47 protein-coding genes and 1 pseudogene (1 of these 48 running past the window's edge) are annotated in these 57,671 nt (G+C 65.7%); 27 read left to right on the forward strand and 21 right to left on the reverse strand.

Going from position 1 to position 57,671, the window contains the following annotated elements; translation table 11 throughout:
• The 3 genes and pseudogenes from VGV41_RS06435 to VGV41_RS06445 all read right to left on the reverse strand — a co-directional run.
• Window positions 1–249 (reverse strand): annotated as a pseudogene (locus VGV41_RS06435) (hypothetical protein); the annotation flags it as partial.
• 215 nt (window positions 250–464) lie between these two features.
• The gene (locus VGV41_RS06440) at window positions 465–1,166 is read right to left on the reverse strand and encodes a phosphatase PAP2 family protein (RefSeq protein ID WP_326862921.1); all 702 of its coding nucleotides are present in this window, start codon (window positions 1,164–1,166) and stop codon (window positions 465–467) included.
• 115 nt (window positions 1,167–1,281) lie between these two features.
• Complete coding sequence (locus VGV41_RS06445; RefSeq protein ID WP_326862922.1) at window positions 1,282–2,031, reverse strand: exopolysaccharide biosynthesis polyprenyl glycosylphosphotransferase; 750 nt, start codon at window positions 2,029–2,031, stop codon at window positions 1,282–1,284.
• 443 nt (window positions 2,032–2,474) lie between these two features.
• Between VGV41_RS06445 and VGV41_RS06450 the strand changes: the two genes are divergently transcribed.
• From VGV41_RS06450 to VGV41_RS06460, 3 genes are all read left to right on the forward strand, one after another.
• Window positions 2,475–3,092, forward strand: a complete 618-nt coding sequence (locus VGV41_RS06450) for a polysaccharide biosynthesis/export family protein (protein WP_326862923.1) — start codon at window positions 2,475–2,477, stop codon at window positions 3,090–3,092.
• A 65-nt stretch (window positions 3,093–3,157) separates the two neighbouring features.
• On the forward strand, window positions 3,158–4,636 hold the full coding sequence (locus VGV41_RS06455; protein WP_326862924.1) for an outer membrane beta-barrel protein: 1,479 nt from the start codon (window positions 3,158–3,160) through the stop codon (window positions 4,634–4,636).
• Window positions 4,617–6,935 carry a polysaccharide biosynthesis tyrosine autokinase gene (locus VGV41_RS06460; protein WP_326862925.1) on the forward strand — a complete coding sequence of 773 codons (2,319 nt, stop codon included), beginning with the start codon at window positions 4,617–4,619 and terminating at the stop codon, window positions 6,933–6,935. Before VGV41_RS06455 ends, VGV41_RS06460 begins: the two co-directional genes overlap by 20 nt.
• On the opposite strand, the gene VGV41_RS06465 is transcribed toward VGV41_RS06460, so the two are convergent.
• Genes VGV41_RS06465 through VGV41_RS06475 form a run of 3 tightly spaced genes read right to left on the reverse strand, consistent with a single transcriptional unit; the run spans window position 6,936 to window position 10,791 of the window.
• Complete coding sequence (locus VGV41_RS06465) at window positions 6,936–7,586, reverse strand: class I SAM-dependent methyltransferase (RefSeq protein ID WP_326862926.1); 651 nt, start codon at window positions 7,584–7,586, stop codon at window positions 6,936–6,938.
• Window positions 7,586–8,926: a hypothetical protein gene (locus tag VGV41_RS06470; protein ID WP_326862927.1), complete on the reverse strand. Its 1,341-nt coding sequence runs from the start codon at window positions 8,924–8,926 to the stop codon at window positions 7,586–7,588. Before VGV41_RS06470 ends, VGV41_RS06465 begins: the two co-directional genes overlap by 1 nt.
• Complete coding sequence (locus VGV41_RS06475; protein WP_326862928.1) at window positions 8,923–10,791, reverse strand: WecB/TagA/CpsF family glycosyltransferase; 1,869 nt, start codon at window positions 10,789–10,791, stop codon at window positions 8,923–8,925. Before VGV41_RS06475 ends, VGV41_RS06470 begins: the two co-directional genes overlap by 4 nt.
• Window positions 10,792–11,039: 248 nt before the next feature.
• Here VGV41_RS06475 and VGV41_RS06480 point away from each other — a divergent pair, with 248 nt between their 5' ends.
• Window positions 11,040–12,089 carry a glycoside hydrolase family 5 protein gene (locus tag VGV41_RS06480; RefSeq protein ID WP_326862929.1) on the forward strand — a complete coding sequence of 350 codons (1,050 nt, stop codon included), beginning with the start codon at window positions 11,040–11,042 and terminating at the stop codon, window positions 12,087–12,089.
• Window positions 12,090–13,256: 1,167 nt separating this feature from the next.
• Here VGV41_RS06480 and VGV41_RS22995 read toward each other — a convergent pair.
• The 5 genes from VGV41_RS22995 to VGV41_RS06505 form a co-directional block, all read right to left on the reverse strand.
• Window positions 13,257–14,450: a hypothetical protein gene (locus tag VGV41_RS22995; protein WP_414705066.1), complete on the reverse strand. Its 1,194-nt coding sequence runs from the start codon at window positions 14,448–14,450 to the stop codon at window positions 13,257–13,259.
• A gap of 34 nt (window positions 14,451–14,484) precedes the next feature.
• A complete protein-coding gene (locus tag VGV41_RS06490; protein WP_326862931.1) occupies window positions 14,485–15,237 on the reverse strand; it encodes a methyltransferase domain-containing protein in 753 nt (250 codons plus the stop codon).
• Between the two features lie 183 nt (window positions 15,238–15,420).
• Entirely contained in the window at window positions 15,421–16,203 is a 783-nt protein-coding gene (locus tag VGV41_RS06495) for a sulfite exporter TauE/SafE family protein (RefSeq protein ID WP_326862932.1), read from the reverse strand.
• Window positions 16,200–16,739, reverse strand: a complete 540-nt coding sequence (locus VGV41_RS06500) for a rhodanese family protein (RefSeq protein WP_326862933.1) — start codon at window positions 16,737–16,739, stop codon at window positions 16,200–16,202. The genes VGV41_RS06495 and VGV41_RS06500 overlap by 4 nt, the downstream gene beginning before the upstream one ends.
• Before the next feature lie 32 nt (window positions 16,740–16,771).
• Window positions 16,772–17,104 carry a metalloregulator ArsR/SmtB family transcription factor gene (locus tag VGV41_RS06505; RefSeq protein WP_326862934.1) on the reverse strand — a complete coding sequence of 111 codons (333 nt, stop codon included), beginning with the start codon at window positions 17,102–17,104 and terminating at the stop codon, window positions 16,772–16,774.
• 97 nt (window positions 17,105–17,201) lie between these two features.
• Here VGV41_RS06505 and VGV41_RS06510 point away from each other — a divergent pair, with 97 nt between their 5' ends.
• Window positions 17,202–18,077, forward strand: coding sequence for an MBL fold metallo-hydrolase (locus VGV41_RS06510; protein WP_326862936.1), 876 nt, complete (start codon window positions 17,202–17,204; stop codon window positions 18,075–18,077).
• A 53-nt stretch (window positions 18,078–18,130) separates the two neighbouring features.
• On the opposite strand, the gene VGV41_RS06515 is transcribed toward VGV41_RS06510, so the two are convergent.
• Window positions 18,131–19,486: an amidase gene (locus tag VGV41_RS06515; RefSeq protein WP_326862996.1), complete on the reverse strand. Its 1,356-nt coding sequence runs from the start codon at window positions 19,484–19,486 to the stop codon at window positions 18,131–18,133.
• A 196-nt stretch (window positions 19,487–19,682) separates the two neighbouring features.
• On the opposite strand from VGV41_RS06515, the gene VGV41_RS06520 reads away from it, so the two are divergent.
• From VGV41_RS06520 to VGV41_RS06565, 10 genes are all read left to right on the forward strand, one after another.
• On the forward strand, window positions 19,683–20,399 hold the full coding sequence (locus tag VGV41_RS06520) for a DUF2848 domain-containing protein (protein ID WP_414705067.1): 717 nt from the start codon (window positions 19,683–19,685) through the stop codon (window positions 20,397–20,399).
• Between the two features lie 54 nt (window positions 20,400–20,453).
• A complete protein-coding gene (locus tag VGV41_RS06525) occupies window positions 20,454–20,843 on the forward strand; it encodes a cupin domain-containing protein (protein WP_326862938.1) in 390 nt (129 codons plus the stop codon).
• A gap of 36 nt (window positions 20,844–20,879) precedes the next feature.
• The gene (locus VGV41_RS06530; protein ID WP_326862939.1) at window positions 20,880–22,109 is read left to right on the forward strand and encodes an FAD-dependent oxidoreductase; all 1,230 of its coding nucleotides are present in this window, start codon (window positions 20,880–20,882) and stop codon (window positions 22,107–22,109) included.
• Window position 22,110: 1 nt separating this feature from the next.
• Entirely contained in the window at window positions 22,111–23,469 is a 1,359-nt protein-coding gene (locus VGV41_RS06535) for an amidase (RefSeq protein ID WP_326862940.1), read from the forward strand.
• Window positions 23,466–25,139 (forward strand): UbiD family decarboxylase, encoded by a 1,674-nt coding sequence (locus tag VGV41_RS06540; RefSeq protein ID WP_326862941.1) that lies wholly within the window; start codon window positions 23,466–23,468, stop codon window positions 25,137–25,139. The genes VGV41_RS06535 and VGV41_RS06540 overlap by 4 nt, the downstream gene beginning before the upstream one ends.
• A 63-nt stretch (window positions 25,140–25,202) precedes the next feature.
• Complete coding sequence (locus tag VGV41_RS06545) at window positions 25,203–26,207, forward strand: ABC transporter substrate-binding protein (protein ID WP_326862942.1); 1,005 nt, start codon at window positions 25,203–25,205, stop codon at window positions 26,205–26,207.
• A gap of 52 nt (window positions 26,208–26,259) precedes the next feature.
• The gene (locus VGV41_RS06550; protein WP_326862943.1) at window positions 26,260–27,042 is read left to right on the forward strand and encodes an ABC transporter ATP-binding protein; all 783 of its coding nucleotides are present in this window, start codon (window positions 26,260–26,262) and stop codon (window positions 27,040–27,042) included.
• Between the two features lie 26 nt (window positions 27,043–27,068).
• Entirely contained in the window at window positions 27,069–27,905 is an 837-nt protein-coding gene (locus VGV41_RS06555) for an ABC transporter permease (protein ID WP_326862944.1), read from the forward strand.
• A 3-nt stretch (window positions 27,906–27,908) separates the two neighbouring features.
• On the forward strand, window positions 27,909–28,841 hold the full coding sequence (locus tag VGV41_RS06560) for an ABC transporter substrate-binding protein (protein ID WP_326862945.1): 933 nt from the start codon (window positions 27,909–27,911) through the stop codon (window positions 28,839–28,841).
• A 183-nt stretch (window positions 28,842–29,024) separates the two neighbouring features.
• A complete protein-coding gene (locus VGV41_RS06565; protein WP_326862947.1) occupies window positions 29,025–29,702 on the forward strand; it encodes a GntR family transcriptional regulator in 678 nt (225 codons plus the stop codon).
• Here VGV41_RS06565 and VGV41_RS06570 read toward each other — a convergent pair.
• The 3 genes from VGV41_RS06570 to VGV41_RS06580 are packed head-to-tail and all read right to left on the reverse strand — an operon-like array spanning window position 29,693 to window position 33,359.
• Window positions 29,693–31,963, reverse strand: a complete 2,271-nt coding sequence (locus VGV41_RS06570) for a xanthine dehydrogenase family protein molybdopterin-binding subunit (protein ID WP_326862948.1) — start codon at window positions 31,961–31,963, stop codon at window positions 29,693–29,695. The two genes, VGV41_RS06565 and VGV41_RS06570, sit on opposite strands and share 10 nt — an antisense overlap.
• 59 nt (window positions 31,964–32,022) lie before the next feature.
• The gene (locus VGV41_RS06575) at window positions 32,023–32,505 is read right to left on the reverse strand and encodes a (2Fe-2S)-binding protein (protein ID WP_326862949.1); all 483 of its coding nucleotides are present in this window, start codon (window positions 32,503–32,505) and stop codon (window positions 32,023–32,025) included.
• Complete coding sequence (locus VGV41_RS06580) at window positions 32,502–33,359, reverse strand: FAD binding domain-containing protein (protein ID WP_326862951.1); 858 nt, start codon at window positions 33,357–33,359, stop codon at window positions 32,502–32,504. The genes VGV41_RS06575 and VGV41_RS06580 overlap by 4 nt, the downstream gene beginning before the upstream one ends.
• Window positions 33,360–33,585: 226 nt before the next feature.
• On the opposite strand from VGV41_RS06580, the gene VGV41_RS06585 reads away from it, so the two are divergent.
• Window positions 33,586–35,922 (forward strand): xanthine dehydrogenase family protein molybdopterin-binding subunit, encoded by a 2,337-nt coding sequence (locus tag VGV41_RS06585; RefSeq protein WP_326862952.1) that lies wholly within the window; start codon window positions 33,586–33,588, stop codon window positions 35,920–35,922.
• Window positions 35,923–35,985: 63 nt separating this feature from the next.
• On the opposite strand, the gene VGV41_RS06590 is transcribed toward VGV41_RS06585, so the two are convergent.
• The 3 genes from VGV41_RS06590 to VGV41_RS06600 form a co-directional block, all read right to left on the reverse strand.
• Window positions 35,986–36,960 (reverse strand): tripartite tricarboxylate transporter substrate binding protein, encoded by a 975-nt coding sequence (locus tag VGV41_RS06590; protein ID WP_326862953.1) that lies wholly within the window; start codon window positions 36,958–36,960, stop codon window positions 35,986–35,988.
• Window positions 36,961–37,063: 103 nt separating this feature from the next.
• Window positions 37,064–38,440, reverse strand: a complete 1,377-nt coding sequence (locus VGV41_RS06595; RefSeq protein WP_326862954.1) for a dihydroorotase family protein — start codon at window positions 38,438–38,440, stop codon at window positions 37,064–37,066.
• Between the two features lie 59 nt (window positions 38,441–38,499).
• Window positions 38,500–39,567: an asparaginase gene (locus VGV41_RS06600; RefSeq protein WP_326862955.1), complete on the reverse strand. Its 1,068-nt coding sequence runs from the start codon at window positions 39,565–39,567 to the stop codon at window positions 38,500–38,502.
• 573 nt (window positions 39,568–40,140) lie between these two features.
• Between VGV41_RS06600 and VGV41_RS06605 the strand changes: the two genes are divergently transcribed.
• From VGV41_RS06605 to VGV41_RS06620, 4 genes are read left to right on the forward strand one after another with little or no spacing between them, the layout of a single operon-like run.
• Entirely contained in the window at window positions 40,141–41,001 is an 861-nt protein-coding gene (locus VGV41_RS06605; RefSeq protein ID WP_326862956.1) for a xanthine dehydrogenase family protein subunit M, read from the forward strand.
• A gap of 5 nt (window positions 41,002–41,006) precedes the next feature.
• Window positions 41,007–43,295 carry a xanthine dehydrogenase family protein molybdopterin-binding subunit gene (locus VGV41_RS06610; protein WP_326862957.1) on the forward strand — a complete coding sequence of 763 codons (2,289 nt, stop codon included), beginning with the start codon at window positions 41,007–41,009 and terminating at the stop codon, window positions 43,293–43,295.
• A 1-nt stretch (window position 43,296) separates the two neighbouring features.
• Window positions 43,297–43,788: a (2Fe-2S)-binding protein gene (locus VGV41_RS06615; RefSeq protein WP_326862958.1), complete on the forward strand. Its 492-nt coding sequence runs from the start codon at window positions 43,297–43,299 to the stop codon at window positions 43,786–43,788.
• A gap of 52 nt (window positions 43,789–43,840) precedes the next feature.
• Window positions 43,841–45,199, forward strand: coding sequence for a GTP-binding protein (locus VGV41_RS06620; RefSeq protein ID WP_326862960.1), 1,359 nt, complete (start codon window positions 43,841–43,843; stop codon window positions 45,197–45,199).
• A gap of 9 nt (window positions 45,200–45,208) precedes the next feature.
• On the opposite strand, the gene VGV41_RS06625 is transcribed toward VGV41_RS06620, so the two are convergent.
• Window positions 45,209–46,792 (reverse strand): class I adenylate-forming enzyme family protein, encoded by a 1,584-nt coding sequence (locus VGV41_RS06625; protein ID WP_326862961.1) that lies wholly within the window; start codon window positions 46,790–46,792, stop codon window positions 45,209–45,211.
• Window positions 46,793–46,830: 38 nt separating this feature from the next.
• On the opposite strand from VGV41_RS06625, the gene VGV41_RS06630 reads away from it, so the two are divergent.
• Entirely contained in the window at window positions 46,831–47,274 is a 444-nt protein-coding gene (locus tag VGV41_RS06630) for a PaaI family thioesterase (protein ID WP_326862962.1), read from the forward strand.
• Here VGV41_RS06630 and VGV41_RS06635 read toward each other — a convergent pair.
• The gene (locus VGV41_RS06635) at window positions 47,256–48,479 is read right to left on the reverse strand and encodes a M20 family metallopeptidase (RefSeq protein ID WP_326862963.1); all 1,224 of its coding nucleotides are present in this window, start codon (window positions 48,477–48,479) and stop codon (window positions 47,256–47,258) included. The genes VGV41_RS06630 and VGV41_RS06635 overlap by 19 nt on opposite strands.
• A gap of 89 nt (window positions 48,480–48,568) precedes the next feature.
• On the opposite strand from VGV41_RS06635, the gene VGV41_RS06640 reads away from it, so the two are divergent.
• A complete protein-coding gene (locus VGV41_RS06640; RefSeq protein ID WP_326862964.1) occupies window positions 48,569–49,546 on the forward strand; it encodes a zinc-binding dehydrogenase in 978 nt (325 codons plus the stop codon).
• Here the strand turns inward: VGV41_RS06640 and VGV41_RS06645 are convergent, their stop codons facing one another.
• Window positions 49,547–51,202 carry a class I adenylate-forming enzyme family protein gene (locus VGV41_RS06645; protein WP_326862966.1) on the reverse strand — a complete coding sequence of 552 codons (1,656 nt, stop codon included), beginning with the start codon at window positions 51,200–51,202 and terminating at the stop codon, window positions 49,547–49,549.
• A 366-nt stretch (window positions 51,203–51,568) separates the two neighbouring features.
• On the opposite strand from VGV41_RS06645, the gene VGV41_RS06650 reads away from it, so the two are divergent.
• The 5 genes in view from VGV41_RS06650 to VGV41_RS06670 are tightly spaced (at most 49 nt apart) and all read left to right on the forward strand, a layout consistent with a single transcriptional unit that may run on beyond the window.
• Window positions 51,569–52,999, forward strand: a complete 1,431-nt coding sequence (locus tag VGV41_RS06650) for a UbiD family decarboxylase (protein ID WP_326862968.1) — start codon at window positions 51,569–51,571, stop codon at window positions 52,997–52,999.
• A gap of 49 nt (window positions 53,000–53,048) precedes the next feature.
• On the forward strand, window positions 53,049–55,403 hold the full coding sequence (locus tag VGV41_RS06655; RefSeq protein WP_326862969.1) for a xanthine dehydrogenase family protein molybdopterin-binding subunit: 2,355 nt from the start codon (window positions 53,049–53,051) through the stop codon (window positions 55,401–55,403).
• On the forward strand, window positions 55,400–56,224 hold the full coding sequence (locus tag VGV41_RS06660; RefSeq protein ID WP_326862970.1) for an FAD binding domain-containing protein: 825 nt from the start codon (window positions 55,400–55,402) through the stop codon (window positions 56,222–56,224). Before VGV41_RS06655 ends, VGV41_RS06660 begins: the two co-directional genes overlap by 4 nt.
• A complete protein-coding gene (locus tag VGV41_RS06665; RefSeq protein ID WP_326862971.1) occupies window positions 56,221–56,721 on the forward strand; it encodes a (2Fe-2S)-binding protein in 501 nt (166 codons plus the stop codon). Before VGV41_RS06660 ends, VGV41_RS06665 begins: the two co-directional genes overlap by 4 nt.
• 36 nt (window positions 56,722–56,757) lie before the next feature.
• Window positions 56,758–57,671: the 5' portion of an ABC transporter substrate-binding protein gene (locus tag VGV41_RS06670; RefSeq protein WP_326862972.1), read on the forward strand. 121 nt of this gene lie beyond the right edge of the window; the window shows 914 of its 1,035 coding nt (coding positions 1–914); its start codon is at window positions 56,758–56,760; the stop codon falls past the right edge of the window.

Below are 57,671 nucleotides of genomic sequence, written 5' to 3' on the forward strand. Positions count from 1 at the left end.
GCGGCGATAGCTCGACAGGCCGTTGCCGAACACGCGGCGGCAGCGCGCGGCCGGCCCTTCGTAGCCCTTGATATTGTTGAACAGCAGCGCCGGGCCCTGGCCGGGCCCCTGGGCAAGCCGCATGATCGTGCCGAGCTCGACGTTCCAGTCGACGCTCGCATCGATGCCGCGCACCTCGCCGGCCGCCTCCAGCGCCTTGATCCAGCCGCGCAGATCGCCAAACGCGACCGGTTTACGTTGCACGCTCATTCCCATTCTCCACTCCGCCGCACCGGGCCAGTGTCGTCGCCCGACGGCTTCCGACCCATGCGGCGCCTCCGGGCATAAAAGAGAAGCCGCCCGGACGCAACTTGCGCGGAAAATGGGAAGGGGTGGCCCAAGACGCTGCCCCGGCGGCGGAAAAATGCCTTATCCGATGTCCGGCGATTTTCAGCTCTGCGGCGAGTGTGGCGGTGGCCGACGGTCTACGACCCGTGATAGCCCCGGATCAGGTGGACAATGGCGACCCCGATATGCCGGGTGTTGGGGAAACCGCCGGCGACCTCGGCCAGCGCCATGAACAGTACGGCATAGAAATAAGCGGGCGCCTGCTTTTCATAGACGAGCAGGGGGCGGGAAGCCCCTTCGGCAATCGTCGGCCGCGTCAGGACATAGCCGGTGAAAAGCCCAAGCAGCACGCCGGCCAGGATGTCGGACGGGTAATGGATGCCGAAATAGATACGCCCGAGACAGACCGCCGCGCTGAACAGTCCGAATGCAAGGCCGGCTCGCCGCGAGACAACGAGGAGGCAAGCGGTGATCGCGAACAGATAGGTCGCGTTGTCGCTCGGGAAACTGCTCCAGTGCTCGAGGTCGAAGGTCCAGGGGTACGTCGGCGCGTTGGCGCCCAGCGCGTACATCGGGCGCACGCGGAACGGCAGGAGCGTCGAGATCGTGCGGTTCGCGACCAGCGCGAGCGCCACCGCCGGCACGACGAGGATCAGCACCTGACGGCGGCGGATCTGGTCGCCGTCCTGACGAAACCAGTTGAGCGCGAACAGACCGAGGAAGAACACACCGGTCGGTCCGGCCAGATGATAGACGATGCGATCGAGCGTGTCGCTCATGCCGCACAGGCCGTTCAAGGCCCGGTAGAGTGAGACGTCCAATCCTTCGATGAAGTGCATGGGCGTCCCCCGATGACACATTCATGTCAAAGCATCGCCGGCTCCATAACAGAGGTGCAGAGACAATCGTTCCTTGCATCCGCGCGGTTGCAGGAACTGTGGTGTTCTGTGCGGGTCAGATGCCTGTTCCGGAAAAAAACTCGTGCCGGATCGTGCGCCAGATGATCTTGATGTCGAGCCACAGCGACCATCGTTCGATATATTCGAGATCGTAATCGACACGGGACACCGCGGCCGAAGCGAGTGCCGTGCTGCCGCGGCAACCGCTGACCTGGGCGAGACCGGTGATGCCGGGGCGGATGTTGTGCCGCTGGAAATAATACGGCACGAGGTCCTCGTATTTGACGCTGGCCGCCTTCATGCCAGGCACGTGCGGACGCGGACCGACGAGCGACATGTCGCCGATGAGGACGTTGATCAGCTGCGGCAGCTCGTCGAGGCTCGTCTGACGCAGGACGCGGCCGAGAAGCGTCACCCGCGGATCGTTGCCGACCGTCTGCGTGATGCCGGATTTATCGGACAACTGCACGTGCATGGTTCTGAATTTGAAGATGCGGAACGGCCGGTTGCGGTGGCCGTATCTAAGCTGGGTAAAAAACACGGGGCCGGGTGAGGTGAGTTTGATTGCCGCGGCGATCGTGAGCAGCAGCGGCGACAGCGCCAACAGCGCGCCGCCGGATGCGAGGATGTCGAAGAGCCGTTTGCTGGGCGATCGCGACGGCTCGCTCAACGCACCCTTGTGCGAAAGATAATAGACGCGGCGCTGCGGCCGATGCGTACGGCCTCGATAGGCCGGCGGCGAAAACAGCGCGCGGCTGTCATGCCAAAGAGTCGCGTCGCTGGAAAGCGAAGGCGATGGCGTCATGGACTGCTCCTGTCGAGAGTCGCTGTGTTGGCATCTGCGAGCAATCTGCCAGCCTCGGTGCTTCTTCCCGTTTACCGCCAAGCGCGTCTTGATCGCGCGCTCGACGTTTCTGCGTGGCCCGCTATCGCGCGAGCCATGACCCCTGTGCTCCTCCCTAAATCCCGGCTGTCGCATTTGTTCGGTGAGGTTAGTGGATCATTTGGAAAAATTATGGCGGAGCATCGTCGCGGTATTCCACTGTCGAGTCGCGCTTCGCTCAAAAGTGTCGCAATTGCGCGAAATATGGTCACGCGTTGGTAGAGTGATGCCGAAATTGAGAGTTGCGGTAAATGTCGGCGCAGCTCGGCGCGCGACACATATTTTTTGTTTGTGCTCTGAACCAAAATCCGGTTTTGACGTTCTGGCCTTGTCGCGAATTCTGAGCGGCTTTCGGGGAGGTATGCATGTGTGTTCGTGTCGGGGAGCGCGCGATTCGTTACATATTGTGTGCGATGTCGCTCTTTGCGACGGTAGCGCTTGCAGGCTGCAACGACTATTCGAATCCCGCTTCCGCGACCGGCGTTCAGTTGGCGTCGGCGTCGTCGATTTCGGCAGTCGGCCCGCGCACATACGTGTTGCGGTCGAATGACCAGATTCGCCTGCAGATCTACGGCGAGACGAACGCCTCCGGCGTGTACACGATCGATGGCGGCGGCGCGGTCTCCATTCCACTTGCCGGGCGCATCCATGCGGCGGGCCTCACGGCGGCAGAGCTTGAACGCACGATCACGAAGCGTCTCAACGGGACCGTGCTGACCGATCCGCACGTCAATGTGCAGGTTGCGACATATGGTCCGATCTATATTCGCGGCGAGGTCAAGCAGCCGGGGCAATTCCCGTACGTGCCCGGATTGACGATCGGTGATGCGGTCGCGCTCGCCGGCGGCTACACGTACCGCGCGGATGAGAGCACGGCTTATGTGCGGCCGGCGAATTCGGGCCGCGAGATGGCACGGTCGCTGCGCACCGATGTTCCCGTCTCTCCCGGCGACAGCATCCGCATTTCGGAAAGCTACTTCTGATTTCTCCCAGGCTGCATCCGGCTTCGGCATCTGCCGCGCTTGTGGTGCCGCCCGTACAGGAACCGATGCGTACCGACGGATTCCGGTTGTCCCGCACCGTCCGAAAATTTGCTGCGCTGCGGAACGAACCGCGGCGGCGTGTGTTGCACGTGCTGCCGATGTGCATGCGCAGCCGTGATCCGGGCTGGACGGCGCAATGCCGACGATGGGGGGCATGCTTCAGCGCTGCGGTACTTCTTGCCGTCAGCGCGTCATCCTTGGCGCAAGCGCAGGCCATATCGCCGTTGACGCCGCCGGCGTCACCGCCCTGGAATGCGGAGAGGGTATTTGAGCCTGTCCCCTACGCGCAGCTTTGGTCGCATTACCCCGGCGAGAAGATCGAGCCGGAGGACACGCCCGTGAGCACGCGGCAGTGGCCGGGTTACGAGCCGCACGGGATTCGCGACCACGCCTGGATGTTCTATCCGTCGGTGACGGCCGGCGGATTTTTCGACAGCAACGTGTTTGCCTCGAACGGTGACGAGAAATCCGACATCGCCGGTGTCATCAATCCGGCATTACGGGTGGAGCGGTTGTCGGAGCGCAACCCGCTGACGTTCGATACTTACGTTAAATCGACGAAGTACAGCCATTTCTCGAGCCTCGATCAGACCGATGCGCGCGCCCGCCTGAAAGGCAGCCTCTATCTGCGAGAAAGCGATACGCTGCTCTACAATTTCCAGGCCGCGTATCTGCACGAGGCGGTCGGTTCGCTGAGCTCTCCCTTGGGGGCGATCTCGCCGACGCCTTACGGCTACACCAAAGAGGATGTCACCTACTGGCATCACCATGACCGGCTGTCGTATTCGCTCGGCGCCAGCAACGAGAACTACGATTTCGGCTCGACGAAGGCGCAGAACGGCTCGACCATCAATGAGGACAGCCGCGACGGCTCGGTCAACAAGCTGCACAGCCGTTTCGACTATGCCTTCGGCGCCAACTTCGGTGTGTTCACGGCGATCGAAGGGAACATGCGCGATCTGCGCGGTTCGTCGACTGGCTCGCTGAGTTCGCAGGGATTACGCTCGCTGACCGGCGTCAATTTCAACCTGACGCACCTGATCAGCGGCGAGATCGGCGTCGGCTACACCAGTCAGCACTTCGACGATCCGACCATCGGCACGGTCAGCGCGCCCGCCTATCGGGCCTTGCTGCGCTGGAGCCCCACGCGTGCGCTCGACTTCACCCTGAAGGGGGAAGAGATCACCACCGAGGCGGTCGATACGGTGACCAGCGCGGTGCGGGCGCAGGCGGTTATGCTGCGCGCCGACTATGCGTTACGCGGCAACGTCGTGCTTTCGGCGCTCGGTTCTTATGAAAATGACAAATTCGTCGGTCAGGACCGCCAGGACAATGTCTATTCGACGATGCTGACCGTGCAATACCTGCTCAATCGTTTCAGCTCCGTAGGCCTCGACTACAAATATATCAACCGCCGCAGCAATCTGACGACCGCAACCTACGACAAGCACGAGGTAGGCCTCAATGTTACAGCGCATTTCTGAGAGGTCGGACCCCGTTCAACTCGCCGCGCCCTACAGCGCGGATACCGGCCCGGCTGCCGCCGGCGTCACGATAGCCGGCATCTTCAGCATCCTGCGCCGGCGCATCGGCATCGTCGGCGCGGCGACAGGTGCTGTCCTCGTGCTGACGCTCGCATTCATTCTGATCGTGCGTCCTTCCTATACCGCGACGGCAACGGTGCTAATCGATCCGCACCGGTCGCAAGTCATCAATTTCAACGATACGGCCAACGTACAGAATTCGTCGCCCGATGAGGCGGCGGTGCAAAGTCAGGTTCTCTTGATGCAGTCCACCGAGGTCCTTCGCGGCGTGGTCAAGTCGCTCAACCTGACCTCGGACCCGGATTTCTCGCCGCAGCCCGGACTTCTCGATCCGCTCAAGCACTTGCTGTTCCCGCACCATTCCGTCGACGGGCTTAGCGTGGAAGATATCGCGGCTCTCAACTCGGTGGAGATCCTGAAGAAGCGGCTCAAGGTCGAGCGCCAGCAAAACAGCTATCTCGTCGATATCAACGTGAGCGCGCACGATCCGAAGAAGGCCGCGACCGTGGCCAACGCAGTGGTCAACGCCTATCTGGGGCAACTGGTGAAGGCCAAGGCCGAGTCGGTGAAGGTGGCGGCCGGCTGGATGGACCAGCAACTGGCCCAGCTCAAGTCGCGCGTGCGCGATGCCGACAAGGCGCTCGAGACCTATCGCGGGCAGCACCAGCTGGCCGTGATGCAGGGCGTGACCGTGAATGACCAGCAGATCGCCGACCTGAACACGCAGCTCATCCAGGCGCGGGCGGAAGTGGCGCAGGCCCGGGCGAAATACGAGCAGGTGGCGCAGATCGAAAAGAGCGGGGCCGATCCGGGCTCGCTGCCGGAGGCCCTGGCGTCGGAGACGATCGCGCGCCTGCGCGGCCAGTATGCCGACGCGGCCAAGAACGTGGCGGATCTGGCGAGCCACTACGGCCCGCAGCATCCGCTGCTGATCGCGGCCAGAGCGCAGGTGCGCGACACGCAAAAGCTCATCAATGCCGAGGTGCACCGGATCCTGTTGAGCCGCCGGCAGGCTTACAACGTAGCGACGGCACGGGAGGCCTCGCTGCAGAAGAGCCTCGACGGTCTGCAAAACGTTTCGAACCAGTCGGGTCAGGCGCAGGTACAACTGCGCGAACTGCAGCGTGAGGCGGACGCCAATCGTTCGCTCTATCAATCCTTCCTCAATAACTACAAGCAGGCGGCCGCGCGGGAATCCCTGAAGCTGCCCGATGCGAGCCTGGTGTCGGCGCCGGACGTGCCGGTACAGCCCTCGTTTCCGAAGCCGGTGCTGTTCATGGCATTCGCCCTGCCGCTCGGCATTGCGTTCGGCTCGATCATCGCCATCGGCGTGGATCATTTCGACCGTCGGGTGAAATCCCTCAGCCAGCTTGCCGTCGTCACCGGTCTGCCGGCTTTGGCTTCGATGCCGGTGATCGGGTTGCGCGAGCTGTCGCGCATCACCAAGCGTGGGCGCGGGGCTCTTGCCCAGCACGATCCCGCGTCGACCGGGCTGCTGCCGATCGCGCTGCAGCCGCCGCTCATGCATTACATCGCCGAGGAGCCGAACTCGGTGTTCGCCGAAGCGGTGCGTGCGGTTCGCCTGTCGGTGCAACGCGCGGCCCGCACACGGCCTGTGCAGACGGTGATGGTGACGTCGGCGATCGACGGGGAGGGCAAGACGACCTTGGCGTCGAACCTGGCGTTGTCCTACGCCATGCTCGGAGCCCGGACGATCCTGATCGAAGGCGACCTGCGCAATCCGGAAATGACCCGCTCGCTCTGTCCGCGCGCGCAACACGGAATTCTCGACGTGGCGCTCGGGCGCGCGTCGCTGCGGCAGGCCATCTTCACCGATCCCAATGTGCCGCTGTCGGTGCTGCCGTCGCCTTCCTCCGACCACGCCCAGGTCTCCGGCGAGTTCGTGTTCTCGGAGGCCATAGGTGTGATCCTCGACGTGCTGAAGCAGCATTTCGACATGATCGTCATCGATGCGCCGCCGCTGATCCCGCTGGTCGACAGCGCGGCGCTCGGTGAATACGCCGATGGCATCGTGATGACGGTCGGCTGGGACCGCACGATCGAGGATGTGGTCGTCCGGGCGCTGAACCAGCTTGCGCCTTTGCAGGACCGTCTGTTGGGCACCGTGCTCACGCGCGTCGATCTCAAGCGCATGAGCCAGTACGACTGCTCCTACAGCTCGGCCTATATCGAGCCGTACACCTATGTCGGCAAGGACATGCGGCAGCCGGCCGCCTGATCACGGCTTGACGAGCACGCCCATGCCGTAACGGAACGCGGGGCTCAGCCCTTCGGCCTCGCAGAACCGCGTATAGGCGACGCGCGCCTTCCAGCTCGACTGCTCGCCGCAATCATCGACCAGCATGACGCCGCCGGTGGCCAGCCGCGGCCAGAAGCGCTGCAGCGCCGCCAGGGTCGGCTCGGTGAGGTCGACGTCGAGCAGAACCACGGAACAGCGCTCCGGCAGATCCGCGTCCGGCACGCCGGCGACGTCGCCTTCGATCAGCGTGACGTCGTCGCAGCCGTGCTGGTCCATGATCTTGCCGACCAGCACGCGCGAATTGCCGGAGAACAGCGTGCGATCGCTTGCCGGCGTGCCGCGCGCCGTGTCGGCGGCGAACTGCGCGTCGATGAAACCATCGAAAGTGTCGATGCAGATGTACTGCTTGTCCATCTCGAGGCGGCGCAGCATCTTGCGGGCAATGATGGCGGTGCCGCCGAGATTGCAGCCGATCTCGACCACCGCGCCTGGAATGGCGCGCGTTTCGATCAGCGTGTGCATGAAAAGGTAGAGCCGTTCCGGCGCCAGCGTGAACGGCGGATAGCGGTAGAGCAGGGGCGCAAGCGCGTTGCGGGCCATCCTCTTGAGCGCGAATTTGACGTCGAGCATCAGCGACTCTCCGTTGTTCCCGACAAGGCCGAGGTGAGGACGATGCCTGCGCCGGTGGCGCTCGCGGCGACGGTACCCCACAGGATGCCCTCGAAGCCGATCAGCAGGCCGAGCACGAGGGCGCTGCCGACGAACACGGCGAGCGCGATCCAGCGCGCGACGAACACGATCCGCGTGTGGCGCCTGGCGAGCAGCGATATCGCCGACGCCTGGCGCAGGGCGTCGAGCACGATGGCGATCGCCAGCGGCCAAAGCAGGTACGCCGCCGCGGCGATCTCGGGCTTCCTGTAGAGCAACGGCAAAACGAAAGGCGCAGCCGCGAGAATGATCGCGCAGTAGGCGGCGGCGATGGCGGCGAAGACCGCCGTGCCGCGACGCGCGAACCAGCGGCCGTAGTGATCGCCGACGTCGGCGATCTTGTCGGCCACGCGCGGCAACACCGCCAGGTGCAGGGCGGCGTTGAACTGGACGATGGGCGTCAGCAGGTTCTGCAGCGCGCGGATGATGCCGGCCGTGCCGGCGCCGGTCGTCGCCGCGACGATCGGGAAGATCGCCCAGTTGCTGATCCAGGTGGCGACGGCTGCGCCCGATAGCCAGCGGCCAGAACGCCAGAGTTCGGCCGTCAGCCACGCGACATTGGCCAGGCGCGTCGTGCGTGGACGGCCGACGCCGGACACGAGCGCCGTCACGACGGCCGCCAGTGCCCCAACTCCCCATAGCGCAATGACGCTCGCCAGCGACAGCGCCTGCAGCCGATAGAGGACGAGCGCGCCGCCCACCGAGATCAGGCCGTAGAAGGCGGCCATCGCCGCGGCGACCTCCTGCCGGTCGCGGATATAAGCGAGCCGCCGGCAGAACAGATAGAGGCGCTGCAGCGGATTTGCCGCGGCGAGCGCCAGCAGCGGACCGACATAGACCGGCCGCCAAACGCCGACGAGGGCGGCTGCGGCGACGAGCAGCAGACTGCTCATGCCGCCGAACCCGATCACCACCCAGAAGGCCGCGCCGTCGACACGGCTGCGGTGGTGCGCGCTCCGCCGGCCATGGCGGCTGACGATCGCCGGCAGCGAGTCGACGATCAGCGAGGTCTGGATCGCCTCGATGAACAGCGACACCGTCCACACCACGACGTAGCGGCCGAACGTGTCGAGCGGCAGCCATGAGGCATAGAGCACCGTCAGGACGAAGTTGGTGACGCTGTAGAGGCCCTGGTCGGCGAACGCAAAGAGCACGCGGCCCTTCCAGCGGTGTGCCATGTGCCACGCGCCTTTCAGGCGCGCGCGCATTCGCGCGCGGGCGAGGCCGGCTTCGATCGACGCCTGCGGCGACAACTCGCTCATGATGGCGGCACGCGCGACACCCGCGCTCCGGCCAGCCACTGGCGGAAGATGCGGCCGAGGAAGATCGGCATGTCGACAAGATAGCGCCGCCACAACCGCTGCGGCTCGTGCAGCAGGCGGAACATCCATTCCAGTCGTGCCGATTGCACCCAGCCGGGCGCGCGCGGCACCGACGCGGCAAGGAAGTCGAACAGGCCGCCGACGCCGAAGCCGAGGCGACAGCCGCTCGCGCTTAGATGCGCGTTGAGCCAGGCCTCCTGCGCCGGATTGCCCATCGCAACCAGCAGAATGTCGGCACGCGCGCTGCGGATGCGCGCGAGCAGGTCGCCGGTCTCCTCCGGCGGAAGGTAGCCGTGGCTGTGGCCCACAATGTCGTGCGCCGGCGCGATCTCCTTGAGCCGCGCGGCGGCGCGTTCGGCGACGCCCGGTTTGCCGCCGGCCATGAAGATGCGGTAGCGCCTCTGCGTCTGCCGCAGATACTGCGGAATGAAGTCGGTCCCGTTCAGGTTTTCAGGAAACGGCCGCCCGAACAGCAGCCGACTGGCGATATCGACGCCCACACCGTCATTGAATACGATGGCGCGGTCGAGCAGGGAACGCACCCCGGGATTGAGCGCCGTCTGGTTGAGCGTGTGCGCGTTCGCGAACACCACCATCGTTGGCTTGCGGCGATCGAAGCGCTCGTCGAGCAGCCAGGTCGCCTCCGGTGACGTGCGCACGAGGATCGGCACGTCCAGAATGCTGCGCACGTCCTGACCGAGCACGGAGCGGTAGAGGGCCTCGTATTTCTCGCCGACATGGCGCCATTCAAAGGCGGCGGCGGCATCCATGGCGTCGCTGCGCACCGTATCGTAATGCCCGGCAATATGCGGCCATTGCGCGAGGAACGCGCGCGCGGCCGCATCGGGGTCGGAAAAATCGAGTATGGTGCCGAGGCGTGTTCGGTCCGCCAGCAGCCGGAACGGCGGAATGTCGCTCATCACCGGCCACAGCCCGGCGGACATACCCTCGATGACCGTCAGGCCGAAGCCCTCGTACTCCGACGAGCTGATCAGAGCCGAGCACTTCGTGATCAGGGTGTGGATGTCGTCGTCGCAAGCTTCGGTGACGATTTGCACCGCGTCGCGCGCCCCGAGGCTCTCGGCAAGCGCGTAAAGCTCTGCGGCGGCGACGTCCCATTGCCGGCCGACGATACTGAGCTTCCACTCCGGGTCGAGCCGGCGCAGCGCCGCAACGAACTGCACGGCGCGGTCCAGGCGCTTGTTGCCGGAGAGGCGGCCGATCGCCACCATGTGTTTCACCGGCCGCATCGACGCCGCGTTGAAGAACTTGGCGGTATCGACGCCGTTTTCGATCATCCAGCGGCCGTGCCTGCGGATGCGGCCGAAGGTGGTGTCGTCGGGCCCGCTCACCGTGATCACGCCGGAATACCAGCTCATCGACAGCCGCGTGATGCACTGGAAATAGAAGCGCTTGAGACCGGCCGCGAACGAGGTGTGGAAGAAACCGCCATGCGTCGAGACGACGAGCTTGCGCCGGTGTAGCGGCCGCGTCCATGCGAGATAGTCGAAAAAGAAATCGATGCCATGCACGTGCACGATATCGGCATCTCGGATGTGATGGAGAGCCGACAATGCGATCGGGTATCGTTTGGAACCGAAGTAGGGGATGCGCACGATTTCGAAGCCGTTGAACAATTCATGCTTCGGCAGACGGTATGGTTTGGCGGCATTGAAGACGCGGTCGAGCGTGACGATCCGTACCTGATGCCCGTTCGCGCGCTGGGCGCTGGCGAGATTCTCGACGACATTCTCCATCCCGCCCACGGCCGGATGAAATTGCCGCACGACGTGCGTGATGCGCATGTTTGCTGCTGTCCCGAAAAAACCCTCAGCGCCAACGCGGATCGCATCAATCCGTTCCTGATAAAAAACTGCGCACGCTGCCGATAAAATCGGCGGATCAAATTTTCATGCTTCGGCCGTCTTGCCGTCGTGTTGCCACCATGAATCTCGGCTGCAATTCGCGACCGTGATTTGGTGGCGCGGCGGCGGGAACTTGCTTTCCGCCATCGTGCCGTTTTTGACATAAGTCGGAACGATTGCGAGGTGGAATGCGAAAGCGTGTCTCGCACGGGCTCATTCTCGCGGCGCTTGTGATCGGCGTCAGTGCGGCCTCGGCGGCACCGGAAGGCGAGCATCGCTTTCTCACCGGCGTGAACATTGCCGGCGCGGAATTCAACGGCAAGAAATTACCCGGCGTCGCCAATCAGGATTATTTCTACCCAAAGCCGGAGACGATCGATCATTTCGCCGCGGAAGGCATGAACGTCATCCGCGTACCGTTCCGCTGGGAGCGCATTCAGCCGTCCCTGAACGGCGAACTCGATCCGGCCGAATACCGTCGCCTCGCCGATACCGTTCATCGCGCAACGGCGAAGAAGCTCTACGTCATTCTCGACGTCCATAATTACGCCGCTTATCGCGACATGCCGATCGGATCGCCGGCCGTGCCGGTCACAGCGTTCGCCGATCTGTGGAAACGGCTGGCCGGAAAATTCAGGAAGGAGACGCAGGTCGGCTTCGGACTCATGAACGAGCCGAAGGGCCTGCCGACGGAAACATGGCTCGCCGCCGCCAACGCGGCGATCGTTCAGATCAGGGCCGCCGGCGCGCGCAATCTCGTCTTCGTGCCCGGCAACGGCTACACCGGCGCGCACAGTTGGTTCGGCAAGAGCTACGGCACGCCGAACGCCGCCGTGATGCTCGGCATCAACGATCCGGACAACAATTACGTCTATGAGATCCACCAGTATCTCGATTCCAACTACTCGGGCACGCACCCGAGCTGTCAGAACGAAACCATCGGCGTGACCGCGCTCGAGCCGGTGACGAAATGGCTGCTGCAGCACCACAAGCGTGGCTTTCTCGGCGAATTCGGCGTCGGCAAGGACGCCACCTGCCTGACAGCGCTCGACAACATGCTCGCCTTCATCGATCGCAACCGTCAGGCCTGGCTCGGCTGGACCTATTGGGCGGCGGGGGCGTGGCCGCCGCGCTATTTCACCAGCGTGCAGCCGGTCAACGGCGTCGACCCGCCGCAGATGAAGATCCTGCTCCGGCATGTCGCGCAGCCGCAGCAGGACAGGGCAGGCTTGCGGTGACCTTCGTCGTTGCCGGACGGCTGCGCGAGACGGGCGTAGCGCAGCTATCGCCGCGGCTATCCTTCGTCATCGTGCTCGGCGCCATGACCTTCAACATGGCGCTGTGCTTCGTCAATACGAAGGTCGGCGGGGTGGGCAACGCCGCGATCATCGGCTGCGAAGTCGTCATCGTGAGCACGGTGCTGCTGCTGTCCTATCCGGTGATCGATTACGCGCGCTTTCTCGTTGTCAGCAGCGTGCTCCTCTATCTCATTGCGCTTGCCGCGGTGCGGACCGCCTTCCACGGCGAGGGTATCCAGATCAAGCCGGTGCGCGATCTGCTGATCCCGATCGCGTTCCTTTTCTTCGGCATGCGCGCCGCCGATATCAGGCGCGCGGATCTGCTGGTCGGCATCGCCGCCGCGATCGTGGTCGGCGTCGGCCTGATCGAATACGCATTTCCGGACCGCTTCACCGACGTGTTCAACATCGCGCGCTTCTATACCGACCGGGGTGCGATGAGTAACGGTCAGGCGCCGCAGGCGTCGAACCTGTTCATCAGCGGCATGCGCCCCGATGCCCTCGGCGGACGCAATCTGCTCCCCTTCCTCGGCGACCACCGCGTTTCATCGGTTTTCCTCGAGCCGATCTCGGCGGGCAATTTCGGCATCATCCTGTTCATGTGGGCGATGGTACGCTCGCTGGCGAGCGGACGTCTGTATTGGAAGACATTCGCCGCCGCGGCGGTCATGATCGTGCTCTCCGACAGCCGCTTCGGCGCCATGTTCTGCATTGTCGCCGCAGGCATCGCGCTGCTGCCGCCGGCGATCGGTGCGGTGGTCGCGGGCGCACTGCCGGCGGTCGCGCTGACGGCGCTCATCGTGCTGCCGGAGCAGCTGGAGAAGATGCACGTGGTCGGCAACGGCTTCGTCAGCCGGTTGATCCTGTCGGGTCATTTCATTGCGGCGCTCGACCTGCAGAACTGGCTCGGCATCGCCATGCCGGATTTCCAGCCGTTCGATTCCGGCTATGCCTATTCCTTCATCGGCTTCGGCATCGTCGGCGCGGTTGCTTTGTGGATCGTGTTCTGGCTGATCGGCGGCCGCGGCTGGCAGTTCCGGACCTACCGCAATCTCGTTGGCGCCTATTACGGCGTGCTGCTTTGCGTCAGCAACTCGCCTTACACGATCAAGACGGCGTCGCTGCTGTGGTTTCTGCTCGGGGCCTTGTCGGCGGCGCGCGATCCGGCAATCGTGTCTGTGCGCCGACTGCCGTATCGGCGTAGAGCGCCGGCGTCAGCATTCGCTGCGCGACCTCTTCCCAGCTCAGCACCGCCGCCGCGCCTGCAAAGCGCCCGTGCGCCAGCGCCCGGCGGATTGCCGTGACGATGCCGGCCTCGTCGCCGCAGACGTAACCGAAGCGGTTGCGGCTGGCGCCGGCCGCGTAGTCCGGACACACCGCGGGCAGGCCGAGATACTCGTATTGCATCAGCTTCAGGCTCGACTGGGCGAGGTAGCCCGAGTTCGCCTGCGGCTTGTAGGCGGCGATGCCGAAGTCGGCATGCTTGAGATAGGGCAGGGTCGCCTTGAACGGCATCTCTTTATAGTGATGCACGTTCGCCGGCGCGGCGAACGGCTCGCCGGTGCCGATGAGGTGGAACCGGACGTCGGGAAATCGCGGCGCTGCCAGTTCGAAGAACGAGCGATCGAACAGCATCGAGCCCACGGTGACGGCATTGACGCCGCCGCTGTAGGGCGAGGGGCCGATGCTCGCGAACTCCTCGCGATTGATGCCCAATGGCACGACGTAGGTCTTCTCGGCGGCCCATTCGAAATCCGCGGCCATCTTTTCGGCCAGCAGGCAGAAGGCGTCGACGTCATCGACGCGCTTGCGCAACTCTGCGGCCAAGGCCGGAGGCGCGCCGATCGTCTGCAGCGCGTCGGAGCCGCGGTAGATGATGCGGGCCCGCGGGTTGAGCCGCCGCGCGCGATGGATGAGCATGATGCCGAGGCCGGATTCGACAAGGATATGCGAGGCGGAGCGCAGTTCGTCGTCGATGAAGCGGTTCGGCCACGATGCATAGGCCGAAAACAGCAGACCGCTGGAATTATCGATCGCGGGAAGGCCGGTGCGGAACGGGTGGAACGGCGTGCGCCAGAGATAGCACTGCACGCCGTTGACGGTTTCCGGGCAGTTGGCGCGGTCCCACAGGAACAGCCGGTGATCGCCCTTGGCGCGCGAGATGGGGCTGAAGCGGACGGAGATGAAGCTGACCTCGTAGCCGAGGCGCAGCAGCGCGTCGGCCAGCGCCTGGATGCTGCCGCGGCGGGGCGTGCGGTAGTCATGCACGCCGGAGACGATGACGACTTTCGACCTCGGCATCGCGGGTGACGCCTCTTGCGTGGCTTTACGACGGTTACACGCGCTTGCGCAGCAGCGCCCGGACGGATTGCAAGGCGGGACTGACAAGCCGTTGCAGGCGCAGGCTTTTCGAATTCATGACCGCATGCCATATCTCCGGATGAATGACAGCGGCCGCTGCTGGAGGCGGTTCGACCTCATAGGCTTCGAGCCGCCGGATCAGGTCGGGATTGCCGCGGTTGGCGAAGATGAGCAGGTTCTGCCGGTACCAGACGGCGATGCGGCGGTCGTTCCAGATGCGCCAGCGCAGGAAATCGAAGCAACGGTAACCGCGCTGGGCGAATTTCTCCGCCCAATAGGACGGCCATTGCTCGTTGACGTGGTGCACGCCGCCCTGAAACGGTGCGGCGGCCGAGAACACCACGGCATCGGCGTGGCGGGTGATGTTGCCGACGAACGTATCGGCGCATTCGGCGGCGAGGTGCTCGCCGACTTCCATCGAGATCGCCAGATCGAAGGTGCGGCCGATGTCGAAGGGCGCGGACAGATCGCAGGCGCCGAACACCTCCTGCGGAACCGAGAGGACCGGCCGTGCCCAGGCGCCGTCGACGCCGAAGCAATCGTGCAGGCCGAGCGACATCGCGCTTTTGAGCCACGTACCCTGACCGCATCCGACATCGAGCAGCGACGTCGGCTCGAAGATTTGCACGAGATAGGGGAGAATGATCGCCGCCGAGCGAAGCGAGCCGCCGCGCTGGTCGTCGAAGAATTGCGCGGAATAAACGTTGGACAGGATGGTACCCCTCAAACTTGCAGGACGGCGGTCAGGCTCGCAGCGTCGCAATGCACGGCCAAACGGCAACGAGACCGCTTTGTTCCCTGCGACGATAGGTCCAGCGGAAAGCTGACCACGAAATCCGATTTAAGCGCGATCAGGTGAGGGCGAAAACGTGGCAATCGCACGCGGATGTCGCGCGCGGCGGAGCGGTACTCAGTGCATGAGTCCGCGCACGACGACGTAGACGCCGACGGCGGTCACGATGCCCGAGAAGATACGCGTCAGCGCGTGCTTGTGCGACGACAGTCGGTGCGCAAGCTGGATGCCGGCGATGCCGCCGAGCGCACCGCCGAGGATGAACAGGCCGGCGAGCGGCCAGTCGACCAATCCGGAGAAAGAGTAGCTGACGGCCGTGGTCATGCCGAAAGCGGCGACCGCGAACAGCGATGAGCCGATGGCATTGATCAGCGGCATGCCGGTCGCGGCGATCAGACCCGGTACGATGAGAAAGCCGCCGCCGATGCCGAAGAAGCCGGAGAGCGCGCCGACCAGAAAGCCGATGCCGATCAGGTGCGGGAGCAGATGCAGGCTGTCGCGGTCGAGCCGCACGTCCGGATTGCTGCCGGATTTGCGCGGCCGCAGCATCAGAAGGCCGATGACGATCATCAGCGCGCCGAACAATGTCAGCAGGCGGCTTCCGTCGATGAGCTTGCCGAGATGCGCACCGCCGGCAGCGCCGGCGATGCCGGCGAGCGCGAAGACGACCGCGCAGCTCCATTTGACGGTGCGCGCGCGCGCGTGGCCAACGAGATTTGCCGCTGCGCTCACTGCGACGGCCACTGCGCTGGTGCCGATCGCCACATGCGGCGAGGCGACGCCGACGACGTAGACCAGCAGGGGTACGGCCATGATCGAGCCGCCGCCGCCGACCAGGCCCAGCGTGAAGCCGACAATGCCGCCGGAGCCGATCGCGAGCAGGTTGTGCAGGACGTTCATGTCGCGGTGGCGTGGGTCCGGCGGTTCCAGGGCATTAAGGCGAGCAAACGTGCCATCCCGCAGAAGCCGGTCGTACCGGCAAAGAGCAGGCCGGAGCCGACGAAGGCCGGGATCGCGTAGAAGCCCGGCGCGACCAGAGCCCCGAGAATGACGCCGATCAGCACCAGCGAGCCGGCGCCGATCTGCACCTGCCGCATGATGTCGATCGGCTGGCTGCGGTCGAGCGCGACCGGCAGCCCGGCTTTCTTCCATGCTTCGAGGCCGCCATCAAGGATGTAGGCTTCACACGCCGAGGTCACATGGGCGAGGCGAGCGGCATTGCCGCGAGTGCGCGCACCGGAGCGACAATGAAAGACGAGCACCCCGTCGCCGTCGTGCACTGGCGCGTCCGTGTCGATGCGGCTCAGCGCGTGGTGACGCGCGCCGGGAATGCGTTCGCGCGCATATTCGTCCGCCTCGCGAATGTCGATCAGCACCGCGCCTTGCCGCATCAGTTCTGCGGCGCGGGCGGGGGAGATGGTCTTCAGGTCGGTCATGGTTTCTCTCGTTTTGGATGTGCTTGCCGCTGTCAGCGGCAGTAGATGTCTTTCAGGAGGATCAGGAGCCGCTGCGCGTTCTCATTGGCGATGCGATAGAAGATGGTCTGGGCCTCGCGGCGGGTGGTCACGAGCCCTTCCTCGCGCATCCGGGCGAGGTGCTGGGATAGTGCCGATTGGCTCAAGCCAACCGCGGTGGCGAGATCGCCGACGGCCATCTCGCCCTTGAGCGCCAGCCGGCACAGGATCAGCAGGCGGTTCTCGTTGGCCAACAGCTTGAGCAGCGCGGCGGCCTCGGCCGCCTTGCTTTCCAGTTCGGCCATTCCCGTTGCCGCCAGTTTGCTAACCTGTGCGCGTGAGGCCATGCGGTTGCTCCGTCAATTAAGCATTGCTAATGTAGTAGTAGCTAATATATACGTCAAGTCCGAAACGGATGGATCAGCCAGCCCGAAGGAGTGCGCCATGGCCGCAACCGCGAAACCCGAGATCAAGGCCTTTTTTGACGAGCCGACGAACACTGTGAGCTATCTGGTCTGGGACCCGGCCACCAAGGCTGCGGCCGTGGTCGACCCCGTACTCGATTTCGATCACAAGAGCGGCGAAGCCAATGTGAAGGCCGCCGACGCCCTGCTTGCCGAAGCTGCCAGGCTCGGACTGAAGATCGGCCGCGTGCTGGAGACGCACGTACACGCCGACCATCTCTCGGCGGCGCCCTACATCAAGCAGAAGACCGGCGCGCCGGTCTGCATCGGCGAGCATATCCGCGATGTCCAGCAGATCTTCCGGCCGGTGTTCAATGCTTCCGACGTGTCGGGCGAAGGCTCCGAGTTCGATCATTTGTTCAAGGACGGCGAGCACTTCAGCGTCGGGACCATCGACGCCGAGGTGATGTACACGCCCGGCCATACGCCAGCCTGCGTGTCCTATCGTATCGGCGACGCGGTTTTCGTCGGCGACACCATGTTCATGCCCGATTACGGCACCGCGCGTGCCGACTTCCCGGGTGGCGATGCGCACCAGCTGTATCGCTCGATCCGACGCATCCTGGGACTGCCGGGAAAGACGCGGCTCTTCATGTGCCATGATTACAAGGCGCCGGGCCGTGACCAGTATGCATGGGAAACGACGGTCGCCGAGGAAAAGACGCGCAATGTGCATGTCCACGAAGGCATCGGTGAGGACGAATTCGTCGCCAAACGCAACGCGCGCGACAAGACCTTGTCGACGCCGCTGCTGCTCCTGCCGTCAATCCAGGTGAACATGCGGGCCGGGCATTTCCCGCCGGCGGAAGCGAACGGCGTGCGCTACCTGAAAGTGCCGCTCAAGCTTGGGGCGTGATGAGCCGGCAAATGGCGACGTCAGGTGGCCGGGCCGGCCGCAGGCCGGGTTGGTCAGTTCGACTTCGCGCGGAGCAGATGCTCAGCGGCGGCGGCGATGTCGAACAGGCGGCCGTCGCCGCCGTGATGGCCGATCAACATCAGGCCGACCGGCGCTTCGCCGGGCCGGTGGCAGGGCAGCGAGATCGCACAGGCATCGAGGAAGTTGGCGATCGTCGGATTGCGCAACAGCAGAAGGTTGATGTCGCGATAGGCGATTTCATCGTCCAGGTCGGCGATGCGCGGGGCGATGATCGGCACTGTCGGCAGCAGCAGCGCATCGAATGGCGCGACGATGGCGCCGACGCGGCGGATGAAGTCGGCGCGCGCGCGCACAAGATCGATGTAATCGGCGGCGTCCTGCTCGCGCCCGCGCAGGATGCGGCTCAGCACGCGCGGATCGTAGAGCGCCGCCTTGCTCTCGATGAGCGGCCGATGGAAGGTATACGCTTCGGCCGCGCCGAACCCGCCTTTGCTGTTGATCCGGCCCAGTTCCGACAATTCCCGCAGCGGAAGATCGGCGATCTGCGCGCCAGCTTCGCTCAGCCTGGTTCGCGCGGCGGCGAAGGCGCGGGCGACATCGGCGTCGATGCCGTCGAAGACCAGCGTCTGCGGCACGGCGAGACGCAGGCCGGTCAACGGGAATTCACGGAGCGGCCGCGGCTCCTCTCCGGCCAGAACGGCATCGAGCACGGCGCAGCAGGCGACGCTCGCAGCGATCGGGCCGATCGAGTCCAGTGACGTCGAGAGCGGCACCGCGCCATCGAGGGGAACGCGCTTGGCCGTCGGCTTGAAGCCGACGAGGCCGCACAGCGCCGCCGGGATGCGGCAGGAGCCGCCCGTGTCGGTGCCGAGCGCAGCGGCGGCCATGCCGTCGGTGACTGATACCGCGGCGCCGGACGACGAGCCGCCGGGGATGCGCGCATTCTTGCGGTCGTAGAGGTTTGCCGGCGTCCCGTGATGCGGATTGATGCCCAAGCCGGAGAAGGCGAACTCGGTCATGTTGGTGCGGCCGATCGGGATGAAGCCGGCGGCGCGCAACCGGCTTAATGCCGGTGCGTCGCGCTTCGCCGGCGGCGCGTCGCGCAGCGCCATCGATCCCGCGGTCGTCGTATCGCCGGCGATATCGAACAGGTCCTTGATCGACACCGGAATGCCGGCGAACGGCGAGGCGGCGGCGCCGTTGCGACGCATCGTGTCGTGGAAATCGGCGGCGGCGCGGGCCTGCTCCGCGTGCACCTTCAGGAAGGTGCGCCTGCCTTCTCCCTCCGGCGCAGCGATGCGCGCGAGACACTGTTCGATGATGTCGCGGCTGCGCGAACCCTGGTCGAAGCTGCGGGCAAGATCGGCGAGGGTTGGCACTGCGGAGATCTCCATAGAGCGGCTCAAGGCAAGAAACGCGTGGCGAGACGAGGGTAGCGGGTGCCGCCATCGATGCACTAGTGATATTTCAGGCAGAACTCAATGCACAATGCCTAGAAAATAGCGTTGACGCCTGATCTGTAACAGTGAAATATCACAGCCGCCGACCAGCTCGTCGTGCAATTTTCCGGCACTGGAGAGAGATGTGTCCGTTACCGCCGAAACCGCGCCCGCCGTCGCGCTGACCTTCGATTTCGACCTGCAGACCGGAACGCGCGCGCAGCGCACGGCCGTGACGATCAAGCAACTGGTGGTCGCCGGCTGGACCGGACGCGATCCGGTCGCTGTCGAAAAGCATATCAAGGAGTTAGAGGAGCTCGGTGTGAAGCGCCCGGCCTCGACGCCGATCTTCTATCGGGCTTCGGTAGCGCGGCTCACCACGCAGGGCGTCATCGAAGCTACCGGCGACGCGTCCGGCGGCGAAGTCGAATACCTGCTGCTCAGGCACGATGGCCGGCTCTGGGTCGGCGCTGGCTCCGATCATACGGACCGGCAGGTGGAGACCTACGGGGTCACGGTGTCGAAGCAGATGTGCGACAAGCCGATGGCAGCGCAGTTCTGGGCCTACGACGAGGTGGCGCCGCATTGGGACCGGCTGATGCTCCGCTCCTACGTGACCGAGGGCGGCAAGCGCAGCACCTATCAGGACGGCACGGTTGCGGCCATGCTGCCGCCGCAGGACCTGCTCGCGCGCTACGGCGCAGATAAGATGACGGACGGTGCGCTGATGTTCTGCGGCACACTGGCTGCGCGTGGCGGCGTCCGCGCCACGCCGAATTTTGAATTCGAGCTCGAAGACCCCGTCCTCGGGCGGAAGATCAGCCATGGCTATCGGGTCATCAGCCTGCCTGTTCTAGGCTGAAGAATTGAACTTGCGGCCGCCGGGACGCTGCCGCGCAGCAAGAGGAACTCCGCAATGCCGATGAACAAGCCGCACCTCGAATTCCATCAACTCGATATGAATGCCGGTTGGGCGACGCCGCCGGGCTATCCGTCCGGCATCAAGCAGAAGATTCTCGCCAGCGATCTCGACGAGACCGGCAAGATGGGCAGCCGCACGCGACTGCTGCGTTTCGACCCCGGCGTCTACACCACAGCGCCCTTCGTGCACGACCATTGGGAAGAAGTGTTCCTGCTGCAGGGCGATCTCATCGTCGGCAACGACGCGCAGGGCAAGGGCGGCGAGTCTTTTACGGCGCCGACCTATGCCTGCCGCCCGCCGGGCGCCTATCACGGCCCATTCAAGTCGGAGCAGGGCTGCATGCTCTACGAGATTCATTATTACGACGAGAGCAAGAAGAAATAACGGTCGCCGGTTGCGGGGTGGCGAAGAAGGTTGGAAATGGCTGACGAAGATCGACGTGTGCTGATTGTTGGTGGCGGCCCGGTGGGTCTGCTGTGTGCGTGGCTCCTGGGCCGCCAGGGAATCCCGGTGCGGCTGTTCGATCTCAACGACGCGCCGCAAGCCGACCCGCGCGCCGCGACGACGCACCCGGCCACGCTCGATCTGCTGGCGGACGACGGCCTTGCCGACGACATGGCGCGCGTCGGTCTGGTCGCACCGATCTTCCAGTTCTGGGATCGGCCGAGCGGGCAGAAGATGGCCGAATTCGATCACGCCATCCTGAAGAACGACACCGCGCATCCCTTCGTCGTCCAGTGCGAGCAGTTCAAGACGGCGAAGCTGCTGCTGGAGCGGGCGCAAAAGCTGCCGAACGTCGACATCCTGTTCGGCCACGAGGTGACCGGCGTCAGCCATGGCGCAAACCGCGTCACTTTGGATGTGCAGGGGCCGAATGGCCAGCAGTCGCACGCCGGCGCCTATGTGATCGGTGCCGACGGCGGCCGCAGCGTCGTGCGCAAGCAGGCCGACATTCCGTTCGACGGCTTCACCTGGCCGGAGCGGTTCATCGTGCTCACCACGCCGTTCGATTTCCAGGCTTCGAGCGGCTACAGCTTCCGCAGCTATTTCGCCGACCCAGACGAGTGGTGCAATTGCTTCAAGGTATCGGCCGACGGCCCGCCCGGGCTGTGGCGCACCGTCTATCCGGCGAGCCCGGACCTCTCCGAAGAGGAACTGATGAGCGACGCCGCCGTGCAGGCGCGCATGCAGAAATTCTTTCCCTCGTCACGGCCCTACGAGATCGTCCATCGCAATCTCTACGTCACGCACCAGCGCGTGGCCGAGATGTTCCGCAAGGGAAGGGTGCTGCTCGCCGGCGACTCCGCGCACATCAACAACCCGATCGGCGGTATGGGCCTCAACGGCGGCATCCAGGACGCCGCCAATCTGGCGGAGAAGCTGTCGAAGGTGCTGCTCGATGCCGCGCCGGAGGCGCTGCTCGATCTCTACAGCCGGCAGCGGCGCGTGGTGGCGACCGAGTTCGTGCAGGAGCAATCGATCGCCAACAAGAAGCGTCTGGAAGCAAGCGACGAGGAAACACGCCGCCGCAATCTCGGCGAGTTGCGCGAGATGGCGGCCGACCCGGTACGCGCGCGGCAGTTTCTGCTGCGCACGTCGATGATCGCCAGCCAGCAGCGCGTCGCGGCAATGACACTGGAAGAGGTCTGACATGACCGGCTCGGGACGGACACCATCGGTGAGGCCATTCCTGAGCAGCAGCGCGAGTTTCGCTGCGGGCGACGATACGCCGCGCGCCTTCCTGGAGCGCTGCCTCGAAGCCCATGCGGCGTGGGAGCCGCAGATCGGCGCCTTCGTGCACACCAACTTCGCCGCGGCGCGTGCGGCGGCCGACGCCGCGACGGCGCGCTGGCAAGGCGGCAAGCCACTGTCGGGGATCGACGGCATGCCGGTCGGCGTCAAGGACATCATCCAGACCGAGGACATGCCCACCGAGATGGGCTCGCCGCTGTTCGCCGGCTGGCGTTCGGGCTGGGACGCGGCCTCGGTGACGGCCCTGCGCGAAGCTGGCGCGGTCATCGTCGGCAAGACGGTGACGACGGAATTCGCGGCATCGCATCCGCGCGGCACACGCAATCCGCACGACGTCAAGCGTACCCCGGGCGGCTCCAGCAGCGGCTCGGCCGCGGCGGTCGGCGCCGGCGTGATCAGCGCCGGCCTCGGCACGCAGGTGATCGGCTCGATCGTTCGCCCCGCGGGCTTTTGCGGTTGCGTGGGCTACAAGCCGACGGTCGGCGCCATCAACCGCGGCGGCAGCCTCGATTATCTCAGCCAGAGTTGCACCGGCGTGCTCGCCGCGACCGTGCAGGACGCCTGGCAGGTGGCGATCGAGATCGCGGCGCGCGTCGGCGGCGATCCGGGCTTGCCCGGCCTCGAAGGGCCGATGCAGCCGCCCGCGCCGGTCAAGCCGCGCACGCTCGCTTTGCTCGAAACTGCCGGCTGGCGCATCGCGTCCGCCGAAGCTAAGGCCGCGCTTGAAAAAGCGGTCGAGCGCTTGAAGGCGGCCGGCGTCAAAATCGTCACCCGCGGCAGCCATCCCGAGGTCGAGGCGGCGGAACAGGCGATCGCCGAGGCCGTGTCAGTGTCGGTGCGCATCAACGATTGGGAATGGCGATGGCCGCTGAATTCCTTCCACGAGCGCGACGCCAGCAAGCTCAGCCGGGTGATGCTCGACCGCATGGCGCGTACTGCGACGATGCGTCCCGATGACTATCGCGCCGCCCTGACGGAGCGGGCGCGCGCCCGCGCCGTCTATGCGAAACTCGCCGGCATCTGCGACGGCGGGCTGACCCTGACCGCGCCGGGAGCCGCGCCGGTCGGACTGGAATCGACCGGCAATGCCGTTTTCGCGGTGCCGGGCTCGATGCTCGGCGTGCCCGCGATCTCGCTGCCGCTGCTGCGCGAGCAGAACCTGCCGCTCGGCCTGCAGCACACCGGCTTCGCCGGCAGCGACGCTGCGGCCATCGGCATTGCGGCGTGGCTCGTGCAGACGCTGGGAGGCGAGGGATGAGCGACGCCAGTTCGCTTCCTCCCTCGCTTGCGCGTTATCTCGACGCTCCGCCGGCCAATCCGCGCGACTATCCGGATCTGCATCAGCACGTTCTGGCGCTGGCGCGCGCCGGCCTGCTGGTGGTCGTCGACGAGCCGATCAACAAGGACACCGAAATGCATCCGCTGGTGCGGTGGCAGTACCGCGGCGGCATTCCGGAGGCGGAGCGCAAGGCGTTTCTCTTCACGCATCCCACCGACTCGAAAGGCCGGAAATACGATTGCTCGGTGCTGGTCGCCGGCCTCGCCGCCAATCGCGATGTCTATCGCATCGGCTTCGGCCGCCCGCTCGATGACATCGCCGGCACCTGGGTGAAGGCGATCGCCTCGCCGCTGCCGCCGCGCGAAGTGACGAATGCACCGTGCCACGACATCGTGACGCTCGGCGACGACTTGAATCGCGACGGCGCTGCACTCGACGGCTTGCCGGTGCCGATCTCCACGCCTGGCTGGGACAATGCGCCCTACCTTTCCGCCGGCCATTACATCACCAGGGATCCCGAGACCGGCATCCAGAATGTCGGCAATTATCGCGGGCAGCTGAAGGCGCCGCGGCGGCTCGGCATGAATCCCTCGGTCGAACTGCGCGCCGGCATCTATACGCATTGGCTGAAATATAAGGCGCGCGGCGAGCCGATGCCGTGCGCGGTCGTGGTCGGCTGTCCGCCGGCGGTCTCCTACGCCTCCGTGCAGAAGATGCCGGAGCAGCTCGACGAGCTCGCTGTTGCCGGCGGTCTCGCCGGCAGCCCGATCAATGTCGTGCGCTGCAAGACGGTCGACCTGCTCGTGCCGGCGGAATCCGAGATCGTCATCGAAGGCTTCATCGATACGCGTGAGCTCGAGCCGGAAGCGCCGTTTGGCGAGTCGCACGGCTACGTCAACCTGCAGGAATACAACGCCTTCATGGACGTGACCGCGATCACGCGGCGGCGTCATCCGGTGCTCACCTCGTTCATCAGCCAGGTGGCGCCGAGCGAATCGAGCGTCATCCGCCGCGTCGCCATGGAGCCGGTATTCCTGAATCACCTGCGCACGGCGCTGTCGATCAAGGGCGTCAAACGCGTCTCGATGCACGAGCCGCTGACCAATCTTTATGCGGTCATCGCCATCCAGTTCGAACGCGGCGTTCCCGAGACGGAAGTCTGGCGCGCGCTCGCCGGGGCCTCGACGTTGCATCGCTTCGCCGGCAAGTGGGTGATTGCGGTCGACGAGGATATCGATCCGGACAATGCCGACGCCCTGTTCTGGGCGATGTCCTACCGCTGCCAGCCGCAACACGACATGCAAGTCGTTCCGCACAAGGATGCAGGCCACGGTCCGCGTGGGCCGCGCGACAACGGCGAGAGCGCCTCGGTCCTGATCAACGCGCTGCTCAAGAGCCGCACCGCGCCGGTGGCTTTGCCGAAGCGCGAGTTCATGGAGAATGCGCGCGAGATATGGAATCGCCTCGGGCTGCCGCCGCTGAAGGCGGAATCGCCGTGGCACGGCTACGATCTCGGCTATTGGCCGGCCGAGCTTGCGCGACAAGCCGAGCTTGCAACGCGCAGCGAATATTTCTCTATTGGCACGGAGATTGCACGCCAACGGCGTTCGGATGTCGCGATGAACGCGCCGTTGGATCGCGACGCATAGCCACAAAACGTGCCGGCGCAGTTCGTGCGTCCGCCGGCCGAAACGTAACCAGAGGAGGCCCTTATGCGCAGTTCATCTATTGCTCGCTGGCTCCAGTCGGCCGCGCTGCTTGCGGTCTGTGTCGCTCCGGTGCTGTTCACAACCAATGGTCATGCTGAAGAATTGAAAGTCTGGCGCCATGGCGTCGTCGAGGCGAAGAGCGACGCCGGTTTCGTCTTCATGGCGGCGGAAGGCGGCTTCGGAAAGAAAGAGGGTCTCGACATCAAGATGATCCAGTTCAAGGGCGATGCGATCGCGCTGCGTGCGCTGCTTGCCGGTGAACTCGACAGCTACGAGGGCAGCCCGGGCGCGCCGATCATCGCTGCTGCACATGGTGGTAACGTGAAGATCGCCGGCTGCTACTGGCCGGGCCTCACTTACGGTATCTACAGCAAGCCGGACATCAACACCGTGGCTGACCTCAAGGGTAAAACCTTGGCGATCTCTGCACCCGGTGCGTTGCCGGATCTGCTGGCCCGCGCTGCGCTCGAGAAAAGCCACGTGCCGCTCAACGAAGTGCATTTCAGCGTCATGGGAAGCGACAGCGATCGGTTCAAGGCCGTCGCGGCCGGCATTGTCGATGCCGCCGCGGCCTCGACCGGCTTCCTGCCGCTGGCCAAGAAGAACAATCTCAAGCTTCTCGTGAACGCGCACGACGACCTGCCGCAATATCTGCGTTTCTGCGTCCAGGTCAGCGACAAGTCGATCAACGAGCGCGGCGCCGATCTCGCCAAGTTTCTCGCCGCCGAGATGCAGGCCTGGCAGTACGCGCTGGACAACCGGGACAAAGAAGTGGCGCTGACGAACAAGATTACGCACGCAAAGGCGGACGATCCGCGTGCGCCGTACATCTACGACGAGGTCAAGCGCATTTCGGCGATCGACCCCACCATGCCGCTGCCGATGGATAAGTTGGCCTGGATGCGGGATCTGCTGTTGAAGACCGGCAATCTCAAGACCACGGTCGACGTCAACAAGCTGGTGGCGCCGGGGCCGCGCGAAGCGGCGCTCAAGCTTCTCGGAAAGTAACGTCTGATCAGGGTAGGGACCCCGCCAGGGCGGGGTCCCGATGGAGTGAAGTATGGGTGAAGTCAGCCTCGTCGACGTCTCGCGGTCGTTCAACATCCGCATTGGCGCGGAGACGCACACCGTGCGCGCCTTGCAGGACGTCGGTTTCACGATCCGCGACGGCGAGATCGCCGTCCTGATCGGGCCGAGCGGCTGCGGCAAGACCACGGCCTTGCGTATCGCCATGGGGCTCGACTACGCGAGCGCCGGCCGAGTCATGGTCGACGGTCATGAAGTGCATGGCTGCGGCTATGACCGCGGCATGGTATTCCAGCATGCCGAGCTGCTGCCGTGGCTGACGGCGTTGCAGAACGTGATGTTCGGCCTCGAGATGAAGGGCGTGCGCGGGCAGAAGCTGCGCGACACCGCCATGCACTATCTTGATCTCGTCGGTTTGAAGAGCGCTGCTGACCGCAGGCCGCACCAGCTCTCCGGCGGCATGAAGCAGCGCGTCGGCATTGCCCGCGCGCTCGCCATCGATCCCAAGGTGCTGCTCATGGACGAGCCGTTCGGCGCGCTCGATGCGCAGACGCGCGAGTCGCTGCAAGGTGAATTGCTCGACGTGCACGCGCGCACCGGCAAGACCATCATCTTCGTCACCCACGATCTGGACGAGGCGGTGCTGCTCGCCGACCGCGTCTTCGTCATGCGCGGCGGTGAACTGCAGGAGATTATCGAGGTGCCACTACCGCGTCCGCGCGGCGATCTCGGAGCGTTGCGCGGTACGGCGGAATTCGCCAGTGCGCGCTACAGCATCTGGCAGGCGCTGCACAGGCCCGCGGCGACGGTCCAGTGAGCGGCGCGGCATAGAGGGACACGAATATGGTCGATATCACCAGCCAGGACATGACCGTCAATCGCGCCGACGCGGCCGGGAGCCGGCGCTTCGGCGGGCTGAGCGGCGTGCCGTCTTGGATCATCACGACCGCTGCGGTCGTGCTGGTTTTGCTGCTGTGGCAATACTTCGGGCGCAACGTCAATCCGGTGTTCGGCTCCTATCCGACCGCCATCGCGGAAGCCGCCTGGGACTTGACGCGCAGCGGCGAGCTCGGTTCGGCTCTGCTCGAGAGCATCAAGCCGTTCCTGGTCGGCTTCGTCGTTTCGTTGGGGATCGGCATTCCGCTCGGCCTGCTGCTCGGCCGATTCCGCATCTTCGAAGCTGCCGTAGGCCTGTTCGTCACCGGCGGCTATGCCATGCCGCTGGTCGCGCTGGTGCCGCTGCTGGTGCTGTGGCTCGGCCTCGGTTTTGCTGTGAAGGCAGCGGTCATCTTCCTGATGTGCATCTTCCCGATCGCCATCAACACGTGGCTCGGCGTGAAGGTGGTGCCCAAGACCTTGATCGAGGTCGGCCACGCCTTTGTTGCGCCGAATTCGGTGATCCTGCGGCGCATCGTGCTGCCGGCGACCTTGCCCTACATCATGGCGGGCGTGAAATTGTCGGTCGGTCGCGGCGTGGTGGCGATGGTGATCGCCGAATTCTTCACCGCGATTTCCGGCCTCGGCGGCATCATCATCAACTCCGCGAACAACTTCGACACGGCGCGCATGTTCGTGCCGATCATCGTGCTGATGGTGCTGGCGACCTTGCTCAACGCGCTGGTCGGGCGTATCGAACGCTGGGTCGCGCCGTGGCAGGTTGAGATCGCCTCGCGCGATTAAAGAATGATGGAAGGTCGACAGACGATGAAGCTCGCCGTGCCGGACATGATCTCGAACTCGTATTTCCCGGCAATTGCCGCGATCGAACTCGGGTTCTTCAAGGAGGAGGGGCTCGACGTCGAGCTCGAGCTGCTGTTTCCAGTCGACAAGACCTATGCGGCCTTGCGTGACGGCACGATTGACTTCGTCGCGGGCTCGGCGCATTCGGCGCTCGCGGCCTTCCCGGACTGGAAGGGCGTGAAGCTGCTCTGCGCGCAGGCGCAGGGCATGTACTGGTTCCTCATCATGCGCAAGGATCTCGGTGCCAGGCGCGGCGATATCGACGCGGTCAAAGGCCGCCGCATCGGCGCGGCGCCTTGGGTCGAGATGGGCCTGCGCGCGCTGCTCATGGAAGCTGGAATCGATCTTGTGCGCGACAAGGTGCAGATCGCGCCGGTACCGGGCGCGGTCGGCGCCACCGTCAATTTCGGTCTCACGGCCGCCAAGGCGCTGGAAGAGGGCAAGATCGACGGCTTCTGGGCGAACGGCATGGGCGCAGAGGTCGCACTACGCAATGGCGTTGGCACCATGGTGCTCGACGTGCGACGCGGCGATGGACCCAAGCCCTGCTTCAACTACACGATGGCGTCGATCGCCACCTCGGATCGCGTGCTTGACAAGGCGCCGCATGTCGGGGCCGCCACCGTGCGCGCAATGAACAAGACGCATGCCGCGCTGAAGCAGGACGTGTCGCTCGCCACCAAGATCGGCCGCAAGCTGTTTCCGCCGGCGGAAGCCGAGCTTATTGCCGAACTGATCCGCCGCGATCTGCCCTATTACACGGCTGGCATTTCACGCGACTTCGTCGCCGGCATGAATGCCTTCGCACGCAAAATGGGCATTCTCGCGGGCGACGTGCCGTATGAGACGATCGTCGCGCCGGCAGGGCGCGTCTAGGGCACGCCCGGAGGAGCGTTGTTTGACAACGTGGTCGGACTCAGAACATCACGATGGGCGGCCTGAACAAGGCTCACCCGTGGGCGTCGTCGTGCCGCCCGACCGGGCTCACCGTCCGGCTCCCGCTTGGCGATCGGCATGAGAAAGCCTGTGTCCGCAACCGTCGACCATAGGCGCAAGCCGATGCAACGCGGGCGCGCGGCGATGACCGTCGCCGAGCGGCATACGACACCGCAGTCGCTGCGCGATCTCGCCTACGAGACGATCAAGCACCGCATCATCACCTGCGCCTTCCGGCCGGGCGAATACATCAACGAAGCGCAGGTCTCGGCCGTGCTTGGGCTCGGTCGCACGCCGGTGCACCAGGCGATCGATCGCTTGATGCTCGACGGCATGGTCGAGGTGATTCCGCGTAAGGGCGTCATCGTCAAGCCGGTCAGCCTCGACGAGGTTCTGCACATCATCGAGGCGCGCCTGATGATCGAGCCGGCTGCGATCCGGCTTGCCACGGCGCGGGCGGACGACGGCGAGATCAGCGCCCTCGGCGATATCCTCGGCCGCGCGCAGCAATGGTCCGCCGTGCGCAATGTCGAGCAGATGATGCTGCTCGACCGCGAGTTCCATCTGGTGCTGGCGCGTGCGACGCGCAACGATGTCCTCGCCGACATCCTGCGCCGCCTGCACGAACGCTCGCTGCGCTTCTGGTTCATCTCGCTGACCGACGTCGGCCATCATAACGACGTGCAGGACGAGCACGGCGCCATCCTGCGCGCCGTGCGCGAGCGCGACAGCGACGCGGCCGAAGCGGCCATGCGGCGTCACATCGAATCCTTCCGCGCAACGGTCGCGCGCTACATCTGATTCGCAAGCGTGGTGGGCGCTCTCAGTGCGTCGATGATCGCCTTCAGCTCCTGGGGGCTGACGGGAAGCTTCGTCACCGTCCCGGGAGCGCCGAGCGCGTCGTCGATCGCCGAGGCAATGACGGCGCCGACGGCGGCGATGCCGCCTTCGCCCGCGCCCTTGATGCCGAGCGGATTGAGGTTGGTGGGCGCGTCTTCGGTGATCAGCACATCGACATGCGGCACGTCCAGCGCTGTCGGCAAGAGATAATCGGCGAGCGTGACGGACAAAGGTTGGCCGCGCTGATCGTAGCGGAATTCCTCGAGCAGGCTGCCGCCGAGTCCTTGCGCGAAGCCGCCGACCAGTTGGCCTTCGACCAGCATCGGATTGATGGCGCGGCCGACGTCGAAGGCGATCAGCATCTTCTCGATCTTGACGGCGCCGGTGCCGGCATCGATCGCCGCCACCGCCAGTTGCACGCCGTAAGGGTAGGTCATGTGACCGACCGTGAACCAGCCTTCGGCGGTCAGTCCGGGCTCGCGCTCGCCGCGCGTCTTCGACAGCGGCTTCAAATGCGCGGCGATGTCGCCGAGGGAAATGCCGGGGCCTTGCGCCTCACCCTTGCGGATGATCGTGCCGTTGACGATGTCGAGGTCTTCGGCGCGGGACTGCATGAGATGCGCGGCCATCTCCAGCGCCTTGTCGCGGGTCTTGCGCGCAGCAACGGCAGCGGCGTTGGCGGTCATGACGGTGGCGCGGGTCGCGTGCGCGCCGATGCCGTATTCGATACGATCGGTGCGGCCATGTACCACGCGCACTTTGCGGTAATCGCTGCCGAGCACGTCAGCACAGACCTGCGCGATCACCGTCTCGAGGCCCTGGCCGACGGACGCGCCGCCCGTGATCACCTCGATGCCGCCGCCGGTATCGATATTCACGCGCGCGCCATCGGTCGGGCCGAGTCCGCTCTTCTCGACGTAACAGGCGAGCCCGAGGCCGATGAATTCGCCGGCGGCGCGGCGCACGGCGGCCTCGCGTTCGAGGCGATCCCATTCGAAATGCTTGAGCGCCTTGTCGAGCAGCAGCGCGTAGTCGCCGGTGTCGTATTCGACGTCGTCGTTGAGCGCGACGAGCCCGCGGCTGAACGGCATGTCCCGCGCCGCAATGAGATTGCGCCGGCGCACCTCGATCCGCGACAGGCCGAGCTTGGCGGCGATGGCGTCCATCAGCCGCTCGCGGGCAAAATTCGTCTCGAAGCGGCCGGGCGCGCGGTAGGTCGCGCACGGCGTCTTGTTGGTCAGCCGCACATGGCCGGCGACGCGGAAATGCGGCAGGCGATACGGCCCGGGCAGGATGCCGCAGGTCGTGTCGACGACGCGCGTGCCGTGCGTGCGCAGATAGGCGCCCTGATCGTGAAAGAAGTCGTCGTCGAGCGCGATCAGCGTGCCGTCGGCGCCGACGGCCGCGCGGATGCGGTGCCGCTGCTGCCGTGACTGGTTGGCCGCCATCAGGTGTTCGCGGCGGTCCTCGATCCATTTGACCGGCCGCTTGAGCCGCAGCGCGGCGAGCAGGACCAGCACGTCCTCGGGGTAGATTTCGCCGCGGATGCCGAAGCCGCCGCCGACATGCGCCTCGAAGAGATGCAGCGTTGCCGTGCTGCGACCGAACATCTTGGCCAGCGACTCACGATTGCGGTGCGGCACCTTGGCGGCACCATGCAGTTCGAGCACGTCGCGCGCCGCGTCGTAGCGGCCGATGGCGCCGCGCGTTTCCAGCGGCACGCCGGAATGCCGCCCGATCGCGACATCGATCTCGACGATTGTGGCGCCGGCGAAGGCGGCATCGACCTCGCCATAGCCCTGTCGGCAAACCGCCGCTTCGCTGGAGCGGTTCGGGCCGAACTCGGCCGGCGCGGAGGCAGCGTCCAGCACGGCCGGCAATTCATCGACCGTGATGATCACGCTGTCGGCGGCGTCTTCGGCGATGTACGGATCATCGGCGAAAACCGCGGCCACCGGTTCGCCGACATAACGCACCGTGTCCGTCGCCAGCACCGGCTGGCGATAGGCAGTGAGCTTCTCGATCGCGCCTTCGCGGAAGTCGATGGGCGGTACATCGGCGATATCGGCTGCCGTCCACACCGCGCGCACGCCGTCCATCGCCAGCGCCTGCGAAACGTCGATCGCGCGCAGGCGCCCGTGCGCATGGGGCGAGCGGACGATGCGCATATGCAGTTGATGCGGGAAATCGATGTCGCCGGCGAAGCGCCCGTTGCCGGTCACCAACGGCGGATCTTCGAGCCGCCTTACGGATTGGCCAACCCAAGGCGTCCGCGTTCGACTCAACGCGCCGCCCTCATGTCCGCGGCGACCGACCGCACGGCCTTGATGATGTTCTGATAGCCGGTGCAACGGCACAGGTTCGACGACAGCACCTCGAGCAATTCCTCGTCGCCGATGTCCGGCCGCTTTTCCAGCACACCGACCGCCAGCATGAGGAAGCCCGGCGTGCAGAAGCCGCACTGCAAGGCGTGGTGGCTCATGAACGCCTGCTGCATCGGGTGTAGCGTCTCGCCGTTCTGGAGGCCTTCGACCGTGCGGATTTGTAGGCCCTGCGCCTGTACCGCGAACATCAGGCAGGACCGCACCGGCTCGCCGTCGAGCAGGATCGTGCAGGCGCCGCAGACGCCGTGTTCGCAGCCGATATGGGTGCCGGTCTGCCCGCAGTCGTCGCGGATGACGTCGACCAAAGTCTTGCGCGGTTCGACGCGCACGCGGTGATCGACGCCGTTGACGGTCAGCGTGATTTCGATCTTGTCGCTCATCGCGCCTTCTCCAATGCCCGCTGCGCGAGTGTCATCACCAGCGCGCGGCGATAGGCGGCGGTATTGAAGTTGTCCTCCATCGGCTCGATCGCCTCGCTGGCTGCTTGTGCCGCGCGGGCGAACGCCGCCGGTTCGGCGGGCTGGCCGGCCAGCGCCGCCTCGGCTTCGGCGATCCGGCGCGGGGCCACTTCGGCGCCGCCGACGGCGATGCGCGGATCGGCGATCCGGCCGTTCTCGAGGCGATAGGTGGCGAGCACCATCGCGATGGCGAAGTCGCCGGGCCGGCGGCTGAACTCCTGGAAGCCGCAGCGCGTGTCCGCAGGCAGGAGCGGCAACTCGACCGCGGTCAGCATCTCATCTGCCTCGAGCGCGGTGCTCATCACGCCTTGGAAATAATTGGTAGCGTCGATCACCCGCTCGCCGCGGGGGCTCCGCGCGATCATCTGTCCGTCGAGGGCGGCGACGGTGCAGCACCATTCCGAACTTGGGTCGGCATGCGCCAGGCTGCCGCAGAAGGTGCCGCGCACGCGGATGGGATAATGCGCGATGTTGCGCACGACCTTTCCCAGCAGAGCGCCGGTGGGACCGGGGATCGCGGTCTTGCCTTCGAAAGCGGCGTGCCGGACGCAGGCGCCGATACGAACGCGATCCTTGGCCACGCTGATGGTGCCGAGCGACGGGATGCCGTTGATATCGATGAGATGCCCCGGCTGCGCGACGCGAAACGCCATGGTCGGCACCAGGCTTTGTCCGCCGGCGAGGATGCGTCCATCCTCGGACGCGAGTTGTCCGAGGAGAGCGACGGCGTCGTCGACGGAGCCGGGAGCGTGGTAGCTGAATTTGGCAGGCTTCATCGGAGGACCACGGTCGGAAACGAAGCGTTTGTGCCGTTATTGGGACGCACCGTGCGGTCACACTGGCATGCCGGCTGGCCCAGGTAAAGCCACATAATTCAGCAGATTAAACCAGCGCCGCGGCACTCCGATGCTGTCACCTTGCGCTGCGCAAAGAAATGGTCCTAAAAATGGTACGAGGCGATGCAGCCTCGCGGCGCGGCGCGACCAACCCACGGTGAGGGCGGTGAGAACGAAGGTCTTTGGCGCATCGGTGCCGCGGCAGGAGGATCGCGCGCTGCTGTCGGGGCGCGGGCGCTTCATCGGTGACATCCGTCTCGATGGCATGCTTTACGCCGCGTTCTTGCGAAGCCCACATGCGCACGCGCGCATCCGGTCGATCGATGTGAGCCGCGCCATGTCGCTGTCGGGCGTGCACGCCGTGCTCACCTGCGCCGACATCCGCAAATACGTCACCACCGACCGCCTGATCGTGGCGCTGCCCGACAAGACTTATCGCCAGCGCCGCGACCGGCCGATCCTGGCGAGCGAGGAGACCGTCTATGTCGGCGAGCCCATCGCCATCGCCATCGCCGAGACGCCGTATCTCGCCGAAGATGCCATCGCGGCGCTCGACGTTGAGTTCGAACCGCTGCCGGCCGCCGCGGACTGCCGCGACGCGCTGCGCGCCGGCGCTCCCGTGGCACATGCGGACGCCGCGGATAATCTGATCGCCGCCTTCACGACCGCCTATGGCGACGTCGACGCCGCTATCGCGCGCGCGCCGCACGTATTTCGCGACAGTTTCGTCACGCATCGCGGATGCTCCGTCTCGATCGAGGCGCGCGGCTGTATCGCCGCGGTGGACCCCATCGACGCCGGCCTGACCTTCTGGAGTTCGACCCAAACGCCTCTCGTCGCCGCGCGACTGCTGTCCGAGATTCTCGGCCGCGACGAGGCCAGCATCCGGGTCATCACGCCGGATGTCGGCGGTGCCTTCGGCCCGAAGCTCGTCTTCTATGCGGAAGAGGCGGCGGTCGCCGTCGCCGCGATCGCCACCGGCAAGCCGGTGAAATGGATCGAGGACCGCCGCGAGCATTTCATCGCGACGACGCAGGAGCGCGATCAGTATTGGGATGCGGAGATCGCCGTCGACGGGCAGGGCAAGATCCTCGGCGTGCGCGGTTCGCTGCTGCACGATCACGGCGCCTACACCGCGCGCGGGCTGACCGTGCCGCAGGGCGCGGTGGCGGCCATGACGCTCGCCTACGAGGTGCCGGCCTATCGCATGGATGTGAAGGTCGCGCTGACCAACAAGGTGCCGGTGACCCCGGTGCGCGGCGCAGGCCAGCCGCAGGGCGTGTTCGTGATGGAGCGTCTCCTCGACCATGCCGCGCGCGAACTCGGCCTCGACCGCGCCGAGATCCGCCGCCGCAATCTCGTCCCGGCCGAGCGCATGCCTTACACCAAGCAATTTGTGACGCGCGGCGGCTTTCCGGTCGTGCTCGACTCCGGCGATTATCCGGGCTGCCAGGCCGACGCGCTCGCCGGCATCGATTGGGCCGGTTTTCGCGAACGTCAGAAACGCGCGCGCGCCGAGGGCCGCACCATCGGCATCGGGTTGGCCAATTCCGTCGAGGGCACCGGGCGCGGACCCTATGAACAAGTGAGCGTGCGCATCTCATCGTCGGGCATCGTTCACGTGGCGACGGGCGCGGCGGCGATGGGGCAGAGCACCAAGACCATGCTGGCCCAGGTCGTCGCCGAGCAACTCGGCCGGGACATGAACCGGATCGTGGTCACGACCGGCGATTCCGGCCGCATCGCGGTGGGGTTCGGCGGCTTCAACAGCCGGCAGACCGTGATGGCTGGTTCGTCGGCGCATGTGGCGGCGGTCAAGGTACGCAAGAAGGTGCTCGACGCGGCCTCGCACCTCCTTGAGGCCGACGCCGGCGATCTGGAGATCGAGGGCGACCGCGTCATCGTCAAAGGTGCGCCGGACTTGAAGGTGACGCTCGCCGACGTGGCCAGGGCAATGGCCGGCTCGGCCGGCTTCCGGCTTCCCGGCGGATTGGCGCCCGGGCTGGACGCGACCGAAAGCGTCGTCATCGATCCGATGACCTACAGCAATGCCTCGGCCTGCGTCGAGGTCGAGATCGACACCGCGACTGGGCGGACACAGGTCACGCGCGTGATGTTCGTCCACGACGCGGGCCGGCAGATTAACCCGATGCTGGTCGAGGGGCAGATCGTCGGCGGCATCGTGCACGGCATCGGCAATACACTGCACGAGCACATGGCCTACAGCGACGAAGGCGATCCGCTGACGGTCACGCTCGCCGACTACACGCTGATGCTGGCGGGCATGGTGCCGGCGATCGAGCTCGGGCACCGCGAGAGTCCGACGCCGCTCAATCCGCTCGGCGTCAAGGGCGTCGGTGAATCCGGCGTACTGCCTATGGCGGCGGCGATCGCCTCGGCGATCGAGGATGCGCTTACGGAATTCGACGTGCGCATCACGCGGTTCCCGGTGATGCCCGGCGACATCGTCGCGATGCTCGCCACGGCAAAAGCAAAGGCCTGACCGGCAGGTTGCTGCGCGATCAGGCCTTGACCTTTGTCAGTCAGAGAATGTGAGACGCCGCGGTCAGTTCAGCTTGATGTGCGCGGTGTCGATGACGTGCTTCCACTTGTCGAACTCCGCCTTGACGAAGGCGGCGCCGCCCTCCGGCGTGGTGCCGTGCGGCTCGGCGCCGACCTTGGCGAAGGCCTTGGCGAGCTCCGGATCCTTCAGAGCCTTGTTGATCGCCTCGTTCAGCTTGGCGCGCACATCGGCGGGAATACCCTTGGCGGCAAATACCGTCAGCCACAGGTCGACGGTGAAGTCCTTGACGCCGGCTTCCTGCACGGTCGGCTTGTCGGGATAGACCGGGCTCCGCTTCTCGCCGGTCGTGGCCAAAGCGAGCAGCTTGCCGCTCGACGTGAAGGGCAGGGCGCCTGCGATGCTGCTGAAGGCGAACTGCACCTTGTTGCTCATCATGTCGGTGAACGATGCGCCGATGCCCTTGTAAGGCACGTGCGTGGCATCGATGCCGGTGCGCTCCTTGAACAGTTCGCCGGCGAGATGCGGCGTGGTGCCGACGCCGGCCGAGGCGAAGTTCAGTTTGCCCGGATTGGCCTTGCCGTAGGCGATCAGCTCCTGGAAGGTCTTCACGCCGAGCTGCGGCGCAACGATGCAGACCTCCGGCGACGAGCTCACCACCGAGATGACGTCGAGCTGCTTGAACAGATCGTAAGGCATGTGCTCTTGCAGGATCGGGTTGATGACGATGGCGGGGTCCATCAGCACCAGCGTGTACCCGTCAGGAACGGAGCGCGCGACGTAGTCGGTGCCGACGATGCCGCCGGCGCCGGGACGGTTTTCCGCCACCACCGTCTCGCCCAGCGCATCGCCCATGTGCTTGGCGACGATGCGGCCGATGTAGTCGATGATGCCGCCGGGGTTGTACGGCAGGATGAGCCTGACCGGCTTGGTCGGGAAGCCGGCGGCAAAGCCTGGCGCAGAAACAAACACGGCCGAAATCGCGGCGACGAACGTCAGTATCTTTAGTCTTGATAGCATGTGTGCACCCTCCGATTGTTGCTTTGATCCAATTGCACTTCAGGCAGTTTAATGTCGCGACAGCCCCAGGATCTGCTTGCAAGGCTCATGCCGCCGGTGCGGCTCACCAGTACACGACCGGCGTCTGCATGCGGCCGACCGCCTTGCCGACCGGTTCACCGTCCTGCATCTGCACGTTGCCGCGCACGATGGAGCAGGTCGGCACGCCCTTGACCTTCCAGCCGCCCCACGGAGTCGGCACGTTCTTGGAGTGCAGCTTCCTCGGATCGATCACGGCTTCCTTGTTCATATCGACGATGGTGAGGTCGCCGTCGGCGCCGATGTTGAGCGAGCCCTTCTTCGGATACATCTGCCAGACGCGCGCCGGGTTCTCGCTGGCGACCTTGACGTACTGATTGATGGTCATGCGTCCGGCGTTCACCTGGGTGAGCATCAGCGGCACGCTGGTCTCGACGCCGCAGAAGCCGGAGATGCAGTCCCAGATCGCCGGCTTTAGCATCTTGCCGTTGATATCGCAGCCCTTCTCTTCGAGGGTGTGCGGCGAGTGATCGGTCGCGATCATGTCGATGAAGCCCTCGTTGAGGCCGCGCCATAGCACCTCGCCGTGATCCTTCGTGCGCACCGGCGGGTTCATCTTCAGCAGCGGACCCGCCTCGGCCATGTCCTTCGGCTCGCGCAGCAGATAATGCGGGCCGGTCTCGGCCGTGACGCGCAGACCGCGCGCCTTGGCGTCCTTGACCATCATCGCGCCCTGCTTGGTGCTGCAGTGGACGATGTGCAGCTTGGTGCCGAAGTTCTCGGCGAGGAAGATGATGTGGTTGATCGCTTCGGCCTCGCAAATCCACGGGCGCGTGTCTTCCCAGTAGATGGGGTTGCCCTTGCCTTCGGCCTTCATCTTGTTGGTGTAATAATGCTGGATTTGGCGGTTCTCGGCGTGCGTGCACAGAGGAATCTTCGATTCCGTGATCGCCGGGAACACCTCCATGCACATCCCGTCGTCGGGGAAGGGCAGGTTGCCGATTGTCTCGCCGAAGAAAATCTTGTAGCCGATCGCGCCCGCCTTCGCCATCGGCAGGATGTCCGCGACGTTGGTCTGATGGATGACACCGAGCACGGCGAAGTCGCACAGCGACTTCGACTCGGCGATCTTCTTCTTGACGCCGATCTGCTCCGCATTCTCCGTCGGCGGAATGACGTTCGGCATGTCGACGACGGTGGTGATGCCGCCGCACACCGCCGCGGCCGAGCCGGTGGCGAAGTCTTCCTTGTGCGTCAGGCCGGGATCGCGGAAATGCACGTGCGCATCGATGAGGCCGGGCAGGATATGCTGCCCCTTCACGTCGATGACGCGGGTCGCGTCGGGCAGCGCGTCGTCGGTGTTGACCGCGACGATCCTGCCGCCGGAGATGGCGACGCCCCCGTTGAACGTCTGCTGCGGCGTCACGACCTGACCGTTCTTGACGACGAGATCTGCTTTCATCTGCTTTTCTCTCTCTTTTGAATTCAGTGAAGGTGCGCGGCGCCTGACGGCTCCGAAAATCAGTAGATGTCGAACATGCGCTGGATATCGGCGGCGTCGTTCGTCTTCGACAGCGCCAGCGCGAACAGGATGCGGGCCTTCCACGGCAGCAGATTGTCGCCGGCGACGAAGCCGCGCTTGGTCAAGCCCGGGCTGCGCACGATGCGGCCGCTGCCGACGCGGCTGGTGAGACACATCAGCAAGCCGTGCTTGGCGTAAGCGGCGTCGAACGCGTCGTCCTGCGTCGGCGTGGGACGGCCGGCGCCGGTCGAGGCACTGACGATGCCTCTGGCGCCAGCGCGTACGGCGGCATCGATCATCGTGGCGTCGGCGTCGACATAGGACAGCACGACGTCGACGCGCGGCAGCGTCTGCGTCGTGCTCACGTCGAACTCGGTCTCGACCGTGTGCTTCTTCATCGGGCGATGGTAGAAAATGACGCTGCCGTCGGCGTCGGCATAACCGAGCGGCCCGAGGTCGCGGGCCTGGAAGGCGTTGACGCGGTAGGTGGCGGTCTTGGTAACGTCGCGCGCGCCGAAGATGGTGTCGTTCATCACCACGAGGCAGCCCATGCCGCGCGACTGCGGTGCGGCGGCGACGCGAACGGCAGACAGGATGTTGAGATAGCCGTCGGCGCTGATCGCGTTCGATGGCCGCATGGCGCCGACGAGAACCACCGGCTTGTCGGTATTCAGCGTGAGATTGAGGAAATAGGCGGTCTCTTCCAGCGTATTGGTGCCGTGGGTGATAACCAGGCCGTCGACGTCGCCCTTCTCGAAGATGGCGTGAATGGTGCGGACGAGATCGAGCCAGTCGCTCGTCGTTAGCGCCTGGCTCGGCAGCCGGCGGAACGGAATCTCGCGCACGTCGGCGATCTGGCCGAGCTCGGGGATCTGGCCGAGCAATTCGCCTTTCTCCAGACGCTTGCCGGCCTCGATGTACCAGGCGAGATCGAGTCGATCGGCGCCGACCGAATCGATGGTCCCTCCGGTCAGGATGACGCCGACGCGCGGCAGCTTAGACATGGATATTGCTCCTTGCTTTACGGCCAGCGGCGCGACGCCGCGTCTCGCAGGCTTGCGCGACAATCTGTACCGGCGCGCGGCATTCTAGCGTTCCGCCATTGGCGTCGACGCGATACGTCCAGGAGGGGAGATGCGGCGCTGTCGCGCGGCGATGGCATGCCGCGCGCGGCCGCCGCTCGTATGACGCCCACGGACGGGCAGCCGATCGGTTTGAATCGCCACTGGCGACGAGCATGTCGAACCTTTGGCTGAGAGCGACCATGCGGCCTTCGGCAATAGCCCGATTTACCGCCCCACGCAATGGGAATTGTACAGTTTTCGCTACAGTTGGCCGCAGTACGCGGCGACGCGACGGGACGAGCGCTTCGGCAGCGTGAAACAAGCCCGTGTCCTTGCCTCCGATCGACAAAAACGCCTGTATCCGTTACGTCACCGGCCTGCTCAATCTCCTTGCATCGGTCGCCGCGACGCGCCACCGGCAGACCAATGCGCCGACAGGGGCACGTACCAATAAGTTGACAGACGGCCGTTTTGATGGAAGCTTTCCTTGGACCAATTCGCATGGCGTGATGTCGGGTAGCGCGTGCGGGCCCTGGCCGTTTGCGGCAGGGTCGATCTGTTTTGGACCGGAGTGAGATGGCCAGTTTCGACGTTCTCGAACCGTCCTCGCTGGACGAGGCATTTTCCCTGCTCGATCCCGAAGACCCCGCAGTGCGCCCGATCGGCGGCGGTACCGCTTTGATGCTGATGATGAAGGCGCAGGTGTACAGGCCGCGCCGCCTCGTCAGTCTGCGCCGCCTTGACGGCATGTTCTCCGGCATCGACCTTGCGGCCGACGGCCGCGCCTTCCGCATCGGCGCCATGACGACCTTCGCCGCGCTCGAGCATTCGCGCGAGATCGCCGCGAAGCTGCCGGTGATCCCGCGCACGATGAAGACGCTCGCCAATGTGCGCGTGCGCAACGTCGCCACTGTCGGCGGCAATCTCGCGCATGCCGATCCGCATCTCGACCTGCCGCCCGTGTGGCTGGCGCTCGACGCGAAGGCGAAGATCGTAGGCCCGCGCGGCGAGCGCGTTATTCCGGTCGCCGACATCTTTGTCGGTTATTACGAGACGACGATCGCCAATGACGAGTTGATCGCCGAGATCGAGGTGCCGGTGCGCGCCGGCTGGCGCTCGCATTACGTCAAGGTGACGACACGCGCCGCGCACGACTGGCCGGCGCTCGGGCTGACCTTGTCGCTGCTCCTTGACGGCCGCACCATCAAGGACGCGCGCCTGGTTCTCAGCGCCGCGGTCGATTGCCCGCTGCGGCTCACCGACGCCGAAGCCATGCTCAAGGGCGGAGAGATCGGCCCAGATCTCCTCAAGCGCGCCGGTGAGGCGGCGGCGGTGCAGCCGGACATCGAGTCCGACAGCCGCGGCTCGGAGGATTACAAGCGGCACCTCCTCAAGGTGCACCTCGGACGCGCCATTGAAGCGATGGCGGCGGAGTGAAGGCGATGGCGGCGAAGACCTCGATGCGCAACATCGGCCAGTCGATCACGCGCCTGGAAGCGCGCGAGAAGGTGACCGGCCGCGCCGAATACACGCACCACGTCAAGCTGCCGGGCATGCTTTACGGCAAGATCTTCCGCAGCACGCTGCCGCATGCGCGCATCAAGAAGGTCGACGTCTCGGCGGCGCAGAAGCTGTCGGGCGTCTTCCGCGTGGTGACGATCGACGACATTCGCACGGTCATCCCGCATCCCTATTACGGCCCGGCGTTCCACGATCAGCCGGTGCTCGCCGACGGCAAGGTGCGCTTCGCCGGCGAACCGGTCGCCGTCGTCCTCGCCACCGACCCGTACGTCGCGCAGGAGGCGGTCGGCCTCATCACCGCCGAATACGAGGAACTGCCCGCCGTTCTCGACGAGGTCGAGGCGATGACCTCGGACGTGCTGGTGCACGACGAGTTGCGCCCGGCTTCGTCCTTCGCCGACCTCAAGCATCTCAAGGGCCGCAAGGGCACCAACGTCGCGCTCGACTACAAGCTGCGCCGCGGCGACGTCGAAGCGGGCTTTGCCGCCGCAGACCACATCTTCGAGCATACCTTCCGCAGCCAGCAGGTGATGCACACGCCGATGGAGCCGTTCGTCACCGTCGCCGACGTGGCCGACGGCCGGGTGACGCTGCACACCGCCTCGCAGGGCCCATCCTTCGTGCGCATCGAGATCGCGCGTCTGCTCGGGCTGCCGGAGAACCGCGTGCGGGTGAAGGTGCCGTATCTCGGTGGCGGCTTCGGCGGCAAGCTCTACATCAAGCTCGAGGCGCTGGTGACTTCGCTGTCGCTGCTGGTCGAGCGGCCGGTGAAGATCTCGCTCACCATGGAAGAGCAGTTCTTCATGGTGACGCGCCATCCCTGCACCTTCACCATCAAGAGCGGCGTCAGCAAGGACGGCAAAATCCTTGCGCGCAAGTGCTCCGTCGTGTGGAACGGCGGCGCCTATGCCGACATCGGCCCGCGCGTGACGCAGAAGGCCGGCTTCACGTCCGCCGGTCCCTACGACATCGAGAACGTGTGGATCGACTCCCACGCCGTCTACACCAACCGGCCGCCGGCCGGGGCGCTGCGCGGCTTCGGCGCGCCGCAGACGGCCTGGGCCTATGACTGCCACATGGACCTGATCGCGGAAGAGCTCGGGATGGACAAGCTCGAATTCCGCCGCAAAAACCTGCTGCGCGAGGGCAGGCCGCAGGCCAGCGGCACGCAGATGCATGACGCGGCGCTCGACACCGCGCTCACCGATGCCGCCAAGCTGATCAAGTGGGATCGTCCGCTCGATCGCGGCAACGGCCGCATCCGGCGCGGCCGCGGCATCGCCGTCGGCTTCAAGGGCATCACCACGCCGACAACCTCGGTGGCGATCGTCAATCTCTACGGCGACGGCAGCTGCGGCCTCTATATCGGCACCGTCGACATGGGGCAGGGTTCCGACACGGTGATGGCGCAGATTTGCGCCGAGGTGCTCGACATGGATGCGGCGGCGATCCGCGTCGTGCATCCGGACACCGACGTCACGCCCTACGACATGGGCACGCTCGGCTCGCGCTCGACATTCCACATGGGCAATGCGGTGCGCCGCGCGGCCGAGGACGCCAAACACAAAATCGCCGAACTGGCCAAGGAACTCGGTCTGCCGGAGGGCAGCAATCTGCCGCTGTCCGAGATGTTCAAGCGCCGCTACGGCATGCAGGCCGGCAACATCATCGGCACCGGCAGCTACATTCCCGATTACGAGAAGCCGGACGTCGAGACCGGCCAGTCGACCACGGCGACGCCGTTCTGGGGCGTGGCGGCATCCGCCGCGGAAGTCGAGGTCGACACCGAGACCGGCCACTTCACCATCACGAAGCTCATCAACGTCGCCGACGTCGGCACCGCGCTCAATCCGAAGCTCGTGCGGCTGCAGCTCTCCGGTGCCGCCATCATGCAGCTCGGTTTCACCACGACCGAAGAAATGATCTTCCGCGACGGCCAGCTCACCAACGGCTCGTTCGCCGATTACAAGATCCCGACGCTGCTCGACATCCCGCGCGAGTTCGTCAACACCTGGACGCACTCCGAGCAGAAGGACGGCCCGTTCGGCGCCAAGGGGGCCGGCGAGAGCACGACGATCACCCTTTCGCCCGCCATCGGCAACGCCATCGCCGACGCGGTCGGCGTGCGCCTGACCGACCTGCCGCTCACCCCTGAGAAAATCTATCGCGCCTTGATCGCCAAGGATGGCGCCGCAGCGAAAGGCAAGTGACGTGACGACGCCGCGCACCATCAATTTCGTTCTCAACGGCCTGCCGGTCTCGGCGACCATTATGCCGCACGAGACCCTTGTCGACGTGCTGCAGCACCGGTTCGATCTGCGCGGCGCGCGCGAAAGCTGCGGGCAGGGCCTGTGCGGCTGCTGCACGGTTTCGGTCGACGGGCGTCCGGTGTCCGGCTGCCTGCAACTCGCGGTCTTCGTTGACGGCTGCACGGTGGACACGGTGGAGGGCCTCGCCACGGCGAGCAAGCTCGATCCGGTGCAGGAAGCCTTCATCGAAGCCGCCGCCTTCCAGTGCGGGTTCTGCACGCCCGGCTTCATCATGATGGTGCGCCAGTTGCTCGACGAGCATCCCGAGCCGAGCGACGAGGACATTCGCCATTATCTCGTCGGCAACCTCTGCCGCTGTTCGGCCTATCCGGAGATCATGGAGGCGGTGAAACTCGCGGCAACGCGCCGTCGCGAGGCCGCGCGGGCGGGCTGACCCGGCCCCGGTCGGGGTGGAAAACCGCGTCGCACCTGATTACGTTGACGGCATGACAGTCATCGAACGGCAAGAGCCGGAGGTGGCCGCCGTCGGGACGCTCGACAAGGCCGGCATCGTCGTCATCACCGGCTATCTCGGCGCCGGCAAGACGACGCTGCTCAACCGCATCCTCACCGGCGACCACGGCAGGCGCGTCGCCGTGATCGTCAACGAGATCGGCGCCGTTGGCATCGACCATCATCTGCTGCTGTCGAACGAGCAGCCGATGGTCGAGATGAGCAACGGCTGCCTGTGCTGCACCGTGCGCGGCGATCTGGTGCAGAACCTGTTCGAGCTGTCGCAGCGGCGCTCCGACTTCGACACCTTGATCATCGAGACGACGGGCCTCGCCGAGCCGGCGCCGATCCTGCAGGCGATCTATGCCGACGACCGCCTGCGTGATGTCTTTACATTGCGTGGCCTCGTCACCGTCGTCGACGCCAAGCACATCCGCGGTCAATTGAAGGACACGGAGGAGGCGGTCGAGCAGATCGCCTATGCCGATCTCGTCCTGCTCAACAAGACTGACCTTGCGACCGCCGAAGAGCTCGACGAGATCGAGGCCGAGATCCACAAGATCAACCCGCTGGTCAAAGTCGCGCGCACACGCAACTCGCAGACTGAGCTCAAGGGCATCTTTGAGCTCGACCGTGCCGCGCTGGCGCCGGACGTGCTGCCCGATGCGCCGGCCGAACATTGCGAGGTCTGCGGCCACGATCACGCCCATGGCGAGCACCATGACCACGATCACCAGCACGGCCACCTGCGCGATATCCAGACCATCAGCATCGTGACGCCCGGGGCGGTCGACGGCCTCAAGTTCGGCAACTGGTTCCGCTATCTTGCGACCGAGTTCGGTGCCCGCATCTTCCGCATGAAGGGCATCGTTGCGATTTGGGGCGACCCGGACCAGTTCATCTTCCAGGGCGTGCAGACCGAGCTCGAGTGTCGGCCGGGGCCCGCCTGGGCCAAGGCGCAAGAGCGCATCAACCGCCTGGTGATGATCGGCCGCCGTCTCGACGAGGCGGCCATCCGCCAGAGCTTTGCCGACTGCATGTGTCACGAGCCGGAGCCGGCCGTGCGCATGACGCCGGGCGACCCGTTCCGGCGCAGCAACCACGAGGTCTCGCCGCTGCGGCTCGAGCAGATCCGCTACTGGTTGCGGCAGAACTTCCTCTATCCGCGCGATATCCCGATCGTCATCAAGGAAGTGCCGTGCGGCAAGCCGGGCTGCCCGCCGATCGAGACGGCGATCATCGCCGTGCTGCGCGGCGAGCCGCCGCAAGTCTTCAAGGTGCAGCGGCCGATCGACGAAGTCACCTTCGACCACATCTACGATCTGATGGAAAACCCGATGCCCTGTTGTTGACAGGGTCCTTCAGCCGCCTGCCTGTGCGACCGTCTGGTAGATCGACACGAGCTTCGCCCGCGCCGCCACGCGGTCGATCTTGCCGGCGCCGTTGAGCGGCAATTCCGGCACGATCTCGACATGGCGTGGATGCGCGTAGAGCGGGCCGCGCTCGAGGCAGTACTTCTTCAGCTCCGCGCCGGTGACGGCCGAGCCGGTGCGCGGCACCACCAGCGCCGCCGGCACATAGCCCTTGACCGCATGCGGCACCGGCGTGACCACGACGTTGGCCACGTCCTCGTGCATGAACAGCAGGTTTTCGACTTCCTTCGGATAGATGTTCTCGCCGCCGCAACTGAACATGTCGTCGACGCGCGAGCGGAAATAATAGAAGCCTTCCGAGTCGCGGTAGAATACGTCGCCGGTGCGCAGCCAGCCGTCCTGCAGCTTCTGCCGGGTGATCTCCGGCTGCTTGTGATAGCCGAGGCAGACATAGGGCGAGCGGATGAGGAGTTCGCCGAGCGTGTCGCTCACCTTGCCGTCGGCGTCGATCAGCTTGACCTCGATGTCGGGCGCGAGCACGCCGACGCTGCCGCGCGGCACGCGGCGGCCGTCGATCGGCGCGCGGAACGGGCTGCCGCCCTCGGTGAGGCCGTAGCTCTCCGACGTCTTCACGCCGGGAAGCGCGCGCTCGACCGCGTCGAGCAGTTCCGGCGTCACCACGGCCGAGCCGATAGTCATGCTCTTGAGCGCGCTGAGATCGAGGCCTTCGAGATAGTCGCGATGCTGCAGCACCGTGGTGAACACGGCGGCGACGCCGCGCGAATAGGTGCAGCGATATTTCGCCAAGGCCTGGAGATAGGCGCGCGGCTCGTACCCCGGCATCAGCACGAACGAGGCGCCGGCATAGAGCATCGGTTTGACCGTGCCGCGCAGCGCGTTCTTGTGGAACAACGGCAGCGCCACCATGCCGCGCTCGTCGGGCGGGGTTGGCCAATGACTCTGGTTGTGCACCAGGTACCAGAGCATGCCGTGATGCGTCATGATCGCGCCCTTGGGCACGCCGGTCGAACCGGAGGTGTAGGGCTGGAACGCCTGCGCGTTGTCGGCGATCGGCGGCGGCGGCACGTCCGGCGCCGGCACGGCGAGCTCGCGCTCGTAGCTGAAGAAGCCGTCGGCCTCCTCGTCGAGGAGCAGTCGTCGCCGCAGCGGCACCGCGAGCGCGATCGCCTTCGCCTCGCGATTGCAGCTCGGATCGATCAGCGCCAGCACCGAGTCCGAATCCTTGAAGATATAAGTGAGCGTATCGGTGGCGAGCCGCGTGTTGAGCGGCACCGGAATGGCGCCCGCGCGCATCGCGCCGAAGAAGAATTCGATGAACTCGACCCGGTTGCCGCACAGCATCGCGACGCGCTCGCCCGGCTTGACACCGAGCCGCGCCAGCATGCGCGCGACCGCGTCCATGCGCTCGTCAAGCTGGCGGTAGGTGACGGCATGTTCCCTGCCGCCGAACAGGTCGATGATGCAGGCCTTATCGGGAAAGCGCGCCGCCGCGTCGTCGTAGAAAAAGCCGAGGTTGCGTCGCCGATTGACGCCGTTGAGGTCCTTGGTCATATCATTTCACTCGTGGTGCATTCGCAGGTGAGGGGACGATGCCGGAAGGGCGCGCGGAGAACGACGATTTCATCGGCACGCTGCTGGCGCGGCCACCGTTTCATCAGTGGCTGCGGCCGCGCGTCGTCGTGCGCGACCCGGCCAACGATACGCTGACCGTCGCCATCGACCATCGGCCGGAGCTGGCGCGCTCCCCCGACGTGCCCGATTATCATGGCGGTATCATCGCGGCGCTCGTCGATATTGCAGGCCACGCTTGTCTCGCCGCCAAGCTCGGCCGTCGCATCCCGACCATCGACATGCGCGTCGACTATCTGCGCGCGGCGGCGAACACCGGTCTGCGCGCGATGGGCCGCGTGCTGCGCGCCGGGGTCACCGTCGGCGTCTGCGATGTCGAGGTGCGCGACGACGAAGGCCGCCTGGTCGCGGTCGGCCGCTGCACCTTCTCGACGCGCGAGCCGCATCAGGCGCCTCCCAGATAATCGGCGACGAGAAAGGCGTAGACGCGCGCTGCATCGAAGGTGCGGTCGACCGAGGCGACGTCGTTGGCGGTGTGCGCGAGGCTCTGCTCGCCCGGGCCGTAGTTTGCCGCCGGAATGCCGACGTGATTGAGATAGCCTTGGTCGAACGCCGACTGCGCGTAGTAGGGCTCGGGCTCTTTCCCCAGCATGGTCACGCAGGCGCGGCGCAGTCGCTGCGCGACAGGCGCATCGAGATCGATGAGCGAGGGATGCATCACCGGCCCGCGCGTCACCGCGATGCGGAACGGCTTGCCGCTCACCGGATCCTTCATGCCATCGACCTGCATCGCGATGGCTTCGATCTTGGCGGCGCAGGCGTCGGCATCGTCACCCGGCAGCAGGCGGCGGTCGACCGCGATCTCGCAGCGGCCCTGCAGCGTATGCGTCGCCTCGGGGAAACTGTGCAGGCCGTTGATGGTGAGACAGGCGGGTCCGAGCTCCGGATGCGTGCGCGGCGCCATGAACGCGTCGGTCAGCCGGCGAATGACCTCCATCGCGCCGGTGATGGCGTTGCAGCCTTCGTGCGGGCGGCTGCTGTGGCATGGCTGACCGTGCACCGTCACGTGCATGTCGATGCGGCCGCGATTGCCGAGCGCGAGCTTCAGCCAGTTGCCATACAGGAACGCCAGGTCGGCGCGCTCGCCCTCGACCTCGACGACATTACGAATGGCGTCGATCTTGCCGGTTTCTCCCGAAACGCAGCAGACGAAGGTCAGGCGTCCGGTCAGTGCGATGCCGGACGCGTGCAGCGCATCGAGCGCGTGCAGCATGGCGGCGAGGGTGCCCTTCTGCTCGCTGGCGCCGCGCCCGCGCACGACCTCGCCAGCAATGCCGAGGCTCGCACCATCGGCGACGTTGCCCTCGTAAGGGTCGGGCATGCCGCCCGGCGGATGATTCATTGCGTGCCCGATCAGCATCAGCGAACGGCCGCTGGTGTCGGCGCCGAGATGCGCGATCAGGTTGCCCATGGCATCGAAACGGCACACAGCGCCGAGAGTGCTCAGCCGCGGTGCGATGACCTCTTCGATGAAGCGTCTCAGTTGGGGCTCGGCTTCGAGCAATGCCGTTTGCGGGCTCGGCACGCGCACGAGGTCGATCAGCAACTGCTTGCAGGTCTCGCGCGAGAGTTGCGATTCAAGACGGCGTTTCAGCGTGTCCTTGGTCATGACGATGCATCGCGGCAATGTTGATGAAACGTTTGCATTAAGCGTGTCGCTCTGCAAGCATCGCGCCAGTCATAGAAGGGTGCGCGCGTATGAAGGCTGTCGCTTTCGATCGGCATGGCGGCGTCGAGGTACTCGACTATCGCGACTGTCCCGACCCGCAGCCGGCGCAAGGAGAGGTCGTGGTGCGCGTGCGCGCGACGGGACTGAACTATCTCGACGTGTTCGCGCGCCGCGGCATGCCGGGCGTGAGCATCCCGCTGCCGTTTATCTCCGGCGGCGACATTGCCGGCGAAATCGCTACCGTCGGCGATGGCGTGACCGGCTGGCGCGCCGGCGAGCGCGTTGTGGTCAATCCGAAGACGAAGCGCGGCCTGATCGGCGAGGAGGTGAACGGCGGTCTTGCCGAGCGCGTCGCCGTTCCGGCCGAAAACCTCGTCCGCTTGCCTGAGAGTGTCTCGTTCGAGGACGGCGCGGCCATCCCGATCGCCTTCGGCACCGCCTTGCGTATGCTCACGACCATCGGCGGCCTCAAGGCCGGCGAGAGCATTCTCATCCTCGGCGCCAGCGGCGGCGTCGGCACGGCCTGTGTGCAGATTGCCAAAATGGTGGGCGCCCGCGTCATCGCCGCGGCCGGTTCGGCTGAGAAGGCCGATAAACTCCGAGCCCTGGGCGCCGACGAGGTCATCGACTATTCGCGGGACGACTTCAGCCGCGCCGCCTGGGATCTGAGCGGCCGCAAGGGCGTCAACGTCGCCGTCAACTTCACCGGTGGCGACACGTTCAATCCGAGCCTGCGTGCGCTCGCGCGCCACGGGCGGCTGCTGGTGTGCGGGGCGACGGCGGGCTTCTCGCCTCAGATCGACCTCCGTTACCTGTGGCGGCGCGAGCTGCAGGTGCTCGGTTCGACCGGATATACGCAGCAGGACATCGCCGCGGCCGTCGCGATGGTGGCGAGCGGCAAGCTCAAGCCGGTGATCGGCCGCGTCTTTCCGTTGCGGCAGGCCGCCGAAGCGGTGAAGCTTTTGGAAGACCGCGCCTTCTTCGGCAAGATCGTCGTCATCCCCTGATCAGCGCGCCACGAAGCGCACCGGCTGCGGCTTGATCTCGCCGCGTTTGATGGTGTCGACCAGTTCGCGCTTGAGGATCTTGCCGTTCGGCGTCAGCGGCAGCTTCGCGACGCTGACGAAATATTCCGGCATGTCGAAGCGCGAGAGCCCGACCTCGTCGAGATGTTTGAGCAATTCGTCGGCGGTCAGCTCGCGGCCGGGCCGCGCCACCACGGCGAGACAGGCTTTCTCGCCGAGACGCTCGTCGGCGACGGGGACGACGGCGGTGCCGGCGACGCCGGCATGCCGCATCACGAGGGCTTCGATGCGCGCCGGATAGATGTTGTGACCGCCGCGGATGATCACGTCCTTCTTGCGGCCGGTGATCTGCAGATAGCCGTCAGCATCGACCCGGCCGAGGTCGCCGGTCATGAACCAGCCGTGCCGGTTGAACGATGTCTCGGTCGCTTCCTGGTCGTCGAAGTAGCCGAGCATCAGGCTTGCGCCGCGGCCGCCGATCTCGCCGACGTCCCCGACCGGCACTTCCTGGTCTCGGTTCTCGCGCGAAAACACCTTGATCTCGTAGCCGGCGCAGACGCGGCCCGAGCTTTCCGTCATGCGCGCCGGCGTGTCGTCGGGCCGCGTGTAATGGTGCGAGCCGGCCTCGGTCATGCCGTAGCCGCTCTGCGGCACGACGCCGTGCTCGAGCAGCCCCGCCGCGACCACCGGCGCCACCGCCGCGCCGGAGATGCGGAAGCCCTTGACGCGGCCGAGCCGGCTGAGCTTGCGCGCGCGCAATTCATTGAGCAGATCGATGGCATGCGTCGGCACGCCGATCATGAAGGTGGCGTCGACCTCGAGGATGCGGTCGGCGAGGCTGGCGCCGCGCGGCAAATCGTGCACGACGAACTCGCCGCCGTGGCTGAGCGTCATCACCAGCGCGCCGAGGCCCAGATTGTGGCTGAGCGGGCTCAGCGAATAGATGACGGCGTCGTCCTTGAGCTGCCAGTCGTCGGACATCACGCGCGCATTGGCGAGCAGGGTGTTGTCGCTGTGCATGACGCCTTTCGGCACGCCCGTCGTCCCGGACGTGAACGCCAGATAGACGATCGTATTGGCGTCGGTACGGACGGCCGCGTCCGGCTTGCCCGTGAGGTCGCCGAAAAGGCGGCTGCGCGAGCCGTTTTCGCTCACCGGCTCGAGTCGGTAGACGGCGCGCAGCGTTTCGATCTCGGAGGTGCGGTCGAAGATCGAGTGGCGGTGCACATCGGCGCCGTAGCCGCTCTCGGAGATCAGCGCGGTCGCCCGCATCCGGCGCAGCAGTTGCTCGATGTCGCCGGAGGTGTGGTCGCGATGCAGCGAGGGGCAGCAGAGATAACCGTTGCGCGAGCAGGCGAGCAGCGCCACCGCGGCCTCGATCCGGCTCGGCAGCCACACGGCGACGCGGTCGCCGGGGCGCACGCCGCGGCGCTCGAGGTCCGCCGCCAGCCGGTCGGCGGCATTTACGAGGTCGTGATAGCTGATACGGCGGAAACGGTCGCGCACGGCCGGCCGGTCGGGGCCCTTCGCAGCATGACGGGTGACGCAGTTGTAGATCGTTTCGTCCTGCCAGTAGCCGGCGGCATAGAATTCGCGAATCTGGGCCGCAGACAACAGCGTCAGAACAGCATTGAACATTCGGACCTTCCGCGCCTCGCCGTCAATATTTTGAATAAGTAAGCCAAAAACGGCACAGTGGCAATGCCGCTGCCCCAGTCATCCCTGACCGTGGACCACGGTGCAAGAGCGCCCGCCCGGCGGTACCCGGCCGCGACCGCTGAGTGCGAAAAATCATGTCCAATGGCCGAATTGGTGCCCGTAATCCATGCATCGAGCACGGCCCCGGTATTCTGCTCTCCACCGGGCGCGCGCTCCTGCGACGAAGATGCCGCACGCGTCCACAGCCCGCGACTTGTGCCTGAAACAGAAAAATGGTTTCATATTGTTACGCCGTCGTGCGCCGGGTCGCGCGGACAACGTACAGAGTTTCGGGACGTACATCATATGGCGAATAAGGATCTCCGCGATTGGCTCGCGGCCGTCGATCAGATCGGCGAACTCAAGACCATCGTCGGCGCCGAGCCGAAAGAGGAGATCGGCGGCATCGTCGACCTCTATCAGCGCAAGATGGGCAATGCCGCCGTCCTGTTCGACGAAGTGCCCGGCTTCCCCAAAGGCGCGCGTGTCCTCGCCAACATCCTGACCTCGGTGCCGCGCATCAATCTGGCGGTCGGGCTGCCGCACGACGCCACCGAGATGGACCTGGTGCAGTGGTGGCGCACTTACATGCGCGAGGCGCCGAGCTTCGAGCCGACCGAGGTCAATGGCGGCCCGCTGATCGAAAACGTGCTCGAGGGCAAGGCCGTCGACCTCACTAAGATTCCGACGCCGGTCTGGCACGAGCACGACGGCGGCCCGTTCATCGGCACCGCCTGCCTCGTCATCATGAAGGATCCGGATTCGGGTTGGGTGAACAGCGGCACCTACCGCGTGCAGACGCAGGGCCCGAACCTCGCCACCGTGATGATGTCGCCCGGCAAGCACTGCCGTATCATGATGCAGAAGTACCACGAGCGCGGCCAGGCCTGTCCTGTCGCGGTCGTCGTCGGCAATCATCCCGCCATCTTCATGCTGTCGGGTCTCGAAATTCCGTACGGCAAGAGCGAGCTTGCGGCGGCCGGCGGCATTTTCGGCGAGCCGGTCGAGATCATGAAGATGCCGCGCACCGGCCTGCCGGTGCCTGCGAATGCTGAGATTGCCTTCGAGGGCTTTATCCATCCCAACGATGTCATGCAGGAAGGCCCGCTCGGCGAGTGGACCGGTTATTATGCCGGCGGCAGCCGCCCCGAGCCGGTCATTCGCATCGAGACGATGATGCACCGCGACGATCCGATCCTGCTCGGCGCCATTCCGGCCGTTCCGCCGAACGACAACACCTTCTATCTCGGCACCTACCGCTGCGGCGCGATCTGGAATCAGCTCGAGGCGGCCGGCATTCCGGAGGTGCGCGGCGTGTGGACGCACGAGGCGGGCGGCAGCCGCTTCTGGACCACGGTGGCGATCAAGCAGCTTTACGGCGGCCACGCCAAGCAGGCCGGCATGGTGGCTGCGCATTGCCACGCCGGCGCCTACTGCAATCGCTGGACCATCGTCGTCGACGAGGACATCGACCCCGCCAACATCAACGACGTGATCTGGGCGATGTCGACGCGTCTCGATACGCGCGACGGCCTCGACATCATCGAAGGCGGCTGGAGCTCGGCGCTCGACCCCATGTGCTACGACGGCGACACCGATCGCCGCAACGGCCGGATCATCGTCAACGCCTGCAAGCCGTTCCGCCGCAAGGACACGTTCCCGACCGTCGCCAGATCCAGCAAGGCGATGGACGAGAAGATCATCGCGAAGTGGAAAAAGGATCTCCCCGCCAGTTGATGCACGCGGCCGGGGGCCAGGGCTCGAGTAAAGGGGACAGAGGACGCGCATGTCGGAGCATCCCGCGCAAGGCTGGATCGGCGCGAGCGTTCTGCGCAAGGAAGATGCCCGCCATCTTCTCGGCCTTGGCTCGTTCATCGGCGACCTCCGCTTGCCGGGCATGAAGGACGTCGCCTTCCTGCGCAGCCAGGTCGCGCACGGCGTGCTCAAGTCGGTGCGCAAGCCGGAGCAGGGCGGAGCACAGGTCTTCACCGCCAAGGATCTCTCCTGGGTGAAGGTGCTCGAGGCCGGTCCCGAGCTCACCAATTACGGCTCCAGTCCTTATCCGGCGCTGGCCGAGGGCAAGGTGCGTTACGCCGGGCAAACCATTGCGGCCTGCATCGGCGTCAATCGTGCGCATGCCGAAGACCTCACCGAACTCGTCGAGGTCGACATCGATTCACTGCCGGCGGTCACCGACGTCCGCGAGGCGATGCGGCCAGGCGCGCCGAAGCTGTTCGACCACTGGGCCGACAACGCCTTCATCCGCGCCAGCGTCAACGAAGGCGATGCCGCCTCGCTCAAATCGGCGCCGGTGCGTGTCAGCCGCCAGTTCCGCATGAACCGGCAGGCGACGGTGCATCTCGAAGGACGCGGCACCATCGCCTACTTCGACCGTCGCAACGACGAACTCATCGTCTACATGTCGTCGCAGGGTCCGCATGTCATGCGGCTCGGGCTGGCGCAGGCTCTCGGCCTGCCGGAGCACAGGATCCGCGTCATCGCGCCGGACGTCGGCGGCGGCTTCGGCGGCAAGAACCGGCTGATGCCTGAAGATATCGCGGTGGCGGCGATCGCCATGAAGGTGCCGCACCCGGTGCGCTGGCTGGAAGACAGGCGCGAGCACTTCATCGGCTCGGTGCACGCGCGCGACCACTTCTACGACCTGACCGCGTCGGCGGACGCGAACGGCAATCTCATCGGCATCGAGGGCTCGGTCTATATCGACGCCGGCGCCTATTCGCTGTGGCCGACCGGTTCGTTCATGGAAGCGAGCATGGCCTCGCGCAACCTGACCGGGCCGTATCGCATCCGCCATCTGACGATCGACACCTTCACCGTGGCGACCAACAAGACGCCGATGGGCCCCTATCGCGGCGTAGCGCGGCCGGGCGCGACCTTCGCCATCGAACGCATGGTCGACGAGGTCGCGCGCGAGATCGGCGTCGAGCCGATCGAACTGCGCCGTCGCAACATCGTCGGCGCGACCGAGATGCCGTATCGCACCGCCGGCGGCATGCTGCTCGACACCGGCGACTATCACGCATCGCTGGAAGAGGCGGTCAAGCTCATCGATTACGACGGCGTGCGCGCGCGCCAGCAGCGCGGCGAGAAGGACGGCCGCGCCATCGGCGTCGGCTTCGCCTTCTACACCGAGCAGAGCGGCCACGGCACCAAGGAATGGATGAAGCGCAAGTCGCGCGTCGTCCCCGGCTACGAGTCGGCGCGCGTGCAGATGCTGCCGGATGGCAGCGTGCTCGTGCACGTCGGCGTGCAGAACCACGGCCAGGGGCACGAGACCTCGCTGGCGCAGATTGCCGCGCACGAGCTCGGGCTTACGCCCGACCAGGTCTCGATCCGCTACGGCGACACGGCGACGTCGCCGTTCGGCTTCGGCTCCTTCGCCTCGCGCAGCATCGTCTTCGCCGGCGGCGCGGTGGCCAAATCCTCGCGCGTCATTGCCGAGAAGGTAAAGCGCATCGGCGCCCACCTGCTGCAGAGCGATGTCGCCAGCGTGCGGCTCGAGAACGGCATGGTCGTCTCCGGCGCGCGCTCGGTCGCGGTCGCCGAAATCGCGCACGCCGCCAATGTGCGGCAGGAACTGCTGCCGGAAGGCCTGCCGCCGCTGCTGGAGAACGTCTCCACCTACGAGCCGACCGAGACCGGCGGCGTCTTCTCCTTCGGCACGCACGCGGTGATCGTCGCCGTCGATCCCGACACCGGCGTCGCCGAGATCGAGAAATACGTCGTCACCGAAGACTGCGGCACGATGATCAACCCGATGATCGTCGAGGGCCAGGTGCAGGGCGGCATCGCGCAAGGCATCGGCACCGCGCTGTTCGAGGAAATTCCCTATTCCAGCGACGGCCAGCCGCTCGCCACCACCTTCGCCGATTACATGATGCCCTGTGCCACCGAGATCCCCACGGTCGAGATCGCGCACACGGTGACGCCGGCGCACGCCACCGAATATGGCGTGAAGGGCATGGGCGAGGGCGGCGCCATCGCGCCGCCGGCGGCGGTCGCCAACGCCATCGCCGACGCCTTCCGCACGATCGGCGCGCGCATCTGGGAGACGCCGCTGACGCCGCGCCGCATTTCCGATGCGGTCGCCGAGGCGCGCGCAAAGGAAGTCGGCAAATGAAGCCCGCGCCCTTTGCTTATGCACGCCCAGCGAGCCTCGACGACGCGTTGCGCATGCTGTCGGCCGACGCCGGCGACGCCATGCCGATCGCCGGCGGGCAGTCGCTGGTGCCGCTGCTCGCGCTGCGCATGAGCGCGGCGGAGCGTCTCGTCGACATCGGCCGCCTTGACGCGCTACGCCATGTCGCTGAGACCGCGTCGACGGTAACGATCGGCGCCGGCATCACGCATGCCGAGATTGAGGACGGCCGCGTGCCCGATCCGGCCAACGGGCTGATGCGGCGTATCGCAAGCGGCATCGCCTACCGCGCCATCCGCAACCAGGGCACCATCGGCGGTAGTGTCGCGCTCGCCGATCCGGCGGCCGACTGGCCGTCCTGCCTGATCGCGTTGCGCGCCGTGGCGAAGATCGCCGGGCCGAACGGCGAACGCCACCTCGCCGTGACGGATCTGATCGAAGGCATCTTCGCCACCGGGCTCGCGCCGGCCGAGCTCATCGTCGGCTTCGACATCCCGAAGCTCGCGCCGACAGTGCGCGTCGGCTTCGCCAAGGTCGCGCGCAAGACCGGCGCCTTCGCCATGTCGCTCGCCATTGTCGTCCTCGACGGCGCGGACACGCGCGTCGTTCTCGGCGGCGCCAGCACGCGCCCGCTGACGCTCGCCCATACATCGGCAGCCCTGGTGACGGCGGATGCGCGGGAAGCCGCGTTGCGCGACGCCATCGCGCGCGACTTCGACACGATCGACGACCTCGACGCCTATGCGCACCGGTTGCACACGGCCACGATCCTGCGCGCCACTGCGGAGGCTCGCGCGTCATGAAGACCGTTTCGCTCACACTCAACATCAACGGCGCCGACGTCACGACCGCCGTCGAGCCGCGCGAGACGCTTGCCGATGTGCTGCGCGAGCGGCTGACGATGACGGCGACGCATGTCGGCTGCGAGCATGGCGCCTGCGGCGCATGCTCGGTGGAAGTCGATGGAAAGATCGTGCGCTCGTGCCTGATGCTGGGCTTCATGGCGGAAGGGCGCGGCGTCGTGACGCTGGAAGGCCTCAGCGACGATCCTGTAATCGCGGTCCTCCGCCGTACGTTTCATGAGAAACACGCGGTGCAGTGCGGTTTCTGCACGCCCGGAATGCTGATGATGGCACGTGACTTGCTTAAGAATCGGCATGTCACATCCGAGCGGGACGTACGCGATGGAATGGCCGGCCAGATATGCCGTTGTACCGGCTACGCCGGAATCGTCAGGGCCATTCTTGCCGCGGCTGAAGAATTGCGGAGGACGAGCGCAGGCGCTCCCGCATCGGCATGAGACGATGACAAACACTGCGCATATGGGAGAGGTGGAATGACTGACTTTGCATTGACACGACGCGCGCTGCTCGCCGGATCGGCGGCGGCTGCGTTGGCGCCCACGACGCAACTTGCGTTCGGCGCATCGCCGGATGCTCTCAAGATCATCCTCGAGTTCCGCATCTACGGCGCGAACTCCCCGATGTTCATGTCGCAGAAGAGCATCTTCCCCAAGCACAATCTCGACGTCACGCCGATCGGTTCGGCCGGTTCGGGCGAAGCCGTGCGCGACGTCGCCGCCGGCCTCTATAAATTCGGCCTCGCCGACCCGAGCGTCGTCGTCGCCTTCGCCGGCAACAACCCGAAGGTCTCGCCGAAGATCATCCTGCCGATCTTCGACAAGGTGCCGGCCTGCGTCATCAGCTTCAAGAAGAAGCCGGTGAAGACGCTGGCAGACCTCAAGCACGTCAAGATCGGCACCGGGTCGTCGGACGCCGGCGCCAAGCTCTTCCCGGCGCTGATGCGCCTGAACAACATCGACATCAAGTCGCTCGACATCACGACGACGGACGTCAAGCTGCGCGACGCGATGCTGATGACCGGCAAGGTCGATGCCGTAATCGGCTTCGACTACACCTCGGTGTTCAACCTGATCGGCAACGGTGTGAAGCTCGAGGACATCGAGCTGCTGTATTTCTCGGACATGGGCTTCAACATGTTCGGTAACGCGCTGATCGCGCATCCGGACGTCATCCAGAAGGAGCCCGAACTGGTGAAGCGCGTGGCGGACGCCATCGCGCAGACCTGGATCTATGCCAACACGCACCGGCAGGAGTCTGTCGACGCGGTGATGCAGCGCGAGAAGCTGCTCAACGCGAAGGTCGAGCTCGCGCGCCTGAGCTGGGTGCTCGACCGGCTCATCCTGACGCCGAACGTCAAGAAGAACGGCCTCGGTGCCTTCGAGATGTC

The sequence above is a fragment of the Pseudolabrys sp. genome, from assembly GCF_035943735.1.
Taxonomy (GTDB): Bacteria; Pseudomonadota; Alphaproteobacteria; order Rhizobiales; family Xanthobacteraceae; genus Pseudolabrys.

Bases quoted from the DNA above. Each gene is read 5' to 3' on its own strand.
- VGV41_RS06500 (WP_326862933.1), bottom strand. From the start codon at position 16,739: ATGACCGACCTGAAGACCATCTCCCCCGCCCGCGCCGCAGAACTGATG.
- VGV41_RS06470 (WP_326862927.1), bottom strand. From the start codon at position 8,926: ATGAGCGAGTTGTCGCCGCAGGCGTCGATCGAAGCCGGCCTCGCCCGC.
- VGV41_RS06595 (WP_326862954.1), bottom strand. From the start codon at position 38,440: ATGAAAGCAGATCTCGTCGTCAAGAACGGTCAGGTCGTGACGCCGCAG.
- VGV41_RS06625 (WP_326862961.1), bottom strand. From the start codon at position 46,792: ATGACCAAGGACCTCAACGGCGTCAATCGGCGACGCAACCTCGGCTTT.
- VGV41_RS06505 (WP_326862934.1), bottom strand. From the start codon at position 17,104: ATGGCCTCACGCGCACAGGTTAGCAAACTGGCGGCAACGGGAATGGCC.
- VGV41_RS06605 (WP_326862956.1), top strand. From the start codon at position 40,141: ATGGCCAGTTTCGACGTTCTCGAACCGTCCTCGCTGGACGAGGCATTT.
- VGV41_RS06635 (WP_326862963.1), bottom strand. From the start codon at position 48,479: ATGACCAAGGACACGCTGAAACGCCGTCTTGAATCGCAACTCTCGCGC.
- VGV41_RS06620 (WP_326862960.1), top strand. From the start codon at position 43,841: ATGACAGTCATCGAACGGCAAGAGCCGGAGGTGGCCGCCGTCGGGACG.
- VGV41_RS06645 (WP_326862966.1), bottom strand. From the start codon at position 51,202: ATGTTCAATGCTGTTCTGACGCTGTTGTCTGCGGCCCAGATTCGCGAA.
- VGV41_RS06560 (WP_326862945.1), top strand. From the start codon at position 27,909: ATGATGGAAGGTCGACAGACGATGAAGCTCGCCGTGCCGGACATGATC.
- VGV41_RS06510 (WP_326862936.1), top strand. From the start codon at position 17,202: ATGGCCGCAACCGCGAAACCCGAGATCAAGGCCTTTTTTGACGAGCCG.
- VGV41_RS06660 (WP_326862970.1), top strand. From the start codon at position 55,400: ATGAAGCCCGCGCCCTTTGCTTATGCACGCCCAGCGAGCCTCGACGAC.
- VGV41_RS06530 (WP_326862939.1), top strand. From the start codon at position 20,880: ATGGCTGACGAAGATCGACGTGTGCTGATTGTTGGTGGCGGCCCGGTG.
- VGV41_RS06555 (WP_326862944.1), top strand. From the start codon at position 27,069: ATGGTCGATATCACCAGCCAGGACATGACCGTCAATCGCGCCGACGCG.
- VGV41_RS22995 (WP_414705066.1), bottom strand. From the start codon at position 14,450: ATGCCGAGGTCGAAAGTCGTCATCGTCTCCGGCGTGCATGACTACCGC.
- VGV41_RS06465 (WP_326862926.1), bottom strand. From the start codon at position 7,586: ATGCTCGACGTCAAATTCGCGCTCAAGAGGATGGCCCGCAACGCGCTT.
- VGV41_RS06495 (WP_326862932.1), bottom strand. From the start codon at position 16,203: ATGAACGTCCTGCACAACCTGCTCGCGATCGGCTCCGGCGGCATTGTC.
- VGV41_RS06525 (WP_326862938.1), top strand. From the start codon at position 20,454: ATGCCGATGAACAAGCCGCACCTCGAATTCCATCAACTCGATATGAAT.
- VGV41_RS06655 (WP_326862969.1), top strand. From the start codon at position 53,049: ATGTCGGAGCATCCCGCGCAAGGCTGGATCGGCGCGAGCGTTCTGCGC.
- VGV41_RS06535 (WP_326862940.1), top strand. From the start codon at position 22,111: ATGACCGGCTCGGGACGGACACCATCGGTGAGGCCATTCCTGAGCAGC.
- VGV41_RS06630 (WP_326862962.1), top strand. From the start codon at position 46,831: ATGCCGGAAGGGCGCGCGGAGAACGACGATTTCATCGGCACGCTGCTG.
- VGV41_RS06665 (WP_326862971.1), top strand. From the start codon at position 56,221: ATGAAGACCGTTTCGCTCACACTCAACATCAACGGCGCCGACGTCACG.
- VGV41_RS06565 (WP_326862947.1), top strand. From the start codon at position 29,025: ATGCAACGCGGGCGCGCGGCGATGACCGTCGCCGAGCGGCATACGACA.
- VGV41_RS06480 (WP_326862929.1), top strand. From the start codon at position 11,040: ATGCGAAAGCGTGTCTCGCACGGGCTCATTCTCGCGGCGCTTGTGATC.
- VGV41_RS06460 (WP_326862925.1), top strand. From the start codon at position 4,617: ATGTTACAGCGCATTTCTGAGAGGTCGGACCCCGTTCAACTCGCCGCG.
- VGV41_RS06455 (WP_326862924.1), top strand. From the start codon at position 3,158: ATGCGTACCGACGGATTCCGGTTGTCCCGCACCGTCCGAAAATTTGCT.
- VGV41_RS06550 (WP_326862943.1), top strand. From the start codon at position 26,260: ATGGGTGAAGTCAGCCTCGTCGACGTCTCGCGGTCGTTCAACATCCGC.
- VGV41_RS06650 (WP_326862968.1), top strand. From the start codon at position 51,569: ATGGCGAATAAGGATCTCCGCGATTGGCTCGCGGCCGTCGATCAGATC.
- VGV41_RS06545 (WP_326862942.1), top strand. From the start codon at position 25,203: ATGCGCAGTTCATCTATTGCTCGCTGGCTCCAGTCGGCCGCGCTGCTT.
- VGV41_RS06580 (WP_326862951.1), bottom strand. From the start codon at position 33,359: ATGAAGCCTGCCAAATTCAGCTACCACGCTCCCGGCTCCGTCGACGAC.
- VGV41_RS06440 (WP_326862921.1), bottom strand. From the start codon at position 1,166: ATGCACTTCATCGAAGGATTGGACGTCTCACTCTACCGGGCCTTGAAC.
- VGV41_RS06590 (WP_326862953.1), bottom strand. From the start codon at position 36,960: ATGCTATCAAGACTAAAGATACTGACGTTCGTCGCCGCGATTTCGGCC.
- VGV41_RS06475 (WP_326862928.1), bottom strand. From the start codon at position 10,791: ATGCGCATCACGCACGTCGTGCGGCAATTTCATCCGGCCGTGGGCGGG.
- VGV41_RS06450 (WP_326862923.1), top strand. From the start codon at position 2,475: ATGTGTGTTCGTGTCGGGGAGCGCGCGATTCGTTACATATTGTGTGCG.
- VGV41_RS06640 (WP_326862964.1), top strand. From the start codon at position 48,569: ATGAAGGCTGTCGCTTTCGATCGGCATGGCGGCGTCGAGGTACTCGAC.
- VGV41_RS06540 (WP_326862941.1), top strand. From the start codon at position 23,466: ATGAGCGACGCCAGTTCGCTTCCTCCCTCGCTTGCGCGTTATCTCGAC.
- VGV41_RS06610 (WP_326862957.1), top strand. From the start codon at position 41,007: ATGGCGGCGAAGACCTCGATGCGCAACATCGGCCAGTCGATCACGCGC.
- VGV41_RS06445 (WP_326862922.1), bottom strand. From the start codon at position 2,031: ATGACGCCATCGCCTTCGCTTTCCAGCGACGCGACTCTTTGGCATGAC.
- VGV41_RS06575 (WP_326862949.1), bottom strand. From the start codon at position 32,505: ATGAGCGACAAGATCGAAATCACGCTGACCGTCAACGGCGTCGATCAC.